This window comes from Ponticaulis sp., assembly GCF_029210165.1.
GTDB lineage: Bacteria > Pseudomonadota > Alphaproteobacteria > Caulobacterales > Hyphomonadaceae > Ponticaulis.
On sequence record NZ_JARGNT010000001.1, the window covers coordinates 991,721 to 1,047,977 of the forward strand.

General features: G+C 55.8%; 56 protein-coding genes (1 of these 56 only partly in view). 30 read left to right on the plus strand and 26 right to left on the minus strand.

What is annotated here, in order from left to right:
* Positions 1-138, minus strand: partial view of an aldo/keto reductase gene (locus P1U45_RS04950; RefSeq protein ID WP_301057820.1) — the 5' portion only. The gene continues 906 nt to the left of window position 1, outside the view; 138 of the gene's 1,044 nt are visible here — the first part of the coding sequence; its start codon is at positions 136-138; its stop codon lies off the left edge, out of view.
* Positions 139-191: 53 nt separating this feature from the next.
* Positions 192-2,645 (minus strand): ATP-dependent helicase HrpB, encoded by a 2,454-nt coding sequence (gene hrpB, locus P1U45_RS04955; protein ID WP_301057821.1) that lies wholly within the window; start codon positions 2,643-2,645, stop codon positions 192-194.
* Between the two features lie 119 nt (positions 2,646-2,764).
* Here hrpB and P1U45_RS04960 point away from each other — a divergent pair, with 119 nt between their 5' ends.
* Complete coding sequence (locus tag P1U45_RS04960; protein WP_301057823.1) at positions 2,765-3,079, plus strand: hypothetical protein; 315 nt, start codon at positions 2,765-2,767, stop codon at positions 3,077-3,079.
* Here P1U45_RS04960 and P1U45_RS04965 read toward each other — a convergent pair.
* The gene (locus P1U45_RS04965) at positions 3,048-3,968 is read right to left on the minus strand and encodes a hydrogen peroxide-inducible genes activator (RefSeq protein WP_022693818.1); all 921 of its coding nucleotides are present in this window, start codon (positions 3,966-3,968) and stop codon (positions 3,048-3,050) included. The genes P1U45_RS04960 and P1U45_RS04965 overlap by 32 nt on opposite strands.
* A 307-nt stretch (positions 3,969-4,275) precedes the next feature.
* On the opposite strand from P1U45_RS04965, the gene ahpC reads away from it, so the two are divergent.
* From ahpC to P1U45_RS04985, 4 genes are all read left to right on the plus strand, one after another.
* A complete protein-coding gene (gene ahpC, locus P1U45_RS04970) occupies positions 4,276-4,839 on the plus strand; it encodes an alkyl hydroperoxide reductase subunit C (protein ID WP_293609051.1) in 564 nt (187 codons plus the stop codon).
* Positions 4,840-5,015: 176 nt separating this feature from the next.
* Positions 5,016-6,611: an alkyl hydroperoxide reductase subunit F gene (gene ahpF / locus P1U45_RS04975; RefSeq protein WP_301057826.1), complete on the plus strand. Its 1,596-nt coding sequence runs from the start codon at positions 5,016-5,018 to the stop codon at positions 6,609-6,611.
* Between the two features lie 57 nt (positions 6,612-6,668).
* Positions 6,669-7,268: a GNAT family protein gene (locus P1U45_RS04980; RefSeq protein WP_301057828.1), complete on the plus strand. Its 600-nt coding sequence runs from the start codon at positions 6,669-6,671 to the stop codon at positions 7,266-7,268.
* A 247-nt stretch (positions 7,269-7,515) separates the two neighbouring features.
* Entirely contained in the window at positions 7,516-8,925 is a 1,410-nt protein-coding gene (locus tag P1U45_RS04985; protein ID WP_301057830.1) for a hypothetical protein, read from the plus strand.
* Between the two features lie 118 nt (positions 8,926-9,043).
* Here the strand turns inward: P1U45_RS04985 and P1U45_RS04990 are convergent, their stop codons facing one another.
* Entirely contained in the window at positions 9,044-9,331 is a 288-nt protein-coding gene (locus tag P1U45_RS04990) for a hypothetical protein (protein WP_293609047.1), read from the minus strand.
* On the opposite strand from P1U45_RS04990, the gene P1U45_RS04995 reads away from it, so the two are divergent.
* Entirely contained in the window at positions 9,330-10,253 is a 924-nt protein-coding gene (locus tag P1U45_RS04995; RefSeq protein ID WP_301057831.1) for a DMT family transporter, read from the plus strand. The genes P1U45_RS04990 and P1U45_RS04995 overlap by 2 nt on opposite strands.
* On the opposite strand, the gene P1U45_RS05000 is transcribed toward P1U45_RS04995, so the two are convergent.
* The gene (locus P1U45_RS05000) at positions 10,190-10,810 is read right to left on the minus strand and encodes a TetR/AcrR family transcriptional regulator (RefSeq protein WP_301057833.1); all 621 of its coding nucleotides are present in this window, start codon (positions 10,808-10,810) and stop codon (positions 10,190-10,192) included. The genes P1U45_RS04995 and P1U45_RS05000 overlap by 64 nt on opposite strands.
* A gap of 232 nt (positions 10,811-11,042) precedes the next feature.
* Here P1U45_RS05000 and P1U45_RS05005 point away from each other — a divergent pair, with 232 nt between their 5' ends.
* The gene (locus tag P1U45_RS05005; RefSeq protein WP_301057835.1) at positions 11,043-11,813 is read left to right on the plus strand and encodes a DUF2189 domain-containing protein; all 771 of its coding nucleotides are present in this window, start codon (positions 11,043-11,045) and stop codon (positions 11,811-11,813) included.
* Here the strand turns inward: P1U45_RS05005 and P1U45_RS05010 are convergent.
* On the minus strand, positions 11,780-12,214 hold the full coding sequence (locus tag P1U45_RS05010; RefSeq protein WP_301057836.1) for a YkvA family protein: 435 nt from the start codon (positions 12,212-12,214) through the stop codon (positions 11,780-11,782). The two genes, P1U45_RS05005 and P1U45_RS05010, sit on opposite strands and share 34 nt — an antisense overlap.
* Before the next feature lie 53 nt (positions 12,215-12,267).
* Here P1U45_RS05010 and P1U45_RS05015 point away from each other — a divergent pair, with 53 nt between their 5' ends.
* Entirely contained in the window at positions 12,268-13,047 is a 780-nt protein-coding gene (locus tag P1U45_RS05015) for an SDR family NAD(P)-dependent oxidoreductase (RefSeq protein WP_293609042.1), read from the plus strand.
* 80 nt (positions 13,048-13,127) lie between these two features.
* Here P1U45_RS05015 and P1U45_RS05020 read toward each other — a convergent pair whose 3' ends face one another.
* A complete protein-coding gene (locus P1U45_RS05020; RefSeq protein ID WP_301057838.1) occupies positions 13,128-13,643 on the minus strand; it encodes a hypothetical protein in 516 nt (171 codons plus the stop codon).
* 151 nt (positions 13,644-13,794) lie between these two features.
* The gene (locus tag P1U45_RS05025; protein WP_301057840.1) at positions 13,795-15,216 is read right to left on the minus strand and encodes an aldehyde dehydrogenase family protein; all 1,422 of its coding nucleotides are present in this window, start codon (positions 15,214-15,216) and stop codon (positions 13,795-13,797) included.
* Positions 15,217-15,726: 510 nt separating this feature from the next.
* On the opposite strand from P1U45_RS05025, the gene P1U45_RS05030 reads away from it, so the two are divergent.
* From P1U45_RS05030 to P1U45_RS05040, 3 genes are all read left to right on the plus strand, one after another.
* A complete protein-coding gene (locus tag P1U45_RS05030; protein ID WP_301057842.1) occupies positions 15,727-16,938 on the plus strand; it encodes an RtcB family protein in 1,212 nt (403 codons plus the stop codon).
* A 321-nt stretch (positions 16,939-17,259) separates the two neighbouring features.
* Positions 17,260-17,823, plus strand: coding sequence for a carboxymuconolactone decarboxylase family protein (locus P1U45_RS05035; protein WP_301057844.1), 564 nt, complete (start codon positions 17,260-17,262; stop codon positions 17,821-17,823).
* Positions 17,820-18,647, plus strand: coding sequence for an SDR family NAD(P)-dependent oxidoreductase (locus P1U45_RS05040; protein WP_301057845.1), 828 nt, complete (start codon positions 17,820-17,822; stop codon positions 18,645-18,647). The genes P1U45_RS05035 and P1U45_RS05040 overlap by 4 nt, the downstream gene beginning before the upstream one ends.
* Positions 18,648-18,696: 49 nt before the next feature.
* Here the strand turns inward: P1U45_RS05040 and P1U45_RS05045 are convergent, their stop codons facing one another.
* Positions 18,697-19,599, minus strand: a complete 903-nt coding sequence (locus P1U45_RS05045; protein ID WP_301057846.1) for a DUF3108 domain-containing protein — start codon at positions 19,597-19,599, stop codon at positions 18,697-18,699.
* Between the two features lie 236 nt (positions 19,600-19,835).
* On the opposite strand from P1U45_RS05045, the gene rpmB reads away from it, so the two are divergent.
* The gene (gene rpmB, locus P1U45_RS05050; RefSeq protein WP_022693835.1) at positions 19,836-20,129 is read left to right on the plus strand and encodes a 50S ribosomal protein L28; all 294 of its coding nucleotides are present in this window, start codon (positions 19,836-19,838) and stop codon (positions 20,127-20,129) included.
* A 94-nt stretch (positions 20,130-20,223) separates the two neighbouring features.
* Positions 20,224-21,876: an amidohydrolase gene (locus P1U45_RS05055; RefSeq protein ID WP_301057848.1), complete on the plus strand. Its 1,653-nt coding sequence runs from the start codon at positions 20,224-20,226 to the stop codon at positions 21,874-21,876.
* 12 nt (positions 21,877-21,888) lie between these two features.
* On the opposite strand, the gene P1U45_RS05060 is transcribed toward P1U45_RS05055, so the two are convergent.
* Positions 21,889-22,968 carry an esterase-like activity of phytase family protein gene (locus P1U45_RS05060; RefSeq protein ID WP_301057850.1) on the minus strand — a complete coding sequence of 360 codons (1,080 nt, stop codon included), beginning with the start codon at positions 22,966-22,968 and terminating at the stop codon, positions 21,889-21,891.
* Positions 22,955-24,895 (minus strand): cobaltochelatase subunit CobT, encoded by a 1,941-nt coding sequence (cobT, locus tag P1U45_RS05065; RefSeq protein ID WP_301057853.1) that lies wholly within the window; start codon positions 24,893-24,895, stop codon positions 22,955-22,957. Before cobT ends, P1U45_RS05060 begins: the two co-directional genes overlap by 14 nt.
* 129 nt (positions 24,896-25,024) lie before the next feature.
* Here cobT and P1U45_RS05070 point away from each other — a divergent pair, with 129 nt between their 5' ends.
* The gene (locus tag P1U45_RS05070) at positions 25,025-26,080 is read left to right on the plus strand and encodes an acyltransferase (RefSeq protein WP_301057855.1); all 1,056 of its coding nucleotides are present in this window, start codon (positions 25,025-25,027) and stop codon (positions 26,078-26,080) included.
* On the opposite strand, the gene P1U45_RS05075 is transcribed toward P1U45_RS05070, so the two are convergent.
* The 3 genes from P1U45_RS05075 to P1U45_RS05085 all read right to left on the minus strand — a co-directional run bounded on the left by P1U45_RS05075 (position 26,077) and on the right by P1U45_RS05085 (position 28,767).
* Positions 26,077-26,901 carry an enoyl-CoA hydratase-related protein gene (locus tag P1U45_RS05075; protein ID WP_301057857.1) on the minus strand — a complete coding sequence of 275 codons (825 nt, stop codon included), beginning with the start codon at positions 26,899-26,901 and terminating at the stop codon, positions 26,077-26,079. The two genes, P1U45_RS05070 and P1U45_RS05075, sit on opposite strands and share 4 nt — an antisense overlap.
* 132 nt (positions 26,902-27,033) lie before the next feature.
* Complete coding sequence (gene cobS, locus P1U45_RS05080) at positions 27,034-28,017, minus strand: cobaltochelatase subunit CobS (RefSeq protein ID WP_301057859.1); 984 nt, start codon at positions 28,015-28,017, stop codon at positions 27,034-27,036.
* A 120-nt stretch (positions 28,018-28,137) separates the two neighbouring features.
* Positions 28,138-28,767, minus strand: a complete 630-nt coding sequence (locus P1U45_RS05085; RefSeq protein ID WP_293609030.1) for a J domain-containing protein — start codon at positions 28,765-28,767, stop codon at positions 28,138-28,140.
* A gap of 38 nt (positions 28,768-28,805) precedes the next feature.
* Here P1U45_RS05085 and P1U45_RS05090 point away from each other — a divergent pair, with 38 nt between their 5' ends.
* Complete coding sequence (locus P1U45_RS05090; RefSeq protein ID WP_022693843.1) at positions 28,806-29,069, plus strand: BolA family protein; 264 nt, start codon at positions 28,806-28,808, stop codon at positions 29,067-29,069.
* Between the two features lie 3 nt (positions 29,070-29,072).
* Here P1U45_RS05090 and P1U45_RS05095 read toward each other — a convergent pair whose 3' ends face one another.
* Entirely contained in the window at positions 29,073-30,344 is a 1,272-nt protein-coding gene (locus P1U45_RS05095; RefSeq protein WP_301057861.1) for a dipeptidase, read from the minus strand.
* A 372-nt stretch (positions 30,345-30,716) separates the two neighbouring features.
* Here P1U45_RS05095 and P1U45_RS05100 point away from each other — a divergent pair, with 372 nt between their 5' ends.
* Complete coding sequence (locus tag P1U45_RS05100; RefSeq protein WP_301057863.1) at positions 30,717-33,080, plus strand: TonB-dependent receptor; 2,364 nt, start codon at positions 30,717-30,719, stop codon at positions 33,078-33,080.
* A gap of 72 nt (positions 33,081-33,152) precedes the next feature.
* Here the strand turns inward: P1U45_RS05100 and P1U45_RS05105 are convergent, their stop codons facing one another.
* The 3 genes from P1U45_RS05105 to P1U45_RS05115 are packed head-to-tail and all read right to left on the minus strand — an operon-like array spanning position 33,153 to position 36,101.
* Positions 33,153-34,412: an HlyC/CorC family transporter gene (locus tag P1U45_RS05105; RefSeq protein WP_022693845.1), complete on the minus strand. Its 1,260-nt coding sequence runs from the start codon at positions 34,410-34,412 to the stop codon at positions 33,153-33,155.
* Positions 34,412-35,530, minus strand: a complete 1,119-nt coding sequence (gene aroB, locus P1U45_RS05110) for a 3-dehydroquinate synthase (protein ID WP_301057865.1) — start codon at positions 35,528-35,530, stop codon at positions 34,412-34,414. Before aroB ends, P1U45_RS05105 begins: the two co-directional genes overlap by 1 nt.
* On the minus strand, positions 35,523-36,101 hold the full coding sequence (locus tag P1U45_RS05115) for a shikimate kinase (protein ID WP_301057866.1): 579 nt from the start codon (positions 36,099-36,101) through the stop codon (positions 35,523-35,525). Before P1U45_RS05115 ends, aroB begins: the two co-directional genes overlap by 8 nt.
* Before the next feature lie 83 nt (positions 36,102-36,184).
* On the opposite strand from P1U45_RS05115, the gene P1U45_RS05120 reads away from it, so the two are divergent.
* From P1U45_RS05120 to P1U45_RS05135, 4 genes are all read left to right on the plus strand, one after another.
* Complete coding sequence (locus P1U45_RS05120) at positions 36,185-36,319, plus strand: hypothetical protein (RefSeq protein WP_022693848.1); 135 nt, start codon at positions 36,185-36,187, stop codon at positions 36,317-36,319.
* On the plus strand, positions 36,312-38,012 hold the full coding sequence (locus P1U45_RS05125) for a hypothetical protein (RefSeq protein ID WP_301057868.1): 1,701 nt from the start codon (positions 36,312-36,314) through the stop codon (positions 38,010-38,012). Before P1U45_RS05120 ends, P1U45_RS05125 begins: the two co-directional genes overlap by 8 nt.
* A 1-nt stretch (position 38,013) precedes the next feature.
* A complete protein-coding gene (locus tag P1U45_RS05130) occupies positions 38,014-38,946 on the plus strand; it encodes a site-specific tyrosine recombinase XerD (protein WP_301057870.1) in 933 nt (310 codons plus the stop codon).
* 114 nt (positions 38,947-39,060) lie between these two features.
* Complete coding sequence (locus P1U45_RS05135; RefSeq protein ID WP_301057872.1) at positions 39,061-40,116, plus strand: CoA ester lyase; 1,056 nt, start codon at positions 39,061-39,063, stop codon at positions 40,114-40,116.
* 449 nt (positions 40,117-40,565) lie between these two features.
* On the opposite strand, the gene P1U45_RS05140 is transcribed toward P1U45_RS05135, so the two are convergent.
* Positions 40,566-41,438 carry a helix-turn-helix domain-containing protein gene (locus P1U45_RS05140; RefSeq protein WP_301057874.1) on the minus strand — a complete coding sequence of 291 codons (873 nt, stop codon included), beginning with the start codon at positions 41,436-41,438 and terminating at the stop codon, positions 40,566-40,568.
* Positions 41,439-41,472: 34 nt separating this feature from the next.
* Between P1U45_RS05140 and P1U45_RS05145 the strand changes: the two genes are divergently transcribed.
* The 4 genes from P1U45_RS05145 (at position 41,473) to P1U45_RS05160 (ending at position 45,007) form a co-directional block, all read left to right on the plus strand.
* Complete coding sequence (locus P1U45_RS05145; RefSeq protein ID WP_301057876.1) at positions 41,473-42,507, plus strand: hypothetical protein; 1,035 nt, start codon at positions 41,473-41,475, stop codon at positions 42,505-42,507.
* 71 nt (positions 42,508-42,578) lie between these two features.
* Positions 42,579-43,436: an acyl-CoA thioesterase domain-containing protein gene (locus P1U45_RS05150; protein ID WP_301057878.1), complete on the plus strand. Its 858-nt coding sequence runs from the start codon at positions 42,579-42,581 to the stop codon at positions 43,434-43,436.
* Positions 43,437-43,604: 168 nt separating this feature from the next.
* Positions 43,605-43,892 (plus strand): GIY-YIG nuclease family protein, encoded by a 288-nt coding sequence (locus P1U45_RS05155; protein WP_301057880.1) that lies wholly within the window; start codon positions 43,605-43,607, stop codon positions 43,890-43,892.
* Positions 43,893-44,158: 266 nt separating this feature from the next.
* A complete protein-coding gene (locus P1U45_RS05160; protein ID WP_301057881.1) occupies positions 44,159-45,007 on the plus strand; it encodes a hypothetical protein in 849 nt (282 codons plus the stop codon).
* Between the two features lie 23 nt (positions 45,008-45,030).
* Here P1U45_RS05160 and P1U45_RS05165 read toward each other — a convergent pair whose 3' ends face one another.
* From P1U45_RS05165 to P1U45_RS05175, 3 genes are all read right to left on the minus strand, one after another.
* Positions 45,031-46,839, minus strand: coding sequence for a CocE/NonD family hydrolase (locus tag P1U45_RS05165; RefSeq protein WP_301057883.1), 1,809 nt, complete (start codon positions 46,837-46,839; stop codon positions 45,031-45,033).
* Between the two features lie 67 nt (positions 46,840-46,906).
* The gene (gene rlmN, locus P1U45_RS05170) at positions 46,907-48,094 is read right to left on the minus strand and encodes a 23S rRNA (adenine(2503)-C(2))-methyltransferase RlmN (RefSeq protein ID WP_293616621.1); all 1,188 of its coding nucleotides are present in this window, start codon (positions 48,092-48,094) and stop codon (positions 46,907-46,909) included.
* 83 nt (positions 48,095-48,177) lie between these two features.
* On the minus strand, positions 48,178-48,666 hold the full coding sequence (locus P1U45_RS05175) for a hypothetical protein (RefSeq protein WP_293616622.1): 489 nt from the start codon (positions 48,664-48,666) through the stop codon (positions 48,178-48,180).
* A 159-nt stretch (positions 48,667-48,825) separates the two neighbouring features.
* Between P1U45_RS05175 and P1U45_RS05180 the strand changes: the two genes are divergently transcribed.
* The 3 genes from P1U45_RS05180 (at position 48,826) to P1U45_RS05190 (ending at position 50,576) form a co-directional block, all read left to right on the plus strand.
* Complete coding sequence (locus tag P1U45_RS05180) at positions 48,826-49,413, plus strand: sigma-70 family RNA polymerase sigma factor (RefSeq protein WP_301057886.1); 588 nt, start codon at positions 48,826-48,828, stop codon at positions 49,411-49,413.
* 75 nt (positions 49,414-49,488) lie between these two features.
* Positions 49,489-50,151: a cupin domain-containing protein gene (locus tag P1U45_RS05185; RefSeq protein WP_301057888.1), complete on the plus strand. Its 663-nt coding sequence runs from the start codon at positions 49,489-49,491 to the stop codon at positions 50,149-50,151.
* Between the two features lie 35 nt (positions 50,152-50,186).
* A complete protein-coding gene (locus P1U45_RS05190) occupies positions 50,187-50,576 on the plus strand; it encodes a VOC family protein (RefSeq protein ID WP_301057890.1) in 390 nt (129 codons plus the stop codon).
* A 3-nt stretch (positions 50,577-50,579) separates the two neighbouring features.
* Here P1U45_RS05190 and P1U45_RS05195 read toward each other — a convergent pair whose 3' ends face one another.
* Positions 50,580-51,101, minus strand: coding sequence for an RNA methyltransferase (locus tag P1U45_RS05195; RefSeq protein WP_293609009.1), 522 nt, complete (start codon positions 51,099-51,101; stop codon positions 50,580-50,582).
* Between the two features lie 2 nt (positions 51,102-51,103).
* Positions 51,104-51,973 (minus strand): isoaspartyl peptidase/L-asparaginase family protein, encoded by an 870-nt coding sequence (locus P1U45_RS05200; RefSeq protein ID WP_301057892.1) that lies wholly within the window; start codon positions 51,971-51,973, stop codon positions 51,104-51,106.
* 113 nt (positions 51,974-52,086) lie between these two features.
* Here P1U45_RS05200 and P1U45_RS05205 point away from each other — a divergent pair, with 113 nt between their 5' ends.
* The 3 genes from P1U45_RS05205 (at position 52,087) to P1U45_RS05215 (ending at position 54,725) form a co-directional block, all read left to right on the plus strand.
* Positions 52,087-53,079 (plus strand): NADPH:quinone oxidoreductase family protein, encoded by a 993-nt coding sequence (locus P1U45_RS05205; RefSeq protein ID WP_301057894.1) that lies wholly within the window; start codon positions 52,087-52,089, stop codon positions 53,077-53,079.
* An 88-nt stretch (positions 53,080-53,167) separates the two neighbouring features.
* The gene (locus P1U45_RS05210) at positions 53,168-54,016 is read left to right on the plus strand and encodes an SDR family NAD(P)-dependent oxidoreductase (protein WP_301057895.1); all 849 of its coding nucleotides are present in this window, start codon (positions 53,168-53,170) and stop codon (positions 54,014-54,016) included.
* Positions 54,017-54,074: 58 nt separating this feature from the next.
* A complete protein-coding gene (locus tag P1U45_RS05215; protein WP_301057897.1) occupies positions 54,075-54,725 on the plus strand; it encodes a YceI family protein in 651 nt (216 codons plus the stop codon).
* Between the two features lie 9 nt (positions 54,726-54,734).
* Here P1U45_RS05215 and P1U45_RS05220 read toward each other — a convergent pair whose 3' ends face one another.
* Both P1U45_RS05220 and P1U45_RS05225 read right to left on the minus strand, forming a co-directional pair.
* Positions 54,735-55,346 (minus strand): hypothetical protein, encoded by a 612-nt coding sequence (locus tag P1U45_RS05220; protein WP_301057899.1) that lies wholly within the window; start codon positions 55,344-55,346, stop codon positions 54,735-54,737.
* 77 nt (positions 55,347-55,423) lie between these two features.
* On the minus strand, positions 55,424-56,056 hold the full coding sequence (locus P1U45_RS05225) for a hypothetical protein (protein ID WP_301057902.1): 633 nt from the start codon (positions 56,054-56,056) through the stop codon (positions 55,424-55,426).
* Positions 56,057-56,257 lie beyond the last annotated feature (201 nt).

Below are 56,257 nucleotides of genomic sequence, written 5' to 3' on the forward strand. Positions count from 1 at the left end.
GAAATTCACGCCGCGCTCGACAGCATAGTCCATTTGTTCGTGACCTTCGGCTTCAGTATTCTGTTCGCCGTATGTCATAGTGCCAAGGCAGCACGCGCTGACCATCAGGTCTGTACGACCAAGTTTCCGTTTTTCCATTTTTGTCTCCCAATCCCGATAGGCTGACGCGGTCCGTGCGCAGACTCAAGCCGTTATTTTCGGTTGCGCGGCGGTGGCGGTGTGGCATTCGCCGGATCTTCCGGCCAGTTATGCTTCGGATATCTGCCTTTCATATCCTTGCGCATGTCGGAATAGCTGCCAGACCAGAAGCCCGGTAAATCCTTTGTGATGGCGACAGGCCGCTGTGCAGGAGACAGAAGGCTCAAAGTCATCGGTACGCGCCCGTCACAAATCATTGGATGCGTAGTCAGCCCATAAAGCTCCTGTACCCTGACCGAGACGAGCGGAGCTTTCTCGTCCGCATAATCAATGGCGACATTTCGCCCTGACGGCGCCTGCCATTTGGCTGGAAGCGCACCTTGCAGCGCCTGCCGTAGCTCCCAATCCATTGTGTCATCCAGATATCGCCGCAGTGAGCCTGCCTCGATACCTTTCAGGCCGTGTGCTTCGATGTGTGGCACCAACCAGTCAGACGCCGATGAGACAAGCTCTGCTTCTAACGCCTCGGACGTGCCGCCAGTTTTCGGCGCTTTCTCGGGAAAGGCCGAATAGAAAAAGCCCAGTCTGGAAACGTGATCCTTGATGGCGTCATATCCGGGAAGTGCGGAGAGGTCGCTCTCTTCCGCCGTCCTGATCACAGCCTCAGCGATGGTCGCATTATCAGGCTGGGATAGAGGCGTTTCGGATAGTACGATTTCGCCCAGCGTTTTCTGGCGCCGCGCTTTGATCTTGCCGGACTTCGGATCAAACTCGGCAAAGTCACGCTCGGTTTCGGTGAGAACGCCGCGCACCAACCGCTCATCAAGTGCGCCCGCCAGACGAACTAGGCTTTCATTTCCGCTTTGGCCGCCTGTTTCGCAGACGACAATCCATTCACTTCCTTCAAGCGTGAAGTTATCTGGAAGTTTGACGCCCCCTCCTCCCGCAAGCTGGTAGCGTTTCGGATCGGTTTTGCGGCGCCTCGCGATCCGGTCCGGCCAGGCTTTCGCGATAATGTCTGCGGCATTTCCGGATGGAACGGCTTTGGTGCCAGACCAGCGTTTTGCCTGTTCTTTCAGGGCGTTGGCGCGTTTGGAGCTATCTCGCTGAAAAGACGAGACCCGTGAAGACAAATCATCAGACCGTCCGCCTGCGCCCTGTTCTGAAAGCATAGCCGCAATCTGGGCCGCGAGCGCTTTTTCTCCGTCGCTTTCTGCTGCCAGAATGAGCGATGACAGGCGCGGGTGTAACGGCATGCCGGACGCTTTCTGGCCCTTTGGCGTCAGCGTATTCGGATCATCTGCTTCAATGAACTCCAGCCGCTTCAGCATATCGAGGGCCGCCGCAAAATGCCCGCGCGGTGGATAGTCCAGAAGGTTCAGATCATAAAGATTATGGTCGCCCCACTCGATCAGACGCAATAATGCAGAGCTAAGATCGGCATTGAGAAGTTCTGGTGTTGGCGATTTTGGTAGGCCGCGGTTTTCTTCCTCGTGCCAGAGCCGGTAACAGACGCCCGGCTCCGTACGGCCCGCGCGTCCGCGTCGCTGGTCAACATTTGCGATGGAGGCTTTCACCGTGGAGAGCATCGCGCCGAGGCTATTGGGTGAATAAACGGGCACGCGTGCGAATCCGCTATCGACAACAACCCTTACCCCTTCAATCGTGAGCGAGCTTTCGGCAATGTCTGTAGACAATACCACTTTGCGTTTGTCGCCCGGTGGCGGCTTGATCGCGTCATCCTGCTCTTTGGGAGGCAGCGCGCCGTAAAGGCGGCAGATCATGATGTCGTCTGAAAGGCCAGCAAGGCGCTTAGCCGTCCGGGTGATCTCCGCCGCGCCCGGCAGGAAGGCGAGAATTGATCCCGTTTCAGCCGCCAGCGCTTTGCGAATGGCCTTAGCCATCTGGTCTTCCAGCCTGTCCTGCGTACGCCCGAGATATCTGGTATCAACCGGATAGGCCCTGCCCTCAGATTGGACGACTGGCGCCTTCAGAACTCCGGCCACTTTCTCAGTGTCGAGCGTCGCGGACATAACGATGATCCGCAGGTCTTCGTTCAGATAGTCCTGACTTTGTTGCGCGAGCGCGAGGCTAATATCTGCGTCCAGAGAGCGTTCGTGAAATTCGTCGAACAGAACAGCGCCATAGTCACCCAGCTCAGCATCGCGGGTGACGAGATTGGTGAAGACGCCTTCGGTGACAACTTCAATCTTTGTCTTCGGGCCAATTCTCGTATTAAGTCGGGATCGTACACCGACAGTGTCGCCCACCCTTTCACCCAGCATGCTGGCCATACGTTCAGCGGCGCGCCGCGCGGCGATCCTGCGCGGCTCAAGCATGATGATTTTCTTGTTGCCGAGCCAGTCAGAGCCAAGAAGATGTAGCGGAACTTTTGTCGTTTTACCGGCTCCGGGCGGCGCAGCGAGCACAAGCCGGCTGCCGGTTTTCAGCGCGGCGGAAATCTCATCCAGCACATCATCGATGGGAAGTTGGAATGCGTCTGCCACGGCCAGTCTTTCGGTTCAAACAGGCTAAAACCGCTAGCTTTCTTTGATGCGGGCTTCAAGGCCTGAACCGATCAGCGCGTTGAAGCGTAAACAGACATAACGGTTTAAGGATACCTCGAATGACACTGCTGAGAATTTCGATTGCCGGCCTCGGAATTGCCCTAGCCCTGATGTGTGTATGGGCGGGTATGAACGGCCATTTCCTCAATGAGTTCGGCATTGTCGGCGGCCTCGCATGGGGCAAGGTCAGCCTTGCGGACCTCTATATCGGCTTTGCGCTCCTTGCGGTGCCTATCGCGCTGACAGAAAAAGTAAAACTGTCAGCGCCAATCATTATTACCTTGTTCTTATTAGGAAATATTGTCGGCGCGTTCTGGCTTGCCTGGCGTCTGCCTCGGCTTGTCAGGCTGCTGAGGCAGGATAAGCCGGCGTAAACAGCGAGCGGATTTCCTCAGCAACGATGCGCGCATCGGACTCTCGCGAAGAACCTGCCCGCCATGCCACACCGATGGACCGGCCGATTGCTGGCGGTGAGAATGGACGGATATTCACATCAAGCCCGTTTCCAATGCCGGCATCGGCGGCAATCTTCGGAATAAGTGAGACGCCGAGCCCACCATCTACCATCTGGATGAGAGTATGCAGGCTGGTTGCGCTCACTTCCCCGCCATCGCGTACAGTGGGCATCTGACAGACAGAAAGCGCATGGTCCCGCAGGCAGTGGCCATCTTCCAGAAGCAGCACATCATGCGGGGCTAGGTCTTCCGGCTGCAGTGCGCCGTCCTTTCCAAGGGGATGGCCCTTTGGTGCAGCCAGCAGGAATTCGTCGTCAAAAACAGGAATGGAATCGATGCCCGTCGCATCATAGGGCAGAGCGATCAGCGCAGCATCGAGACGGCGTGCGCGCAGATCATCCAGCAGACGCGCAGTCTGTTCTTCGCGCAGATAGAGCGTCAGATGATCAAACTTGGATTTTAAGTGTTTCATCACGCGTGGCAGCATGAAGGGCGCGATTGTCGGGATCGCGCCAAGACGGAATGTACCGTAAAGCGGCTCCCCTGCCCCTTTCGCCGCAATTACAAGGTCTTCGGCGTCTGAAAGAAGACTACGTGCCCGGTCTACAACTTCTGCACCGGTAGCGGTCAGTGTCGCGCCACGTGCTTCGCGCTCCACAAGCTGCACCCCCAGAATACCCTCAAGTTCGCGGATAGCGGTTGAGAGCGTCGGTTGGGTGACATGCATGCTTTCGGCGGCACGCGAGAAAGAGCGCTCTCTTGCGAGCGCATCGAGAAACTGGAGCTGTCTGAGCGATGGAAGAATCATAGAAAAAATTTATGGCATCTGGAGAAATAATCAAGAATGCTGCAGTGCCGCGAAGTCGAATGTATTTCAAAATATTTTGAATGGTCGGATATTTCCAATATTTGGCGATATGCAGAATATCCTTTCGCTGCGCCGCGATATACCGAGAATAATTCCAGACTATCCCGAGTTTGTTACTCGGACACTGTCCCGACGGCATCTGCGATAAAGACAACTTATCGCAAGTATAAATATTATAAATTTGTGTGATGCAGCAAGCTCGACCATATAGCAATCTGTATCCAGCCAACCGAGAAAGGATCACTTCATGGCTCTCATCAATACAGAGATTAAACCATTCAACGCGACCGCATTCAAAGAAGGTCAGTTCGTCGACATTTCAGACGCTGACGTTCGCGGCAAATGGGCGATCTTCTTCTTCTACCCAGCTGACTTCACATTCGTATGCCCGACCGAGCTCGAAGACCTCGCAAACCTTTACGGCGAGTTCCAGAACCTCGGCGTCGAGATCTTCTCTGTTTCTACAGACACACACTTCTCGCACAAAGCATGGCACGACACATCGCCAGCGATCGGCAAAATCAACTATTACATGGTTGGTGACCAGTCCGGCACAATCACAAACAACTTCGACGTAATGCGCCCAGGCGTTGGCCTTGCTGACCGTGCGACATTCCTCGTCGACCCGGATGGCATCATCCAGTTCATGGAAATCACGTCTGAAGGCGTTGGCCGTAACGCAACTGAGCTTCTGCGTAAGACAAAAGCTGCTCAGTACGTTCGCAACAACCCGGGCGAAGTTTGCCCAGCTAAGTGGGAAGAAGGCGAAACAACGCTTGCTCCTTCACTGGACCTCGTCGGCAAAATCTAAGCCGTCGATACCAATGGCACTGGCACAGCGTCCCCCCGCCCCTTCCCGGTGTGCCAGTCGCCATTGGCCTGACATCAGGCCCCTCATTGCAGGGACCTGATCTTCGGCCAATGGCCTGAGACTTTCTTTTGGATGGCCTGTCCGGTCGTCCCCGACCCATCACATGGAGACCCATCATGCTTGATGCTGGAATGAAGACGCAGCTGAAAACCTATCTGGAAAACCTGCGTACCCCGATTGAACTGATCGCCTATACAGATGCGCAGCCAAAATCTTCCGAGATGAAGGGCTTGCTCGCAGATATTGCAGACGCTTCAGATAAAGTGACGCTGAACGATGGCGCGCCGTCTGGAGACAAGCGCACGCCGTCTTTTGAGATCGTCCGCAAAGATGACCCGAGCGTCGCTGTAACTTTCGCCGGCCTACCAATGGGCCACGAGTTTACATCTCTCGTTCTTGCGCTTCTTCAGGTTGGCGGTCACCCGCCACGCGTAGAGCAGGACGTGATTGACCAGGTGAAAGCGCTCAAACCTGCGCAGCCACTGCATTTCGAGACGTATTTCTCTCTGTCATGTCAGAACTGCCCGGACGTCGTTCAGGCTCTGAACCTTATGAGCGTTCTGAACCCGAACATCACGCACACATCTATTGATGGCGCGCTGTTCAAGGAAGAAGTCGAAACGCGCAAAGTTATGGCGGTGCCGACCGTTCTTTTGAATGGTGAGGAATTCGCGCAGGGCCGTATGAGCCTTGAGGAAATTCTTGGCAAAATCGATACCGGCGCTGCGGCGCGCGAAGCTGAGAAGATTGCCGAAAAGTCTGCCTTCGATGTTCTGGTTGTTGGCGGTGGCCCGGCTGGTGCAGCATCTGCAGTGTACGCGGCCCGTAAAGGTATCCGCACGGGTGTCGTTGCTGAACGGTTTGGCGGTCAGGTGCTTGATACTATGGGTATCGAGAACTTCATCTCCGTACCACACACAGAAGGTCCGAAACTCGCAGCGGCTCTTGAGCAGCACGTGAAGGATTATGATGTCGACATCATGAACCTTCAGAAAGCGACAGAGCTTGTGCCGGCGTCCGAACCGGGCGGCCTGATCGAGGTGAAGCTTGAGAATGGCGCGTCGGTGAAATCCCGCACCATTGTGCTTTCAACAGGTGCGCGCTGGCGCCAGATGGGCGTTCCAGGCGAGGACGAGTACAAGAATAAAGGTGTGGCCTACTGCCCGCACTGTGATGGCCCGCTCTTTAAAGGTAAGCGCGTGGCAGTCATTGGCGGCGGTAACTCTGGCGTTGAGGCCGCAATCGACCTCGCTGGCGTCGTTGCTGAAGTCACTCTGATCGAATTCATGAGCGAACTTCGCGCCGATGCGGTTTTGCAACGCAAGCTCTTCTCTCTGCCGAATGTGAAAGTCATCACGAATGCGCAGACAACAGAAGTTCTGGGTGACGGTACAAAGGTCACGGCTCTTACTTATAAAGACCGTGTCAAAAACACCGATCACCAGATCGATCTGGAAGGCATCTTTGTTCAGATTGGCCTTGTGCCAAACACGGAATGGCTGAAAGGCGTCGTTGAGCTCTCTCCTCGCGGTGAGATCGAGGTGAATGCACGCGGTGAAACGAATATCCCCGGTGTTATGGCGGCCGGTGACTGTACCACGACACCTTATAAACAGATCGTCATTGCGATGGGCGAAGGCTCTAAAGCCTCTCTCTCAGCCTTCGACTTCCTGATCCGCAACAGCGTGGAAGCAGACGTTAACGCGGCTTAATCATTTCTGGACATTGCCCGTCCTCTGGTGTTTTTCCTCCCGAATGGGGGGCGGGCAATGACAAAACTTTCCAACAGTATGGAAAATGATGTGGTCCGCCTCGAACGGCTGACCGCAGACCATAAGGACGGTCTTCTACGCCCGGCGACCGAAGACGCACTGTGGAGCTGGATGCCCTATCGGCCGTCCGGAACCCGTCTGGAAACCTATTTCGATACATATCTGGCAGAGGCGCACGAAGACCATTTTGTGCCATTTGCGGTCATTGACCGTGCCACAGATGAACTTGTGGGCGTGACGGCTTTTCTGTCGATATCGCGCCATCACCGCCGATTAGAGATCGGACACACCTGGTATTTACCATCTTCACGCGGAACAGCGATCAACCCATCGGCGAAACTTCTCCTTCTGGGACGTGCGTTTGACTGGGGTGCACTGCGCGTTGAGTTCAAAACCGACATCGCGAACACCGCATCACGCGCCGCAATCCGTAAATTGGGGGCGCGGGAAGAGGGGATTTTCCGGTCTTATGTGCGGATGTTGGACGGAACACGCCGTGATATCGCGTGTTTTTCGATTCTGAAGGATGAATGGCCATCTGTGCGCGCCAGGTTGCAGGAACGGCTTGAATTCCATGCAGATGACTCAAAAAACTAGAGTTTTTTTCTCTCTATGCTTTCATTCTTGGCTAAAATTTCGTTAATCTGAAGGAAAGCTGAGGTATAATACTCCAGTCAAAACTCTCCAATTGGGGGAAAGCTTTTGGATGAGGGCGAGGGCTGTTCTAAAAATAAAAACGTAAAGGGGCACGAGACCTGCAACGGGGGTTTCGTCTGGGCCAGTTTGGCACAGTTGAGCAAATTTAGTGATGGCATGGCCTGACGAGGGTCAAAGGGGAATAGAAATGAAACTAGCAAATGGTCTGATGATCGCAGGCATGCTTGCTATGACCGCTATCCCGGCTTGGGCCGGAAACGATGGTGGCGTTGGCGGCGTAGATTATGACGCACTGAGTGGCGAAGCCCGCGTTCTTACCGAACAAGAAATTCTTGATCTTCTCGCACGGTCCGGTCAGGCCAGCGCGCAGATCAACCCGAACGACGTAGACATCCAGTATATGGGCGCTGAAAGCGAAATCGCTGTTTCCAGCGAGCTCTGCTGTGAGAACGTCAACGAAGTCGTGACAGAGCGTACACAGGTTCAGGAAACTGAGACCTTCATCGACGCCGTAACATCACGCGAAATCATCCAGCCGGTTGAGCGCACACTCATCCAGCCGGTTACCCGTCAGGTTATCGATGGCCGCACGGTCACTGAAACTGCGCCGGTCCAGTATGAAGAAGAAGTTCTTCCGGTGATCGTCGACGAAGACACTGTTCCAGCAATCACAGAGCAGGTGATCCCGCAGGAATCAATCGAAACACGCGAAGAAATCACTGAGCGTTACGAAGATGCAGTCGCACGCCGTGACGTCATCCAGCCGGTTGTCCGTACAACAGTTGTTCCAGTTCAGCGCCGCATCGACCGTCCGGTTGTTGTTGAAGAAACTGCACCAACTCAGTACCAGACCCGCACAGCGCCAGTTCGTGTCATTCCGGCACCAAACCCGACTGTGAACGAATTCACGACTGTCGACGTTACTGAGACTGTTGTTGAAGAATATTCTGACGAAGTGATCGACGTTGTAACTCAGCGTGACATCATCCAGCCAGTTGAGCGCACAATCGTTCAGCCGGTAGAGCGTCGTATCCTTCGCCCACAAACTGAAACTGTCACAGCGCCAGTTGAGTACCGTGAACAGTACCTGCAAGGCCGTACAGAATATGGCCCACGTCCAGAGGTTCAGGAAAACGTTATTCCTCAATACCAGGACCGCACAGTTCTCGAAGTCAGCGACGTTTATGTTGACCGCGTAACACGTAACATCGTTCAGCCAGTTGAAGTCACAGTTGTTCAGCCGGTAGAGCGTCAGGTTATCCGTGGCCGTTCAGAAACAGTAACTGCACCAACAGTGTACGAAACTGAGTACCTGCCAGGCCGTGTGATTGAAGCTCAGATCCCACAAACCCGCGTGAACTACATCCCGCAGGTTAACGAGGTTCGCCGCGAAGATTACCGCGAAACATACTTCAACGCTGTAACACGCCGTGAGATCGTTCAGCCGATCGTCACAACACGCGTCCAGCCAATCGAAGTTGTCCGCTACAACCCGGTAACAGAAACAGTAACTGCACCAACTCAGTACGAAACAATCCGTGCTAATCAGGTTGTCCTGAATGTTGGTGGTGGCTGCGTCTGCTCAACCGGCTACTAAGACAAGTCCAAACAGACTTTTCTATTCCACCCGGAGGCGTCTCATACCGAGACGCCTTTTGGTGCTTTTAGCGTATCAGGCCGCAACATAGCCTGACCGGCAAATATTCGATGTACGATTAGTCGAGTGGAAGCGGATCGTTGATGCCTGGCACGGCATCTACATTGAGAAGCAGGTCTTCAAGAGACGGAGCTTTGGCAACGATCCGGCGCTTTTCATCATAAATGTAATAAGCCGTGCGGGATTTGCAGAGCGTAAAACGCCGCCAGTTCGCCTTGTTGCGGAAAATCCAGACCTCATCATCGCAGTTGCCCGGAAACGCCCAGCCGGTCCAGACATGGTCTATCGGGCAGGCGCGCCAAAGAGCATCTATCTGCTCTAGTTCAGATGGGGTAAAGACGATCATGTTCTCATCACCATTCACTTTCCTGCGGCGTACATCAAGCCAGTATGAAGCTGCGCTGTGGATGTTTCTCTCGGGCATTCTCTTTACTGCCCATGTCGCGCTCGGGAAATTATTGAGTGGAAGTTATGAGCCGGGCCTTCTGGCCTTTTACCGGTCAGTGATCGCTCTGGTATGGGTCGCGCCGCTTTTAATGCGCATGCCGCTCTCAAAATTTAAGACAAAGCATGCAGGGCTCATTGTTATCAGGAGCCTGTTTGGGACGGCGGGTTTTCTGCTGGCGTTCTACGCCTACTCGCAGGAGTTCGGCATCCCGCTCTCCCAGTTCAATGCGATCTCGTTCTCCCGATCGCTATTCATTGTAATTCTTGCCTATTTTCTTCTGAAAGAGCAGGTCGGCCCGCGTCGCTGGATGGCGACGGCGATCGGCTTTGTCGGCGTTCTCATCATGGTGCGGCCGACCGCGGATATGGAGATAGGTTCCATTCTGGCGCTTGGCTCTGCGCTCTGCTTTGGCGGCGCGATTATTCTGGTGAAGACGTTATCGCGGTTTCACTCACCGCTGGTCCTGCTGACCTATGCCAATCTGCTCTCAGCTATTATGACGCTTCCGGTGGCGATCATGCAGTGGGAGAATCCTCATAATCTGGCCGATGTCGGGCTCATCGGCCTGATGGCGCTTGCGGGGCTTCTCGCGCAGAGCTGTTACATCACCGGCATGAGCAAGGGTGATGCGTCATTTCTGTCGACGATCGATTATCTTCGCTTGCCGATGACTGCCGTCGTCGACTGGCTGATCTTTCAGGAGTTTCCAGGCCCGCTTATCTGGCTCGGCGCAGCGATCATTGTTGTCTCGACGCTCTACATCACCATCCGCGAGGCGGCGTCATCACCAAAGCCATCAGCGACTGTCGCTTCGGACTGACCGCGCGGTGTCACCTTATTGAGAATGAGCGCAATAAACTCATCGAGATCATCGCTGAATTCGGTCTGGCTGGACACCATAGACATCAGGCCAGCCGAGGATGAGATGATCATGCGCGCTGCAACCTTCGCAGATTGAGCCGATACGCCGCCCCTGAACATGTGCCGACGCAGCATGACCTGATAGTCCTCTTGCGCGGCCTCAAACGCTTTGGCGATGTCTGAGTTAGTGGTGTTCAGATACCATGGGGTCTGGCCCGAAGAGAGGCGTTGTTCCAGATAGAGACCGTCGCGTGCCATGATGGCGCGCTTTAGCTGTTCCGACAGTGGACCGTCATATGCGAGCGCCGTTTCGACCTGTTCCTGCACACGCGTATGAAACCTTTTCAGAGCCGCGGTGATGAGCGCACTTTTCGAGCTGAAATATTGATAAACAGCCGGGCGGGACAGCCCGACAGCTTCGGCCACATCGTCCATCGTGACCCGGCGCAGACCATAGCGCGTCAAAAGTGCTTCTGCCGCATCCAGTATCTGTGTTTCGCGCGTTTCCTGGATCATGTGTGCCCCCACTGCTCATCCATCTGACGGAAAATTTCCATCAACCGTCGAGGCCCATGCAAGCGGCACGCCAGAAAGCATAAAATTTACAAGGAAGTTTATTAACGAACAGGCGGTCTTTGCTAACGTTTCTGGCAAACTGTGGTTGTTTGAAAGCGGCTTTATTATTCCCCGTAAGTGAATTATCCTTAATTCCATTAAGACTAATAAGGGGGAAGTCATGGAGGCTCAAATGGCCACTGGGCATAAATTACCTGATGTGAATGAAATCAGCTTTTCGGCACCGCTTGGCTGGCTTGCAGGAGGCTTATCGGATTTCCAGAAAGTTATGGGCCCGGCGCTGGTCTATGGAATTGGCCTCGCGGCGATTAGCGCGATCTTCGCGCTCGGTATTCTGTTTTCCGGTCAGGCAAGCTGGCTGATGGTATTTGCCGGCGGCTTTATCTTTATCGCGCCGATGATCGCCATGGGGCTCTATGAAGCTGGTCGTCAGCTGGAGCAGGGAAAGACGGCGAGCCTGAACGAAATGCTGTTCGTGAAAACCGCTTCGGCGCGCAATCTGGCTTATCTCGGGCTTGCGCTGCTGGTGGTGTACTTTTTCTGGACGCGCATGGCGCAGCTAATCTACGCGCTGTCCACCTTCACGCTTCATGAGACTGTGCCAGAGTTTCTGACCTTTATGGTCGCGACGCCTGAAGGTCATGCCATGGCGATGACGGGTACAGTGGTCGGGGCTTTGGTTGGTGTGATCGCCTTCAGCCTGGTGGTTGTGTCGGCGCCAATGCTACTCGATCAGAAGTCGGATGTTTTCATTGCCACCGTCACCAGTGTGCGCACTGTCGCGAAAAATCCTGCGCCAATGCTTTTATGGGCCGCGATCATTGCGGCTCTGACAGCGCTTGGCATTGCCACGGCCTTTCTGGGTCTGATTATCGTCTTCCCGGTGATCGGCCTTGCCAGCTGGCGCGCTTACAGAGAGTTGGTGGCCTCACCCTCCGACTGAGCGATTTCCGGTTCAGGCAATCTTAATAGCCGGCGTGCAGCTCGTCTGTGCGCCGGTTTTACATTGCTGCCAACCACGCTGAACGCCGTTGCGATAACCGTCGCGTCATCGCCAAAGCCTATACCTGCAATGAAGTCGGGAATGAGATCTGCAGGAATGACAAAATAGGCGACAGCGGCAAACAATACGGCTTTGACATGCATATCAGTTTGCGGATCGCGCGCACAAAACCAGGCGGCGGCGATATCATTTGCAAATGGAATTTTGCCAGCAAACCGCAAAAGCTTCGGCACAAGCCGCGTTCTGGAGATGCGTTGGGTCTGTTCTACGGCCATAGGCAGGTTATCGGGCTTCTCTCCGCGAATAATTCCAAGAAGTGACCTTACGTCAGTGATTGGCATAGCTAATTCTTTCGTCCAGTCTCCGTTCAAAATCTTATATGGGAAGAGCGATCATGGAACTCAAATCAGGTATTTCAGCGGTTGTAACAGGCGGCGCGTCTGGTCTCGGTGAAGCAACAGCACGCGCACTGGCGGCTCAGGGCGTTAAAGTCGGTATTTTCGACCTTAACGAAGAACGCGGCGAAGCACTGGCGAAAGAGCTTGGCGGCTCGTTTGCAAAAGTGAATGTGACATCAGAAGAAGATGTCGACGCTGGCTTTGCCAAAGTGCGCAGCGAAATCGGTCAGGAGCGTATCCTTGTGAACTGCGCGGGTACCGGCAATGCGTTCAAAACCGCGTCCCGTGACAAGCAGACCGGCGAGATCAAGCACTTTCCACTGAAAGCCTTCGACCTTATCATCCAGATCAACCTTGTCGGCACATTCCGCTGCCTTGCTAAATCTGCTGCTGGCATGATGACGCTTGATCCGATCAATGGTGAGCGCGGCGCAATCGTGAACACAGCGTCTGTTGCCGCTGAAGACGGCCAGATGGGTCAGGCAGCGTATTCAGCGTCCAAAGGCGGCGTTGTTGGTATGACGCTTCCTATCGCGCGTGACCTTTCCCGCGAGCTGATCCGTGTGAACACCATTTTGCCAGGTATCTTCAACACCCCGCTGATGAATGGTGCACCGGAAAATGTGAAACAGGCTCTGGCTGCGTCTGTTCCGAACCCTGCACGTCTTGGTAATCCGGAAGAGTATGCATCGCTTGCGCTTGAGATGATCCGGAATGCCTACTTCAACGGCGAAGATGTTCGCCTCGACGGTTCTATCCGTATGGGTATGCGCTAACAGTTTCTGTCATTGTGTCAGGCCATTGAAAAAGCCGGGGTTTTGCCCCGGCTTTTTTGTATCTTAGATAATCGCGACGCTTAGAGTTCGGGATTTCGAACAATCTGCGGCGCAAGGTTCATCAGAACGTCCTCGGCATTATACGCGTTCACGTCGCCAGGCTTTGGGCCATTCCCCATGACAATTTCGGAAATCGCCTGATAGCGGCTGACTTCGCGCATGTCGAAATTGTTGAAGAACGGATCATTGCGATACCGCCAGCCCCACATCGGGTGGTAATACTGCATCGCAAAGCGCTGGTCGAAGCCGGTTCCGCGATAGGATGAGTCTTCGTCCGTCTGGCGGTTCACCATGATGAAATAATCATAGCCGTTCTGATTTGTGAGCTCAGCCGCACGGTAGAGCAGATAGCGCTCAACGGTCTCAAGGTCGGTCAGGGCATTGCCTGAAAACGTAACCTGAAAGCGGTTGCTCTCAATTCGGGATTCAGAAAACCCGTACGGACTTTCGGATGCCGGCACATAACCGGTTTCTGTGGCACAGGCACCAAGCGCGAGCGCGCCCGCAATACCTGCAAGAGTGAGTTTCAGATTCACTGGGTCTCTCCTGCGTTCTTAGTCTTAATGTAAGCCATAGGCCCGATTTTGAAACGCCCGAAAGCAGTAAAGCTGCGTGAATTTAATGTGAGGCATAAAAATAGGCCGCACCCGAAGGTACGGCCTGATCTTTGTAATCGCTTGAAAAAGCTTAAGCGCCAGCGCCCATCATAGCTTTCAGCTCGAGGAACTCCTCGAACGCGACAGGGCCCCATTCGCGGCCGATACCAGACTGCTTATATCCGCCAAATGGCGCCATAAGGTCAGGGCCGGCCCCGTTGAGGTGAACCATGCCGGTGCGAAGTTTCTTGGCAACTTCAGTGGCTTTCTCAACGCTGCCCGCGCTTACATAGCCGGACAGGCCGTAAACTGTGTCGTTTGCAATGCGAACGGCTTCGTCTTCATCAGAATAAGGGATGATTGTGAGAACAGGGCCGAAAATCTCTTCCTGAGCGATGGTCATGTCGTTGGAGACATTCGCAAACACAGTCGGACGCACATAATAGCCGCGGTTGAGTCCTTCCGGACGACCGACGCCGCCAGCCACAAGTGTCGCGCCTTCGTCGATACCCTTCTGGATGAGATCCTGAACCTTGTTGTACTGGTTCGCATTGGAAATCGGGCCGAGAGACTTTTTCTCGCCTGTGCCGACCTGAATCGACTCAGCGACAACTTTTGCGATTTCAGCAGCCTTATCATGCTGGTCTTTATGGACGAGCATACGCGATGGCGCGTTGCAGGATTGTCCTGTGTTATTCATCATGCCGATCACGCCGCCTTTGACAGCTGATTCCAGATCAGCATCAGGCAGGATGATGTTCGGAGACTTACCACCAAGCTCAAGCGCAACACGTTTCACAGTTGGCGCCGCCGCCTGAGATACGAGCACGCCAGCGCGTGTTGAACCGGTGAAAGACATCATGTCGACGTCAGGGTGAGAGGACATAGCCTGACCAACGCCAGGGCCGTCACCGTTTACAAGGTTGAACACGCCCGCAGGAACGCCAGCTTCATGCATAACTTCTGCAAGGATCATCGCGTCGATTGGCGCGATCTCGGAAGGCTTCAGAACCATTGTACAGCCCGTCGCAATCGCTGGCGCGACTTTGCAGGCAATCTGGTTTGCAGGCCAGTTCCACGGCGTGATGAAACCGCAAACGCCGATAGGCTCTTTGCGAACCATCGTCGTGCCTTTCATTTCTTCAAACTCGTAAGAGCGAAGAACTTTGGCTGCGGTTGCGAAGTGACCGAGACCTGTAGGAGCCTGAACAGCCTGAGCCAGCCATGTTGGCGCGCCCATTTCGTTTTCAATCGCCTGACCGATTTCAGCCATGCGGGCTTTGTAGCCAGCTGAAATCTTGTCGAGCAGGTCAGCGCGGTACTCAACAGATGTCTGGGAGAAGGTTTCAAATGCGGCTTTTGCAGCAGCAACAGCTTTATCTACGTCGGCTTTAGAGCCGAGAGAGATGCGTGCAAAAGGCTCTTCGGTCGCCGGGTTTTCGACCTCAATCGCGCGCGGTTCAACAGGGTCGACCCACTCGCCGTTGATATAGAATTTCAGGTAATCCTGCATTTGGTTTCTCCCTCGAATTTTTTACAGCTTTCCATATAGGCGCTGGCGGCCCGTTTGTCGCGGGGTAACGTGGCGGGAAGCCTTCAGAATGGCAATAGTCTACTTACACGAAGTGGTGATTTGGCTCAGCGAAAGTGGCTGAGATTTCCGTGTGGAGGGGCGGATCATCGCGGATGCTTAAATTGGTTGCGAGAAAAATTTTGCGCGATGTTCATTTACAGTACATGATTTTTCCATCATAAGGCGCATTCGTCTAACGTGGAGATTATCTCATGGCATATCGCCAGCAAAATTTCCTGAATGTGATCCCTCGAGCATGGCTCGAACGGGGTGGCATGCCTCATGGAGGACGTTGGACGTAGGTGCATGTGCACTGATGATGGAGTGATCCGTCAGGTCTCAACCCTCCGCGCAACGGAGGGTTTTTTTGTGGCTGGCGCCACCACAAAGCCACCTTTCGTTGTCCGGATTTGAAGAAACGAAAGGAAGGTCATTCAGACCTGTAGAACAATGAGCACTTTTGAAGTGATCGAGACGTCTCGTGGCGGAACGATCAAAGCGTGGGTTAAAGGCGTACCTGTAGAGCCGAAAGCCCGCGAACAGCTTGAGAATGTAGCCGGGCTTCCGTTTATCCATTCTCACCTTGCAGTTATGCCGGACGTGCATTTCGGGCGCGGTGCGACAGTTGGATCTGTCATCCCGACCAAGGGTGCGATCATTCCTGCTGCTGTGGGTGTGGACATCGGATGTGGAATGATGGCCGTCCGCACGAGCCTCAAAGGCAAGAATCTGCCGGATAATCTCGCACGTGTTCGCGACGAGATTGAACGCAAGGTTCCGGCCGGCAATGGCAAGCGCGGGGATCATCAGATCACACCTGCAGGCGTGGAAAGCAAACTGCGTAGTTCCGGACTTGTTGAACGGCTTGAGGCCATTACCGACAAGCACGGCAAGATTACGCCGAGCAATTTCTCACGTCAGCTTGGGACACTGGGTGGCGGCAACCACTTTATCGAGCTGTGTCTCGATGAGGATGACCGCGTCTGGGTCATGCTGCATTCCGGGTCACGGGGCACGGGTAACCGTATCGGGACTTACTTTATCCAGGAGGCGCGAGCCGCATTGGAAAAGCGTGTTCTGGGCTATCACGTGCCTGATCGCGATCTGGCGTTCTTCGTTGAGGGGGAAGAGCTCTTCGATGATTACACGAATGCCGTCTCATGGGCGCAGGATTATGCACGGTTGAACCGCGAAGCCATGATGGAGCGCACTTTGCTGGCGCTACGCGAAACGCTGCGTGAGTTCTCGATCGATAAGCAGGCGGTTAACTGCCACCACAATTATGTGGAGCGGGAAAACCACTTTGGCGAAAATGTATGGGTGACCCGTAAAGGGGCCGTTCGGGCGGGCGAGGGCGAGCTTGGCATTATTCCGGGCTCAATGGGGGCAAAGTCCTTCATTGTGCGCGGGAAAGGCAATCTCGACAGCTTCTGTTCCTGTTCTCACGGAGCGGGACGGAAGATGAGCCGTACGGCAGCGAAACAAAAGTTCACGCTGTCAGACCACATCGCCGCAACTGAAGGCGTTGAATGCCGGAAGGACAAAGGAGTGATCGATGAAACTCCGATGGCCTACAAGGATATCGACGCTGTTATCGCTGCGCAGACCGACCTCATCGAGGTCGTACACACCCTGAAACAATTGGTGTGTGTGAAGGGCTGATCGACGGTTCGCTTAGCGAAGCCATCGCTCCAGTGGAGCGATGGTAGTCGATCAGTGTGCTGCAACAAGTCCCCGTGCCTGAACCGAAACGGCGAGGGCCGGGTTCGCTAAATTGAATAGTCTGAGCCGCTAATTTTTCCGTTTAGCCGCAGGTTCCCGTGGAGACGGGAACCCATGCTTAGACCTGAAACGCTTTGCATGCCTCACGGTTTAAGACTGAATGCCCTTTTTCAAGGGCATCTGCGGACAACACCCAAAGAGTTTGCGCATTCTGGCCGGTCGTCTAACCTCACTTCCACATAAAATTGAGGGAGGACGACGATGCGCCTAAAGGCTCCGCGAATTTTGCCGCTGCGTGACGAGGAAATGGACGCGGAAACGCGCGAAACCCTGAAAGACCGGTTTGATACCGGCGCCGTCTTCAATATTTTCAGAACGCTTGCCCGTGCGCCGAAAGGGTTCAAACGCTTCCGGCTCTGGGGCGGATACATTCTCTCCGATCACAATGATTTACCCCCGCGCGAGCGTGAGCTGGTCATCCTGCGGACCGGATTTAACTGGAAAGCGGGCTATGAATGGGCTCAGCATGAGCGCATTGGCCTGAATTGCGGCCTGACGCCTGACGAGGTTGGGCGCATCAAAGCCGGGCCGGATGCGCCAGGTTGGGGCGCGCTCGATGCAGCCCTTCTGAAAGCGACGGACGAGCTCACATCAGATTCCTTCATTACTGAAGCAACATGGGCAAAGCTTGGCGTTCTGACTGAAACCCAGAAGATGAATCTCGTTTTTACAGTGGGCCAGTACACGCAGGTCTGCATGATGCTGAATACGTTCGGCGTGCAGCTGGATGATGATCTTACACTGGATAAGGATCTGACCAAATGATCAGCCCCGACCACGGACGTGCGCCGGTCACCGACCGTCTGAAAGGTAAGGTCGCCATTGTGTGCGGGGCGGGCCAGACCCCCGGGTCTACGATTGGCAATGGCAAAGCCATGGCGCTTCTCTTTGGTATGGCGGGCGCGAAAGTTCTGTGCGTCGACCGTGATGAAGATCGGGCACGGGACACGGTGAATACCGTGCTGAATGAAGGTCAGCGTGCAATCGCCTGTCAGGCCGACATCACGAAACCTGAAGACGTCGCCCGTCTGGTGGCGACAGCGCATGACGCCTGGGGTCAGATAGACATTCTGGTCAATAATGTCGGGGTAGGTGGCGGTGATGCGCCCGTCGAGCATTTAGACCCTGACGCTTTCGATAAGATCATGGATGTGAACCTGCGCGGCGCGTTTCTCACAACGAAAGCCGTGATCCCGCACATGAAAGAGCGCCAGACCGGTTCGATCATCAACATTTCTTCGCTTGCCTCGCTCGCAGGCCATCAAATGCTGTCGTATGAGGTATCCAAAGCGGCAATGAACCGTATGACGACCGCAACGGCCTTATCTGTCGGGAAGCATAATGTGCGTTGTAATGCCATTCTGCCGGGTCTGATGGACACGCCTATGGCCATTTCGGGTATTTCAAAGCGCACCGGCACGCCTGAAGATGAGCTACGGGCTCAGCGGGCTGCACGCGTCCCTATGGGCCATATGGGAAATGGCTGGGACACAGCTTATGCCGCGCTGTTTCTGGCATCTGACGAAAGCCGGTTTATTAATGGCGTTTGCCTGTCAGTGGATGGCGGGCAGGGCGCGCGCATTGGCTGATACGAAAAAGCCGCCCGATCAGGGGCGGCTTCTTTATTAAAATGGCTGATTAGCCGTTAGTCGGACCGGCATTTGCCTCTTCGACTTCAACATCCTGCAGCTCAAGACGGCGCGTCTGAAGGGTGATGCGGCCAATGTCTTCAGAGTCCACTTCAATGCGGACAGGGATCATCATGCCCTCAATGGCTTCGGCGAAGAAAATCTTCATCGGACCATCAATGCCAGACAGGTTAGAGCCCGTCTCACCCTCATTATAACCGGCTACGCGGTTCAGCGTGACATGACACTCAATGCCGCGGCCGCGCCATGCGTGTGTGCGGATATTTGTCTCGCGGACATATTCCAGGCTGAGTTCGGTCAGCTGACGGCCATCAAACGTTGTGATCGGTCCACCACAAGGCTCTTCCGGGTCACGTGGCTGGAAGGACACGTTGATCAGCGCCGTAATCGGGTCGAGCGCCGCCAGAGCCTGTTCTGTGGTTGCGGGCGGGAAGCCCAGATCACCAAAAGCAGGTGTCGCAACCATATCGAACGAGTCCGGATGATAGGTCATCTCTACGCGGCGGTCTTTTTTGCCGTCATAGTTCTGAGAGATGTAGTTATACGTGTAGAGACCATTGTCTCTGACATAGCCGCTGGCCGCCAGATGCATGTCATAGTCGACGAAGATATCGGCCACGCCCGTCGTGCGAACGCGGGATGTCATATTATATGTGTCGCCATTCAGCATCACATCGAAGCTTGCGCGCGCCGTGATCGGAATGAAGAGCAGATAGGCGGAGGCTTCCAGCTCATAGATGAACCGTCGCGGATTGCCATCGCGCACATCCGTCAGGATTGGGTTTGTATCAGGGCCGAAGGAAACCAGCTCGGCGTCTTCCTGTCCGATGACCGGAGGCACAGCCAGCGCTGACGCTGCGAGCGCAAATCCCGCTAAAAGTTTCGCTTTCATGTTTGCAATTACCTTCGCAAAAAAACTCTACGCCCACCCCGAGCAAGCCGATTTAACACAACCATCTCGTCGCGAATATGAACAGGCTTATCACAAAATCTCCATATTTCGGGGCGTATATCCCACCCCAACGCGTGAGATTCGCAGTTGGTTGCCGAATCGGTGTTGACCTTTCCAACTTAAATGCGTAAAGTCCCGCTTCCAGTTTTCTTACACGATGATCAAGAGGCGCTGCCATGTCGCGCGAATGTGAACTTTCAGGCAAATCCCCAATGGTTGGTAACCGGGTTAGCCACTCTCAAATCAAGACCAAGCGTCGGTTCCTGCCGAACCTGGTGCGCGTAACACTGCGCTCAGACATTCTCGGTCGCGATTTCAAAATGCGTATCGCTGCATCTACGCTGCGTACAGTCGATAAGCACGGCGGCCTCGACGGCTACCTGCAGAAGACAAAGAAATCAGCGCTGAACGAACCAGCTCTGAAAATTCTGTCTGATATCGAAAAAAAGCAGGCTGAAGCTGCTGCATAACTGGTCTTTGACCTGTTAATTTGGAAAGAGCGCCTTGCGGGGCGCTTTTTTTGTGCGCAATCCTGTCCCTGAGCATCAGTAAAAGGGGTCTGATATGCGCCGCGCCATCCTTCTGTCTACCAGCCTGGTCCTTCTGGCTGCCTGTAATCGCGAAGTGCCGATCCGCGCTGACGTGATCTATACCGGCGGCACCATCTATACCGGCGTGGAAGCGGGCGAGACCGTTGAGGCAGTCGCGGTAGGCGATGGCCTGATCGTTTATGCGGGCCCTATGGACGGCGCGATCACCTCGGCATCTTCCGGCGCCAACATTGTTCGCCTGCCAGATGATGCGGTCATGTTCCCGGGCTTTACCGATTCCCACGTGCACCTGTCAGGTGTCGGCGAGCGCGAGCTGACGCTGAACCTTGATCAGGTCAGGTCTGTTGGTGAGCTTCAGGCGGCGCTGACAGCCTATCGTGAAGCAAACCCGGGCGTAGACCGAATTTACGGTCGTGGATGGATTGAGACCCACTGGCCTGAAGGTCGTTTTCCTATGGCGTCTGATATTGATGAGGTGATTGCCGATATTCCTGTCGTGCTCACCCGTGCAGATGGTCATGCCGCTGTTGCCAATACAGCTGCGCTGAACGCTGCGGATATCACGCCGGCCACCGAGGCGCCAGCAGGGGGCGAAATCCTCTATACAGACGCTGGAGAGCCGTCCGGCATGCTGATTGATAACGCGATGGAGCTTGTCTGGGGCCTCTTCGCTGCGCCGACCATTGAAGACATGTCGCGCTTTGTCTCCACCGGATATGATGTTTACGCCTCTCGCGGCTGGACGGGCCTGCACAATATGTCTGTTGGCGGTCTGGAGCTGGAAGCGCTGACGGAATTGGCAATCGACGGCACCGTGCCGCTTCGCACTTATAACGCCGTTGTGCCGGAACAGTTCGAGGCGGCTGCTAACCGCTCACCAACCGGTGATCGCATGACGACGCGCGCGGTGAAAATCTATATGGATGGCGCGCTCGGCTCCCGTGGTGCGCTGTTATTCCAGCCTTATTCGGACGCGCCCGATACGGTTGGCCTCGCCCTGCGTGAGGAAGAGGAAACGGTCGAGTTTTTCCAGCGCGCCGTTGATGGTGACGTGCAGCTCGCAATCCATGCCATTGGCGACCTCGCCAATCACCGCGCCCTCATCTGGATGGAAGACGTGTTCGGTGAAGAGGTGCCTGAGCATCGCTGGCGCGTAGAACACGCCCAGATCGTTCAGGACGAAGACCAGCTCCGCTTTGCAGAGCTTGGCACTGTTGCCAGCATGCAGCCCTCTCACGCCATTGGTGACCTTCACTTTGCGCCGTCACGCCTCGGCATGGCGCGCCTTGGTGATGCCTATGCCTGGCAGGATCTGATGGATAAGGGCGTTGTTATTGCGGGTGGCTCTGATGCGCCTGTTGAAGTGGGTGATCCGATCATTGAGTTTTATGCCGCAACGGTCCGCCGTGACCTTGAAGGCTTTGCCACGGATGGCTGGCACCGAGAGCAGGCGCTCTCCCGTTTTGATGCGCTGCGCATCTTCACGCAAAACGCCGCCTATGCAGCGTTTCAGGAAGACGAGCTCGGCACGATTGAAATCGGCAATCTGGCAGACTTCTCTGTCTTCAATCAGGATCTGATGACGATTGAGGATGAAGAGATTCTGGCGACCGAACCGGTCATGACAATTGTGAGCGGCGAGATTGTCTGGCAGGCGGCTGACTAGGCCGCTGCTGCGCTATTCTGAGTGGGTGTAATCCAGCACCATTAGAAGCGTTTTCTGGCGGGCCGAGAAGTTGTCATCTGAAACAATGACGATGCGGTCCGTCGTCGGCGATACCGGCTGAACCGCAATACCTTCGAAATTGTCGACTGTGACGTCTGAGCCGATCATGGCGAGGCGTTCCATCTCACCAATGGTGCCGTCCTCTGTGACGGTGCTCACGCCAATTGCGATCCGGTTACCGCGGATCGGGTCGTAAGACCTGAAGAGCGAATAGAGCCGGTCTGTGTCGCCGCTCACATAGTCAGCGCCAACCAGGAGCGTGAGCTCAGGCGCTGCTAGGCGTTGCGACACACTGCCCTCATTGCCGTTGAAGATGCCGATAGGTGCGCCGTCGAGCTGACGGGCCTCTACACCAATAACGAGCTCACCCGTATCTCGAATAGCCAGAGCTTCCATGCCCTGATTTTCGTCGACCGTGCCGATCTCGCCAAAATCGCCAGACCAGAAATCAGTGACCAGAACGCTGCGCGCATTCGCGCCGCAGCCTTCAATATCATAGCCAAGCACACGGTGGCCGCGCTCAAAGCTGATGAACAGCGTTTCGCCATTCCAGGCGACGCCTTCAGAATCCGCGTAGGTTTTACCATCCAGCGGCTGACCGTCCGCGCCGCGAAGGCTGGTCATATAGGCATGATCGGCGGGCTGGAGCGTATCACCGGTCACATCAATCCAGATGAGCGATCCGTCATCGCTGACAATGATCAGCGTGTCATCGTCCAGAAAGTCCATGCCGGAAAGGCCGCCAAAGCGCGGATCATCGCTATTCAGCTCATACAGGGCGACAGGCGCGAGCGGCGCATAATAGCTCGACACATCTTCGGCTGGATCATCGGTCCAGTCATGCGTCGTCGCTGTCAGTCCGATCCGTTCCGGTAACACAGACGGCACATCGTCAGGGCAGGAAACTGCGCTGACATCGCTCATGAGCGTGAGTGGGCCGAGCGCATCAGGTTGCTGCGGCGCATCGCTCGATACGCAGCCAGCAGCAATAATCGCTGCGCCGGAAATGAGAAGCCGTTTAGCCGCGCGCACTGCGGGCAACCTCACGTAGATCGGCAGAACGAAGACCGGTGCCCGGCTTGTTCTTAGGTGCCTTCGGCGCCTGATCCTGATTGGCGCGGCCACCATCTTCGTCGAAGAGAGAGGCAAGCTGCTCGGTCATGGCGCCGCCAAGCTGTTCAGCGTCTACGATGGTCACAGCGCGCTTATAATACCGGGTCACATCGTGGCCGATACCAATGGCGATCAGTTCAACGTCAGACTTGTTTTCAATTTGGTCGATCACTTCACGCAGATGGCGTTCCAGATAATTGCCGACATTCACCGACAGCGTGGAATCATCAACCGGTGCACCGTCCGAGATCACCATCATGATACGGCGTTGTTCCGGACGACCGAGCAGGCGTTCATGCGCCCAGATCAGCGCCTCGCCGTCGATATTCTCTTTCAGCAGGCCCTCGCGCATCATCAGGCCAAGATTGCGGCGCGCACGGCGAAGCGGCACGTCAGCAGCCTTATAGACGATGTGGCGTAGATCATTGAGACGACCCGGGCCCGGTGGTTTGCCAGCGTTCACCCAGTCCTCGCGGGAGAGGCCGCCTTTCCATGCGCGTGTCGTGAAGCCGAGGATTTCGACCTTCACGCCGCAGCGTTCCAGTGTGCGGGCAAGGATATCGGCGCAAAGCGCAGCAACCATAATCGGGCGACCGCGCATGGAGCCTGAATTATCCATCAGCAGCGTCACGACCGTGTCGCGGAAATTGGAATCGTCTTCCTGTTTGAAAGACAAAGGTGATGTTGGATCGGTGATCACGCGGGTGAGGCGGGCCGTATCCAGAACGCCTTCTTCCAGATCAAACGTCCAGCTGCGGTTCTGCTGCGCCATCAGGCGGCGCTGAAGCTTGTTTGCGAGACGAGATACCGCGCCCTGAAGGCCTGAAAGCTGCTGGTCGAGATACGCCCGCAGGCGGGTCAGCTCTTCAGGATCACACAGCGTGTCAGCGTGAACGGTCTCATCATGCTCGGTCGTGAAGACCTTATAGCGAGCCTCATCGCGGCCGTCTGATTGCTGGAAGTTCGGACGCATTGGCTGGGTGCCATCGTCGACGTCTTCCGGCTCGTCACCGGATTCGGCATCAACTTCGGATTCCAGCGTGACATTGGCGTCTTCTTCAGAATCCATATCGGCTTCTGTGGAATCGACAGATTCCATAGAGGTGCCCATGCTCTCTTCAGACTGGTCACCGTCATCCTCACCCTGCTGGGTGGTGGAATCTTCTTCTTCGGTGCTCTCTTCGTCTTCAGAATCGAATTCTTCGCCGTCCGTCATGTCTGCGGCGGTGAGATCGCGGATCATTTGTTTGACTATTTTTGCAAACGCATCCTGATCGCCGAGGGCATCGGTCAGTGCTTCGAAATTGCTTCCTGCGGCGGATTCGACATCCGCGCGGTAAAGGTCAGCAATTGCTTTGGCATTTGGCGGAAGCTCACGGCCCGTCAGCTTTTCGCGGAGCAGAAACTCAACCGCATCAGACATAGGTGCCATTTCACGGCTGGTGAGGCGCGTATAACCGGCGCGTTCGCAGCGATCGACGAGCTTGGCATCAAGATTTCGGGCAACGCCTGCCATATGTGCTGCGCCAATCGATTCCACACGTGCGCGTTCTGCTGCCTCAAACAGGGAGCGCGCTTCAGTGGTTTTCGGCGCATTGCGCATATGCGCGTCTTCGTCATGGTGCGCGAGGCGCAGCGCTTCGGCGTCGGCTTCACCGCGAATACGCGCGGCAACTTCCGGATCAATGGATCGCGGAGGCGTCTTGATCAGGATTTTCTTACCGCTTGTTGACGTGCCATCAGGCGTGAAGTTCACCTCGACTTCATCAGTCGCGCTCATCGCCTTAGTGGTGATGCCCAGCGCTTCTTTGAAGAGCTCGTCCGGTTTGATTTTATCGCGTGCCATAGGGGAGATATAGACCCCTTGGTCCGGCTTGCGAAGCTTTGATTGAACGCCGTGCTGGCCAGATTCCACGTTTTATAGTGAATTGAAGCGTAAGGCAGGAATCAGCTGCGGCTTTTTTGGGGGAACACAGTGCGTCAGACCAATCGATATGACCTTTTAAGGTTTGTTTTTGCTGCGATTGTTTTCGGCTGCCATGTGATTGTTTTACCCGGCTTCGGCATTTCGCCAGAGATGGAGTATTTCTTCCTTGAGACGCTTGGCCGCGTCGCGATTCAGGGCTTCTTCGTCATTTCCGGCGCGCTGGTTCTGGGGTCTTTAGAGCGCAGCTCGTCTGTCGCCAGCTATGCCGCCAAACGCACACGGCGCCTCTATCCGGCCTATTTTGTAATCGTGATGACCTGCGCGATTACCGCGCTCATTCTGGTGCCGGCGGCACGTGAAGACCTTGCGACGACGGCGAAATATATTGGCTACAATCTCGTTTTCCTGAATTTCCTCCAGCCAGACCTGCCGGGCGTGTTTGAAGGCCAGCGTTTTACGGCCGTAAATGGCGCGCTCTGGACGGTGAAGATCGAGGTCATGTTCTACATGGTGTTGCCGATCCTCGTCTGGATGCTGAACCGTCTCGGAAAGTTGAGGTTTGTTCTGCTCGGCCTGATCTACATCGCCTCTGAAATCTGGCGGATCGGGCTGGAACAATACGGCATGGCGAATGGATCTGGCATGATCGTTCAGCTGAGCCGGCAGCTTCCGGGGCAGATGAGCTATTTCGTCGCCGGTATGCTGCTCTGGGAGTTCAGAGATATTGCGCGTAAACGCTGGGGGGTGGTTGCGCTGATTGGCGTTATTGGCCTTGCTGCTTCTTATCTGCCCGCGCTTGAGCCGATCCGCGCGCTGACTCTGGCATGCCTGATTGCCGCGATTGCCTTGTCACCGGGACCTGAGCTTAACGCAGCCCGCTTCGGCGACTTTTCTTACGGTATGTATGGCGCGCACTTCCCTGTCACGCAGACGGTTATTGCTTTGGGCGTGTTTCAGACATCCATGGCGCTTGGCTATGTTGTCTCCGCCATTGGGACGATGATTGCTGCAATCCTTCTCTGGAACTTTGTTGAGAAGCCATTCCTGCATAAGGGAAACTGGTATCTTCGAAAGTCCAAAGAGGATGAGCAGGCCGCTGGTTAGCGGCCTTTGAATTCCGGTTTGCGCTTCTCAAGGAAGGCGCGAATGCCTTCGACATAGTCTTCAGTCGCGGCAAGCTTTGGCTGGACTTCAGCTTCCATGTCGAGCTGGGCGTGAATGTCCTGCGTGGAGGCCGCGTCAAACAGGCGGCGCACTTCGGGATAGGCTTTTGTCGGGCCGTTGGCGAGACGGGTGGCGACGGCCGAGACTTCCGTATCGAGCGCATCATCTGCAACGCATTTCCAGATCAGGCCTTCTTTTTCGGCATCTTGGGCGCTCATCTTGTCGCCGAAAAAGGCCGCAGCCATGGCTTTAGCCCGGCCCATAGCGCGCGGGGCGTGCCAGCTTGCGCCCACATCCGGCACGAGCCCCAGCTGGTTGGTGAAGACGAGAATGAATTTGGCGCTGTCCGCCGCGATGGTGAGGTCTGCTGCCAGCGCGAGGCCATAGCCTGCACCAGCTGCGACGCCATTCACTCGGGCTATGGTAGGGAAAGGCAGGTTCATAAGGCGCTTGGCGACAAGATTGAAGCCGTTATGCATGTTCTGGCGGGTAAACTCGCCGCGCTCTGCAGGCGTTGCAGGCGTACGCGCCCCCGGTTTTGGTGACAGGTCTGCGCCAGAACAAAAGCCCCTGCCTGCACCGGTGAGGATCAGCACGCGAATATCCGGATTGAGCGCCGCATCATTCAGATGCGCATTCAGCTCTTCCAGCATTTGCGGGCTCAGGGCGTTTAAGGTTTTCGGGTTGTTCAGCGTGAGCGTCGCAATGCCTGCATCATCGACTGAAAATAGCGTCTGCGGTTCTTTTCCTGCATCACTCATAGCGTGCCTCCCTTATATTTTCAGGAAGTGAAACACGCAGATTTTAGAGCGACAATCCGTGACGTAGCGTCGCCCGGCGAGGTTTTTTATTCGCCGGTGCGTTGGAATAGAGTGTTCTGGAAAGGCTCGCGCTTAGGCGACCTGAATCATAACTGCGCTTTCCGGCAGTTCCTGATCAAAGCAGCGCTGATAGAATTCAGCGACAGTGGGGCGCTCAAGCTCGTCACACTTATTGAGGAAGCTCACGCGGAAGGCCTGACCGATATCGCCAAAGATTTCAGCGTTTTCAGCCCATGTGATCACAGTACGCGGGCTCATGACGGTGGAGAGATCACCATTCATGAAGGCGTTACGTGTGAGGTCTGCAAGGCGAACCATCTTGTCGAGGTCTTCCTTGCTGAAGTTTGGCAGTTTGGAGCTGACAATCTCAACTTCAGCATCGTGATCGAGATAGTTGAGCGTGGTCACGATAGACCAGCGGTCCATCTGGCCCTGGTTTAGCTGTTGTGTACCGTGATAAAGGCCCGTTGTGTCACCAAGGCCGACAGTGTTCGTCGTCGCAAACAGACGGAAGAACGGGTTCGGCGCGATGACGCGGTTCTGGTCGAGCAGTGTCAGGCGGCCTGAAGCCTCCAGAATACGCTGGATAACGAACATAACGTCCGGACGGCCAGCGTCATACTCGTCAAACACGATTGCGACAGGGCGTTGAAGCGCCCATGGCAGAATGCCTTCGCGGAATTCAGTTACCTGCTGACCGTCTTTCAGAACGATTGCGTCCTTACCGACAAGGTCGATACGGGAGACGTGGCTGTCGAGGTTCACGCGGATGAGCGGCCAGTTCAGGCGTGCTGCAACCTGCTCGATGTGTGTGGATTTACCTGTGCCGTGATAGCCCTGAACCATGACGCGGCGATTATGCTGGAAGCCAGCAAGGATCGCCATTGTGGTTTGCGGGTCGAACCGGTAATTAGGATCTTCTTCCGGCACATACTCCGTTTTGCTGGAGAAGGCGTCGACCACGAGGTCTGAATCAATGCCGAACACGTCGCGCACGCTGACCTTCAGGTCAGGTGTTAGTGTTTCCAGTTCAGGAGCGTCAGTGATCACAGACATGCAGCAGTTTCCTCAGATTTTCTGAAAGCAGTTCTAGCCCGCAAAGTCGGAAAGTCCATTCCCCAGCGAGGAAAATGGGCGCTATGTCTCACCAGACGAATGCGGGAAGGGATAAAACCCTTAGTCGCTGCCAGTCAGGCCAGCAGCTTTCAGGGTTTTGAAGGCTTTGATCACGCGTGCAAGCTTATGCTCGGACGAGCGGTCGCCGCCATTGGCATCCGGGTGGAATTTTTTGACATATTCGGAATAGCGCTCGCGGATTTCCGTCGGACCTGCTGTTTCCGGCAGATCGAGATCTGCAAGTGCGCGGACCTGAAGGCGCGTGCGGCCTGTCTGCTTGCGAGAGGCCTTCAGCGCGTTTTCATCAACGCCATGGCTTGCCGCCCACATGCGCGGGTCACCGGAACGCAGCTTCGTTTGCGCACCATTCGGGCCAGTGCCGAATTTCCACGTTTTACGGTGACCATAAGCAGCCTTCTCCGAAAAGGCTTTCGCCTGCGACTCGGTCATGCCGTCAAAGAAGTTCCACTTTTTATTATATTCTGCCGCGTGACGCTGACAGAAATTGTGGTGGCCACCGCCATGCTTGGGCGATTTGAAATCGCCGGCTGCATCGCAGCCCTTATGTTCGCAGGTAACAGCTTCTGTTTCCGGCTCGGATTCAGCAGTACCAGACTTTCCTCGACGTTTCTTGGAAGCGCCGATAGAGATGTCTTTGAACTTTGGGCGGTATTCATACGCAGATGTCATAAAGCGATAATGCTCCGATACGCGAAAAGAGGCAAGAATTGACAAGCAGACAAAATCGAATAGAGGTGCGCCTTCGTGCCGATTTTAACCCTTCTGATCTGAAGGTGGTCGATGAATCCCATACGCATGCTGGTCATGCCGGCGCAGGGGATGAGGGCGAATCCCATTTCTATGTGGAAATTGTGTCTGAGGCCTTCGCTGGCAAGAGCCGCGTTGAAGCCCAGCGCATGATAAATGAAGCCCTGCGCGAGGAATTCGACACAGGGCTTCATGCATTGCGTATGAAAACGAAAGCCGCTTAGGCGTTATTCGGTTGTCGCTGCGGCCGCCAGTTCGGCCGCATGCGATTCAGCGGCTTCCAGAACGCGCAGCGAGTTGCCGCCCATAATATTGCCGATGTCGTCCCAACTATAGCCTTCGTCCAGAAGGCGTTGTGTGATGGCCGGATAATCAGAGACATCTTCCAGGCCAATCACGCCGCCGCCGCCATCCCAGTCCGGGCCAATGCCGACATGCTCAGGCCCGATGACGCGAAGCGCGTGGAGGAGCTGCTCCATGAAGTCTTCAAAGTCCGCGCGCTCTGGCGGGAACTGGGCGTCGACTTCGTTCCGGCGGGCGATGTAAACTTCATATTCCTCTTCCGTCATGTCTGCAGGAGAGGTTGAGAACTCGGCGCGCATGGCACGCATGGCTGCATCACGTTCCGGATTTTCAGGAAACTGCTTCAGATAGCTGCCAAGCGCGTTGATCTGAATCACGCCGCCATGTTCTGCCAGCGTGCGAAGGCGCTCATCATCAATGTTGCGCGGGTGCATATAGATCGCGCTGGTGCCGGAGTGCGACAGGATAATTGGCGCGCCGGACAGCTCGATCAGGTCATCAAACACGTCATCAGCGGCGTGGGACCCGTCGAGCACCATGCCGAGACGGTTGGCTTCGCGGACGAGCTCTTCACCCAGTGGAGAAAGCCCGCCATAGGCCTGCTGGATGTCTGTGCCGGAATCGGCAAACTGGTTGTTCCGGAAGTGAACCGGACCAACCATGCGAACGCCGAGATTATAGAATGTCTCAAGCAGGGAGACGTCTGTGCCCAGCGGATAGCTGTTCTCAATGCTCATCATCACGACTTTCTTGCCTTCATTGGCAATGCGTCGCGCGTCTGCGGCTGTGTCAGCCATCTCGAATTCGTCAGGGTTTGCCGCAACCATCTCACGTACGGCAACGGCGCGCATAATCGCGACATCGCGCGTCAGCTGGTAAGAGCGCTCATCCAGCGGGCCTTGCGGCGTGTAGAGCACCCACCAGCCACCGTCGAGCCCGCCTTCTTCCATACGCGGCCAGTCTACCTGAGAGTAATCCAGCGCCGCATCATGGCGCTCCATGATATCAAAGCCCGGCTGGACGAGGTTAGCAGGCGTATCAAGGTGGGTATCAAGGATGATCAGTCCCTGATGCTGTTCCATGAAATCTGGCTCTGCGACTGGTTCCTGGCTTGTCGCTGTCTGGCAAGCCGCGAGGGCGAGTACAGACACAAGGCCTGCTGTCGTGCTTTTGAAGGGTGTCATCATCTGGTCCATACCTCCGGAGTTTTCCGAACCTATTCTGAACTTTGATGCGGCGTCCAGCAAATCAGGCGGCGGTGGGCACTGACTTCAGGCGCGCCTGTTTGATGATCAGCTCTGCTTGATTATTGAGACGGCCAAAATCGGGATTGGTGAAATAATCGGCGCAAATCAGAGGTTTGGCGATAAAGTGTGCAAATAATAGTGGAAATCACATTCGCGTGAAATGCTTCTGGAGGTCATGAATTCTGTGAATATGCGTAGTCTTCGGTCAGTGTGTTTAAACAAATAGCTCAACATTTGGGAATAAGCATTATTCTATTGTAGAGTTATAATATTCGCGTCACCCTTTTCTGAACATTTGTGACAGACAAAGGGGTGACACGGATGACAAGAGCGAAACACTTCAAGAAATCTCTTCGTGCAATAGCACTGACGACTGTATTCGGCCTGACGGGATTTGCAGGCTATGCGCAGGATGCTGGCGATGAAGAAAACCGGCTGACGACTGTGACAGTCGAAGGGCGCCGGATTTCTCAAAACGATGAGGCTATTGGCCTTGGTGAGGCAACGAATACTGTTGCTGTAACCCGCGAAGAACTTTTGTCGGCGCCGTCCGGTATTTCGGGTCTGAAAATGCTGGAATCTCTGCCGGGCTTCAACGTTCAGACGGATGGCGCGCTCGGGCTGTACGAGTTCGGTAACTCGGTCACTGTCCGCTCCTTTAACCTGCAGCAGATCGGCTTCGTATTGGACGGTGTGCCGATGGGTCGTTCCGACGCCTTCGGTGGCAGCCCGATTTTCCGTTATGTGGACAATGAGAATCTCGGCTCTGTCGTGGCGTCGCCTGGTGCAGGCGATGTCTCGCTTCCAAGCTATTCATCGCTTGGTCCCATTGTGTCCTACAACACAACAGATCCGGCCGATGAGCTGGGTGGAATGATTTCCTACACGATCGGTGATGACGATCTGGAACGCAGCTTTATTCGCCTCGATACGGGCGACATTAATGGCTTCTCGGCCTATTTCTCGCGGTCGAAAACGGACTCAGGCCTCTGGCGCGGCGCAGGCTCCATCGACCGCGAACACCTTGAGGGCAAGGCGGTCTATGAATGGGATGACACAACATCCCTGACGTTCGGATATGTCGCCAACGAGTTCTTCGATTATGACTCTCCGTCGGGGCCGGCCAGCAGGTTCGAGAACGATTATTACTCTGGCTACTCCGCCACCATTCCTGATGGCTGTATTCAGCCTTACACCGATGCGAATGGCGATCTGATTTATCCGTTTGATTATAACGGAGACGGCGTTGCTGACAGCAATGACTTCTCACCAACCTTTATCGGTTCAACCTGTACCTCTTACTTCGAGGACAGGATCAATATCCGGCAGGACTCTCTCTATCACCTGACATTCGAAACCGATCTGACTGACAGCATCGATGTCTTCGCGACCTATTATCTGGAAGACAAAGACGGTTTTGGCGTGTCGCCGGATGGCTTCTCCAACACGTTGGGTCGCTATAACGATCAGAGCAATGTGGGCCTTAATGTCGTATTCCCGCGGGGTGTCCAGTACGGCCTCTCCACCGTTGGCGGCGAACGTGAAGGCTTCCTTGCAGGTGGCGAATGGCGCATTGCGAACCATACGATTTCCGCCGGTTTCTGGGTTGAGGACGAAACCTATAACCGGACGCAGCTACGCCTGAACAAGGTTGGCGGTAGTCAGAATGGCGCCGTGCTGTTTGACGAGGTCGCTTATTTCCGCCGGAACTACACCACGACACGTGAAACAACGCAGCTCTATATCTCTGACGTCATGAGCTTCCTTGATGATCGCCTGAATGTGGAAGTCGGCATTAAGAGCCTGTCGGTCGACTACACCCTCAACGGTTATCGTGACTTCAATGACTATGCGATCCGTGATGCGACCGCGCCGGGTGGAAGTCTTCAGGGCTACGGGCCGCAATCAATTGCCGCTGAGTATGAAGAAAACTTCCTGCCTATGATCGGTGCGGTTTACGATCTGAACGCAACGGATCAGATTTTCGGTTCGTGGTCTCAGAACTTCGCTCTGCCACGCGGTGCAGACGATATTTTCGACAACGCAACGTCGACACCGCTTCCGGCCCCTGAAGGTGAAACAGCCGAGAACTTTGAAATTGGTATTCGTACCAATCGTTCGCAGTTCTTTGGTGCGGCGACGGCCTATTACACCTCGTTCGATAACCAGCTTCTCGCAGCGAGCGTGATCAACCCGGCCACTGGCCAGCCTGAAGCGTTCTACATCAATGGCGGTGAAGTGACGGCTTATGGTGTTGAATTGTCCGGCGTTTACCAGCCGGACTATTTCAACGACATGCTCTATTTCAACGGTAACCTCACCTATAACAGCACTGAGGATGCCAATGGTCTTGAGCTTGCGGATAGCCCGAACTGGATCATCACGGGCGGCGTGACCTACGAGCCGACCGAGTGGCTGGTTGCGAACCTGTCCGGTAAGTTTACTGGCGAGCGCTTCTCGACATTCTCAGAAACGGCGCCGGTCGATTCATTCACCGTGTTTGACGGCTATGTAGATATTGGCGGCCCGAACGATTTCGGCATGCCGGACAATATCAGCTTGCGTCTCAACGTGAACAACATCTTCGATGAAGAAGTGCCGACGGCCTTTATCTTCGCAGGATCGGCCTTCTATCGGCCGCTCAATCCGCGCACCTTTCAGGCAACCCTGACAGCGCGCTTCTAAGAGTTCCCCAAGGGAGGACGCCCATAACAAAGAAAGCCCCGGTTGCTGCCGGGGCTTTTTTAATGTCGCGGGTTAAACACTTTCGTCCTGTTTCACGCGCAGGGCCGTAATCTGGTTACGGGATTTGCGCAGGATATCGAACTGATAGCCATGGAAGGAGAAACGCTGGCCAGGTTCCGGAATGGTCTGTGCCTCATGGATGACGAGGCCGGCAATCGTGACGGCTTCCTCGTCTGGCAGATTCCAGCCAAGAGCCCGGTTGATATCGCGGATGGTAACGACACCATCGACATTGACCGAGCCATCCGGTTGCTGGCGCACACCCTGAACCGGAATATCGTGCTCGTCCCGGATATCGCCGACAATCTCTTCCAGAATGTCTTCCAGCGTGATCAGGCCTTCAAGCGCGCCATATTCATCGACCACAAGGGCGAAGTGGTTACGCTTTTTCAGGAAGGCATCGAGCTGTTCCTGAACGGTCAGCGTTTCCGGTACGAACCATGGTTCACGCATAATGCCTGCAATATCGAGCCCTGACAGGTCGCCATGCATAGGGGCAACGGCGCGAAGCAGGTCCTTTGCGTGCAGAATGCCGACAACTTCATCCGGATTGCCGCGATAGAGCGGGATACGCGTGTGCTGGCTGGAAAGCGCTTCCATCACGATCTCACGCACCGGCGCATCGGCATCAATCATATTGATGCTCTTACGGTGGATCATCAGATCGCCGACAACGAGGTCTTTCAGGTCCAGCGCGCCGACAAGCATGTGACGGTCAGCTGTCTCCACGCCGCCTTCGGAGTGGTGCAGGTCGATCGCGCCGCGAATTTCTTCTTCCGCAGAGACCATGCCTTCATCGGTGCGAATGCCGAAAATGCGCAACGTCACGCCGACAATTGCCTGAATGACAGCGACGATCCATCCGAGCGACTTCACGAGGAAGGTCACCGGGCCGGATACGCCCATCGCCATATTGTCGGAGTTCGAGATCGCGTATGTCTTCGGCAGAACCTCTGCGAAAACGAGTACGAGCACCGTCATTACGGCGGTAGCGATTGGAACGCCGGCATCTCCGAACATCTCAAGGAAGAGAGCCGTCGCGATGGCGGATGCCAGAATGTTGACGAGGTTATTGCCCAGAAGAATGGCGCCAATCAGGCTTTCGCGATTGGCGAGCAGGCGGTTTACCCGCGCAGCGCGTGGGTCGCCATCTTTTTCAAGGCCATGCATGCGTGCACGCGACGCAGCGGTGAGTGCAGTCTCAGAGCCAGAGAAAAAGCCCGAAAGACACAGCAGGAAAATAACGGCAGCGAATGGCCACAGTGTGGTCATCAGAGTTTCGTCTCAGCCTCCAAGAACGCGCGGAGCGGCGCAATTTCTGCTCCTTTTTGCACAAAGGACTTACCAATCCCTTCCGCAAGGATCAAAGTTAGTGATCCCGATTCTACTTTTTTATCCTGGAACATGTGTTCCAGAAGCTCTTCAGCCTCGAAGCTGCCCGTATTAAGGGCGCTGAGGGTTGGCGCGAGGCCGGATGTCTCGATAAGTCGTTCGGCGCGCACAACATCCTGTCCCGGGCAGATGCCCAGCTCGCGGGAATAGCGGTATGCCATACACATGCCTGTCGCGACAGCTTCGCCATGCAGAACGCTTCCGTCAAATCCGCGCGCTTTTTCAATCGCGTGCCCGAATGTGTGACCAAGGTTCAAAAGCGCCCGTCGGCCGCGCTCGGTTTCATCCGCCGATACAACATCAGCTTTGGATTCGCACGAGACTTTCACGGCATTTGCCAGAGCGTTTACGTCGCCAGACAGGATATCCGGTGTGGCAATTTCAAGATGCTCGAAGAAGTCAGGTCGGTCAATCAGGCCGTATTTGATGACTTCGGCATATCCTGCACGCCATTCGCGTGGTGGCAGGGTTTTCAGAAGCGAGATATCGGCCAGAACCAGAGCGGGCTGGTTGAACAGGCCGATCAGGTTCTTACCAAAGCTGGAATTGATCGCGGTTTTGCCGCCAACCGAGCTGTCTACCTGCGAAAGAAGCGTTGTCGGCACCTGCACAAAGGGCATGCCGCGTTTCATCAGACCTGCTGCCAGACCGGCCAGATCACCGATCACGCCGCCGCCAAAGGCGATCAGCACGTCATTGCGCTCCGCCTCATGGCTGATCATCCATTCGAGAACCGACTGGAGATTGGCAAAGGATTTTGTCGCCTCACCAGCAGGCAGTATATTGGCAATCGCTTCCATGCCGCCGGTCGCAAGGTGAGATTTCAGTGCGTCGCCATGATTGTCCCAGACATTTTCGTCCGTCAGAACGAAAACGCGGCGCGCACCCTTTTTCATAATGCCGGAAAGGCGCGTGGCGATGGAGGATAAAACCTCGCCGCCAATCACGATATCATAGGAGCGATCTGCCAGATCGACACGAACCAGAGTTTCAGACATCAGCTTTGGTATAATCCTCAAGCGCTTTCAGGATCGCATTGACTGCTGTCGAATGCGGTCCTTCGCGGCTGTCTACCACGATATCGGCCTCTGCATAGACAGGGTTTCGCGTTTCCAGCAGATCAGCGAGGCGCTGTTTCGGGTTTTCGGTCTTCAGAAGCGGGCGTCCGTCTTTCCGGCTGACACGCTTCCAGAGCGTTTCAAGGTCGGCGCGCAGCCAGATTGTGACGGCATGCTGTTTCAACGATGCGCGGATATCCGGGTTCATGAAAGCACCGCCGCCAGTCGCGAGAATATGCTGCGGGCCTTCTAATAGGCGCTCAATCACGCGCTGCTCGCCGCGGCGAAACTCGGTTTCGCCATGTACTGAGAAAATATCCGTGACAGACAGGCCGGCCGCCAGCTCGATCTGTTCGTCGCTGTCATAAAAGGGGAGGTCCAGCGTATCGGCGAGGCGTCGTCCGACGGACGACTTACCCGCACCCATCAGACCGATGAGTGCAATTGTTTTGCCGTTTGCCACTTTCTGGGCAGATTCTTCAGTATCAGTAGGCACTTCACTTATGCGCATCTGATTTTGCGCCTCCACAAAACTCGCGATTATACATAAAGGTGAGGTGCAGCAAATATGATGCAAGGCGATAAAGGTTTGAAATGCGAGCTTTCCTGATCATTCTCGTTCTGGCGGTTGTCCTGATTGGCGGCGCTATCTTCTGGCTGGCTGACAGTGCGGTGAAAAATCCACCGTCGAATGGCGAGCAGCGTATTGAGGTGGAACTCGATGTTTAAACAGAGCCTGACGGCCATTGCCGCCGTGCTGGCGGTAAGCGCTGTGCCGGTGACGGCTTCGGCGCAAAGTTTTCTTGAGAGTACCGGACTCGGTGATATCGACCCATGGGGTGTCGGTACGATCTCCCGTGCTGACGGCGCTCTGCCACTTACTATGTGGGAAGGCAGCACGACCGAAGATCTTCTGCCGCTCTTTGCGCGCCTCAACCCACGCGGCCTGACGCCAACCATGAACACCTTCCTTCGCCGCGTGCTCTTATCGCCGTCACGCGCGCCTGAAGGGGCGGGTGCAGACCAGCTTCTTGCCCAGCGTATGCGCCTGATCTGGAGCCTTGGCGAACTTGAGGCCTATGAAGAGATTGCGCGTCAGCTGCCAAACGCAGACGGTATTTTGTCAACGCGAGAAGCGCGCATCGAAATGCAATTCCTGCGCGGTAACCTCGCGTCTGCCTGCTCAAACGTTCGCGCGTCCACTGAAGCCAACGCCTATCTCTACGCCGCACGTGCTGGTTGTTTTGCGCTGGAAGGCAATTATTCGTCCGCCAATCTGGCGCTGGAGCTTGCTGCAGAGCTTGGAACACCTGATCCGTGGATCACCACAGCAATCGGCGCGATGCAAACCATGCCAGCCGAGCCGACAGAGCGTGATATTGAACGCCTGCCTGCTGCAAGCTTTGCCTCCGGCCTGACGACTGCTTTGTCGCTTGCGGGCAATTTCCCTGTCCGCGACGAAAGCTTTCAGGGGCTGAACCCCGGCTTTGCGCGCGAAATTTCTGGCCGTAACGACATTTCCCGCGTGCTTCGCATCCAGATGGCGGATGTCGCGACATTTGCTGGCCTGATGACAACGCAGGAGCGGTCTTCTGCGTATCGCCTCGAGCCGGTTCCGGCGCCTCCATTGCCGGTCGCGGGTGAAGCACTGGCCGAAACCGAAGCGCCAGATATCAATGCGCCTGTAAACGCGCTTGATGAGGCGCTTCAACTGGCCGCCGACCGCGGTACAGAAGAGGCTGATCTGGTTGTCGCTATCCGCCGCGCGCTCGCTCAATCGGGGTCAAATACGGTTCATTTCTCAGAGAACGCCAGACTGCTTCTTCCGGTCATGACGCGTCTTCGTGACCTTGATGCGCTCGGTCAGAGTGGCGAATACTTCGCTATTGCAGCTTTTGCTGCGGGTGATCAGCGCCAGGCGACCCGTTTCCAGCGTGTGTCAGAGATCGAAGGCGGTCCGGAGCCGGATCTTTTCCTGAAAGCCTGGGTGGATGGTCTTCGTGTTCTGTCCGGAACGGACAGGTCTCCGGCGTCTGCGCGCCTTGCATCGACCCAGCTTGCGCAAGCGGCAAGCGGTGATGGCCAGACAGCTGCCGCAGCAGAGCTTCTCTATTCGCTTTTGATGGTGGACGGTGTGCTGTCACATGAGGCGCGTGATTTCCTGTCTGGAACGGCAGGTGATACGCTGTCAGAAGGCGACCAGCTGGATATCCAGACGCAAATCCTCCTCACATCCGGTCTCCGCGGTGGTTCAACAGGTGAGGGACTTCTACGTCTCGTCAGTGCGCTTGGCCGTCGTCCGGATACATATGCGCCGGAAGACATTGTCGACGTGATCGAGTTGTTGCGCGCAACCGGGTATACGACCGAGGCGCGTGCGCTCGCGGTTGAGGCGCTCGGCTTCCACCAGATCAGGAACTGATGTGACACCGGACGATCGCTCCCGGATTGATGCCTATCTTGAAATGCAGGCGGTCGAACGGGCCGCCTCGGAAAATACGCTGGCGGCCTATCGGCGCGATCTGAAAGATGCGGCCGCCTTTCTCTCTACGCAGGGAGCAGACCTTGCCAGCGCGGACCGTGAAGACCTGACGGCCTATCAAAGGGCGCTGTCTGACGAAGGCTTCTCGGCGGCGACCATTGCGCGGCGCATTTCTGCGCTTCGCCAATTCTACCGGTTTGAAGTTGAAGACGGGCTGCGTGATACCAACCCCGCGCAAGGCTTGTCGTCTCCGGATGCAACGCGGCATGTCCCGAAGGTTCTCTCCCGCGATGACGTGGCGGCTTTGCTGGCCGCCTGCGAAGGCGAGGATAGCAAAAATGTCCGCGATCTTTGCATTCTGGAACTTGTCTATTCGGCAGGCCTTCGTGCTTCAGAAGTCTGCGCACTGCCTATGGCGGCGCTTCATACCGTGCGTGACGGTTATATTCGGGTGCTGGGCAAGGGGCAGAAAGAACGGCTTTGTCCTGTGGGCGGTCCCGCGCAGCGCGCACTGGATGACTGGCTGCTTGAGCGTCCCGCGCATCTGCCTAAAAAGAACCGGGACGCGGCGGAGCGGTTTGTTTTCCCGTCTGGCGGCGTGGACGGGCATATCTCGCGGCGCACACTGCAGAACATTATCCGTGACCGATCTTTGAAAGCGGGGCTGAACGCGGCTGAAATCTCCCCGCATACGCTGCGCCATGCATTCGCGACCCATATGCTGCAGGGCGGTGCGGACCTTCGAACCGTGCAGGTTCTGCTGGGCCATGCCGATATCTCAACCACCCAGATTTACACCCATCTTCTGACCGAAGATCTGGCGGATATGCTTGCTGCAGCGCACCCGCTGGCGCAGTCGTCGCGGAAAAAATAACCCGTAAAGGCGCGGCGTTTCGGGCGATCTGGAAATTTTCCCTTCACATTGCAGTGCAGCAGACATAGTTTCCCCCTCAAATACAAAACATCTTCAAACCTCGGGGAACACAGTATGTCAGCGACGAAACCGCCACAGCTATTCTACAAGTCACTCGCCATTGGTGCGCCTGCGCCGCTTCGTGAGCAGCCGGTGAATGTCGAGCGCATGATCCACTTTGTGCCGCCGCATCTTGATAAAGTGCGCGCCAAGGTTCCGGATATGGCGAAGAAGGTCGATGTGATCCTCGCAAACCTTGAAGACGCTATTCCGGCTGACGCAAAGGACGCTGCGCGCGCTGGCGCTGTTGAAATCGGTAAAACGGTCGACTTCAAAGCCTCCAATACAGGCTTCTGGTCGCGCGTAAACTGCCTCAACTCGCCTTGGTTTCTGGAAGATGTAACCACGCTTCTGGCTGAGGTTGGCGACAAGTTGGATGTGCTCATGATTCCAAAGGTCGAAGGCCCTTGGGACATTCACTATGTCGATCAACTGCTGGCACAGCTAGAAGCCAAGCACGGCATTAAAAAGCCGATCGGCATCCACGCGATTCTGGAAACAGCCGAAGGCGTGAAAAACGTCGAGCAGATCGCGCTGGCCTCTCCGCGTATGCACGGCATCTGTCTTGGCCCGGCGGACCTTGCAGCCTCCCGTAAGATGAAAACGACCCGCGTTGGCGGCGGCCACCCGTTCTACCGCGTGATTGAAGATCCGGTCGAAGGCCGCGAGCGCATGAATGCGCAGCAGGACCCTTGGCACTACACGATTGCGCGTATGGTTGATGCGTGTGCGTCTGCTGGCATCAAGGCGATGTATGGTCCGTTCGGCGATATCTCCGACCTCGACGCTTGCGAACAGCAATTCCGCAATGCCTTCCTGCTCGGCTGTGACGGTGCATGGTCACTTCACCCGAACCAGATCGATATTGCTAAAAAGGTCTTCTCACCAGACCCTGACGAAGTGAAGTTTGCGGCACGCATTCTGGAAGCCATGCCGGATGGCACAGGCGTTGTGATGCTCGACGGTAAAATGCAGGACGATGCGACCTGGAAACAGGCGAAAGTCATTGTCGACCTTGCGAAACTCGTCGCCCAGAAAGACCCTGAATACAAAGAAGCCTACGGGTTTTAGAGGTCTTTATCTCAATGTCTCAGAATTCGACGAACCTGTATGACCTGGATATTTGGAAGCCAGCCATTCGCAGGTTCGATCGAATTCACGAATTTCTGGAACCAAGACTCGAAGATGAATTCGAATTCTGTTGCGATGGTCTGAAAGATAAGACCTTCCACGTACGGGAGAGCCGTTTCTCATCTCACCTGTTGGGAAGGCTGTATCTATATTCGACTGTTAAGTTTGATCAACAGCGCGCCACTATCGTGAGCGAAAGTCCGAGATGGCTATCGCTTATGACATTGCTCAGTGTCATTATTGTTCTGTTGCTCGCGGTTTTTGGCGAAGCTTCCTGGCTCCTTCCCATCATCTGGATCGCCGGCGTCGCTCTGTTTCGGCCATTTAATTTGCGACGACGAGAACGCCTGCATCAGTCCCGGGTCGAGACCTATAAGTCATGGGCGGAGTCATGCGATGAAACGGCTATATCTGTCTGAACTACATATTCTAGTCCGCTGCCTGTGCAGGGCGGCAGGCGTAAGGCCGGACATGGCCTTCACATCGCGTGCCATATGCGCCTGATCTGAAAACCCGAAGTCATAGGCAAGGTCCGCCCAGTCAGGCGTTTTGAAGCGCATCGCGGTCTGGACCAGTCTTTGATGGCGGACATAGCGCGCATAGGCTTTGGGCGAAAGGCCGATCCGGTCTGTGCTGGAGCGTCTCAACGTTCGCGCTGACATATCTGCAAACTCTGTCAGCGCGTTGATGTCCATTTGCCCGTTATGCTCACGAATAGCCTGTAGCGCCGTAAACATGCCGCTCGCTACCGGTGCAACTGTCTCGATCTGACGGGAGATGAGGCGCAGCAACTCTACTGCAATCGTCTCTGCCGCTACGCCGCTCTCAGCCAGCCTGCGCAGATGATCGCCCGAGAGCGCAAGATGGTTCGGCCAGTCCGGATTAGTATCTGAAACCTCTGACGGCCTGAGGCCAAGCAAAGGGATCGCATATTCAGGGAAAAGCCGTGCGGCGATAATCTCCAGCCCGTGCGGCGTGTCCTGAGAGACCGGCTGCGTTACAGGCCCGAGCAGACGAAGCGAGACATCTTCCGCGCGGCCGTCAGAGCCGAACCGGCGAAATACCGCAAGGCAGGTTTTCCAATGGCCGGTGAGCGTCTGGCGCGACAGCGTGCGGCCCGCCCCGCCATAAATCCAGAGGCTTTCCACGCCGCGCGGCAGGTCTTCGGGCCGGTCATTCCAGCGATATTCGCCCAGCGGGTCGCAAAATGGCAGGCAAAGCGAGGCGTGGCCGAAATCTTCAATACGCGCAGCGCCCGACATGCGAGCGAGCCTCTCTAACGAAGGAGAGACCGACATGCTGTATCGACTGGCCTGCATTATCTGCGCCTCTTGCATTGCCCTGACTGCGCCGGCAATCGCCGATGGCCACGCGCATGAAGAGCTGATCATAACCGAGAACGGCATCACATGGCTCGACCTTCCAGATCACAAAAACGGCACCACGACTTTTGAGCTTTGGATGTCGCCGGGGCGGGCCTTTACCGGATTTCTGTTCCGCGCGCCGGACGCGCAAAACGGTGAAATCCTCTATCTGCGCCATCACCAGCAGGGCAATCCGGATGCATGGCAGTATCACCCACGCTATAACGGGCATCAGGCTTATCAAATCTATCAGGGCGAAGGTTTCGCGGGCGTGACGAACGTCACCATGGGGGAATGGGTGAGCGGAGAACTGATCGTGTCTGACGATCAGGCCATTTTGCGCGTGAATGGCGAGGTCGTCGCTGCGGTTGGCGATCTCATCCGCGAACCTGCGTCCGGGCAGATTGGCGTCGGGTCTTTGCGGGGCGAGCGCCGCTTCCGCAATCTCAGCTTCTCGTCTGAGGTGGAAGACATTTCCGCTCTGGTGCCGCCCCCGCAGGAGCCGTTATCGACAGAGGGCCTCATTGCGGACTGGTCATTCAGCGCGCCAATGCCTGCTGAGGCGGCGATCAGTCCCGAGGGTGTTGTCTATGGAGACGCGCTGTCTGCAGGCCATAGAGGGCTTGTGGATATGAACCAGCTTGCGCCGCTCTCACCTGAGGCAAACACCATCTTTGCGTCCGTCACGGTGAATTCGCCAGAGCCGCAAATGGTGCTGCTCGATCTGGCATTCTCCGATAAGGCCAGCGTTTTCCTGAATGGCGCGCTTCTCTATTCCGGTTCGGATGTATTCCTGACGCGGGATTACCGTTTCCTCGGCACGGCGGGCTTTAATGATACCGTCCCGCTCTATCTTTCCGCTGGTGAGAACCAGCTTGAAATTGCCGTCACAGAGCAGGAAGGCGGCTGGACGATTGGCGGTATTCTGCGCGGCGGTGAGGGCGTGACGACCCGTCTTCGCGACTAGCGGCGTAATCGACCGGCAATTCCCTAAGGAGAGGCTTGCGCGGTGCGGGTTTAGCTGACTATCTCCACCCTATGACGACTGCATCTGATACCACCCGTTTCTTTGATCTCGACCCGACTGACGACCCGAACAAATGGACGCTTGATGTCTCCATGGGCATTTCGGTGGGCCCGCCAAAGCATAAATTCCTGTTTGGCGGTGTGGGCCTTGCCTCTGCGATCCGCGCGCTGGAGCTCACCCATGAGCGTCCGCTGATCTGGGCGACGGCGCAGTATCTCTCCTTCGCCCAGCCTGGCGAGACGGTGAATGTGGATGTACGCGCGGCGACCGAGGGCAAGAATATCACGCAGGCGCGCGTGCTCGGCCATGTGGGTGACCGCGAGATTTACACGGTGAACGCGGCCGTCGGCTCGCGTGGGAAAGAGCTGGACCATCAATGGCTCACAATGCCGGATGTGGCCCCGCCAATGGATTGCGAGGCTCTGCCGCGCTTCCGCCCGAAGGTGGATGATGAGCCGGATGATCTGCAGCAGCGTCTGCACACCCGCGTTGCCCATGGCCGTTATGGCAAGAAGCGTAATGAGGGCGGCCTGTCAGAAGATGGCCGCGCCGTGCTCTGGTCCCGTCCGATGGACCCGAACACGCCAATTGATGCCACCATGCTGGCTGTGATCGCCGATTTCGTGCCGGGCGCGACGGGCAATGCGCTGGGCCTGCAGGCGGGCGCAAACTCGCTCGATAACACCATTCGTATTCGCAAGATTGTACCAACCGAATGGGTGTGCGCAGACCTGCATATTCAGGGCATTCATGACGGCTTTGTGCATGGCGAAGCGCGCCTGTTTGCCGAAGATGGCACGCTCATGGCCGTCGCCTCACAGTCCGGCATTGTTCGCATCTGGGATGAGAACGGTAAGCGCTTTAAGTGAGCGGGTCGCCACAAGCACCGAAGCTGCCCACGCAGGTGGGCATCCAAGCTTAGACCTCTCTTTCGGCACATACCTCTCGATCTAAGCATTGGTTCCCGTCTTCACGGGAACCTGCGGCGTTTCAATATTGCCCTTCCAACAATGGCCGTTCTGCCCTTCAATCTATGAATGGCATTTTACGTCTACCTGCTTGCGAGCCAGAAAAACGGCACACTCTATTGTGGCCACACGGATGATATCGCCTCGCGAGTTTATGCCCATAAGGAAGGACGCGGCGCCGTTTTCACGCGCCGCTATCATGTAAATCGTCTCGTCTGGTATGAGCTGCATGACGCGCGCGATGCTGCCAAAACGCGCGAATACCAGATCAAGAAGTGGAATAGGGCGTGGAAAATCCGGCTCATTGAAGAAGAGAACCCTGATTGGATCGACCTATACCTGCAACTTAATCACTAGGCATTTGCTCCACGCACCGAAGATGCCCTTGCAGAAGGGCATCTAAGCTTAGCCCCCGCCACCAGTGCATGTTTCACCATCTAAGCATGGGTTCCCGTCTCCACGGGAACCTGCGGTGTGGATGCGAAGTGCCGATTTGAGTACCGAAAATGCCCACATAGGTGGGCATCCAGGCTTAGACCTCTCTTTCGGTACGTGTCTCTAGTTGGAACCTGCCGGTCGAAAACCTTATCCAACCCCAGAACCTCGACGCCATAATCAGCCTCATGACAGAAGAGGCCTACACCCTGCATCGCGTGATCGCGCCCGCCACGGACCCGTCCGGGCCAGAGGCGTATGCAGAGGAGTTAAAGGCCCTTCACACCCGCGCCGCCGCGCATCTGGACGGCTATCTTCACCCCAATCCGCCCGAAACCTATAACGAGCCGTGGACGCAGATGGAGCACACCTATGTGCGTACGCTCCGCAAGCTCATCGCGCGGGCCGAATATGCGCTGCGCTGTTTCCTTCTGTTTCTGGCTGGCGAGCTTCTGGGCAGTGAAACCGGGCGTAAAGAGGTGGAAGCCTGGCTTGACCGGCCAGCGCGTACGCCGCCGCGTAAACGCCCCTATTCCATCTTTGCCGAACATCAGGAAAAACGTCCTTCAAAGGGTAGCTTTACTGCGTTCTCACCGCGCGCCTCAGCGCGGCGCAGGGGTAAGCGCAGCCCACGCCCGTTTGAGCCCTATGACTGGCAGGTCGTTGATTGTTCGCGCCTCATGAGGCGGCTGAAGCGCCTGCCGGATGCCATCGCAAATGCAGAGGCGCACGCCACCCGTCTTGCGGCACATATCCTCTCTGGCGCTTTCGTGTTGAGCGAAGATGAACTGACCGCGCCGCGTATCAGCGTACTCACAAGCGAACGCGCAGGCGCAGGCCTTCGAACCGCAGGTGAGAAACGGTGCCGAGCACAAATGAGAAGTCCTACCTATCCCGCCTTCTTCCGCTGCTTGCAGCATTGGTATCCGCCGCCCGATGTGATGGAGCGCGCCGATGACACCGCGCGCAGCACACTTATTTCCCTGCACTATAAAGCGACAGAATCCCTCGAATTCCTGAACACCCGGTTGGCCTGAGGCCTTCCGGGGCGTTGGTGCTTCTACTCGTCGACCACAGGAAGGCTTATGTAAGTTTCCGCCCCTTCGCCCACATGGATCGTGTTTTCTGCGACCTGAAACTCAGTCGAGGTGTAGGGGTCGGCAGCCGTATTCAGGTTGCGGGCATAGCTCGGGAAGTTGGAGGATGACACCTCCACCCGTAGAGCGTGGCCGGCTTCGATCCGGCGAGACATCAAAATTGGCGGCAGAGTGACGTTGTAGGTTTCACCCGCTTCCATAAAGACCTCGCTCTCCATGCCATCGCGATAGCGCATGCGCAGAATGGAATCGCCGATATTCATTGCGCGTCCGTCCGGGAACACATCGACGATCTTTACTGTGAAGTCTGTGTCCGATGCATCGGAGGAGACGGACAGGCCGACTTCGATATATCCGAAAAGCGCCATTGGTTCTTCAAGTACTTCAGAGGTGAAGGTAATGACGTCGTCACGGGCTTCCAGTTCGGTCTGGTCGAAGCTGCCATCATGATGGTCGGTGCCTGTGCCGCCAATCTCGCCGCCAAGGCTCGGTACGGGATTTGCCGGATCATAGAGATAGGTGAACGTGTCAGCCGCGCTTGTCTGCGCCGCAAGCGTTCCGCCTGCGCCAAGATTAAAGCGCTCACCGCCCCACTGGATCGCCTCGTCCGAGGTGAGCCAGCCGCCATCGCCGAGATAGGCCGTATAGGCGGTCTGCATCGGCTCTGTTTCGACGTCCGGCATCATCCAGCGGTTAAACCAGCCAAGTACTTCGGCGTCATAGTCATAGCGCATGGCGCCAAGTTCCAGATCGCCGATCTTCGCGTCCTCTTCGATACGGCCATGGCCGCAATGGCTGCCCTGGGTAATGCGCATGGCCTGATTGTTGCGCCCTTCGGCAAGGTTGGCCTGGCGGTTCCAGTCGAAATACGCCACCGTAGAGCGGGCCGAAATATCGAACATGGCTTCGGTCCACAGCGTCGGTACGGCGATCATCTCGCCTTCGCTGACGCGGTTGACACCCCAGCTGTCATCTATCAGGCCTGCTTCCAGATAGCTGCGCAGTTCATTCTGTGGTCCGCCCATATTGGCCGCGATGTCCACCATAGGCAGGTCCATTCGGTGGGCGTCGAACTCGGCTTTATCGCGGGCCCAGTTCAGGTTTGAGAGTTCAAACGCATCGGTGAGTGCCTGACGTTCTTCGTCAGACAGGCCTTCAGGCAGTTGCGGCCAGTTCTGTACTGTCGAGGCGAGGAAATAATCCATCCAGCCCTGCTGCCAGACGCCGCCGCGCCAGAAATTACCCTGCTCGCGGAAGGGGCCTGCCTCAGCCACGCCAACGCCAGTCGATTGGGCCACCATTGCACGTAGCGCCGGATGGCCCGCCACACCCATTTGCAGTTGGATCTCAGCAGAAGACGAGCAACCGAGTGTGCCGATATCGCCGTTCGACCAGTCCTGCGCCACGATCCAGTCCATCAGGTCAGTGCCGTCCTCAACTGAATGGCTGAGCATCACATAGGTGCCGTCAGAGAAATAGCGGCCGCGCTCATGGCTTTCCACTATGGCATACCCGCTTTCCAGAAGCTGCTGGTGCAGGCTGGTGCGCGAGGTCATTTCGCTGTCGTATGGCGTGCGAACAAGAATGGTTGGCGCAGGGCCTGAGCCTTGTGCGGGCAGATAGACATCCGCGTTCAGGCGCGCGCCATCACGCATGGTGATCTGCACGCTGGTTTCGACGCTTGTGCCTTCGGGCAGCTCAAACTGGGCATGCGCGCCAAGTGCAGAAAGCGTGAGTGCGGAAAAGCCGAGTAGCACGTGCCTGAAAGTCATGTCTGTCCCCTGAAAAAGTCAGGCGACCAGACACGAAATTGCTCACAATGGGAAGCTAGGAACGTGCTTATTCCGCTGCGGTGCCTTCAGCTGCAGCTTTCGCGGCCAGTTCAGCCTTGCGACGGTCTGAGGCTTTCTGCTTGACGCTTTCAGAGCGCAGCTGACCGCAGGCGGCAAGAATATCGCGGCCGCGCGGTGTGCGGATCGGCGATGAATAGCCTGCACGGTTCAGAACTTCGGCAAAGTTCTCAATCGTCTCCCAGTCAGAGCACTCATACTGAGAGCCCGGCCATGGGTTGAACGGAATGAGGTTGATTTTCGCCGGTGTGCCACGAAGCAGGCGCAGCAGGTCTTTCGCCTCGGCGACGGAATCGTTCACGCCCTTGAGCATGACGTATTCGAATGTCACCTTTTTGGAGTTGCCGAGGTCCGGATATTCGCGGATCGCCTCGAACAGCTCTTTCAGCGGGTATTTCTTGTTGATCGGCACCAGCTCGTTGCGCAGATCGTCATTCGTCGCGTGCAGCGAAATGGCGAGCATGGCGTTCGTGCGGCGGCCAAGCTCTGGAATGAGCGGCGCGACACCGGCTGTAGAGACCGTGATGCGGCGGCGACCGAATGAAATGCCTTCATTATGGCTGATCGTGTCGATCGCTTCAGCGACATTATCGAGGTTATAGAGCGGCTCGCCCATGCCCATGAAGACAATGTTGGTCAGCTTGCGGTTTTCGTTCGAGGTCGGCCATTCTTCCAGCGCGTCACGTGCAACCATGACCTGACGGACGATTTCTGCCGCTGTCAGGTTACGAACGAGCTTTTGAGTGCCGGTATGGCAGAAAGAACAATTCAGCGTGCAGCCGACCTGAGAGGAAACGCAAAGCGCACCGGCCCGGCCCACATCCGGAATGAAGACGGTTTCGGCCTCTGTGTTCGGGCCATATTCGATGAGCCATTTGCGCGTGCCATCAACAGAAACCAGCGCCTCTGTGATTTCAGGGCGTTTCAGCTCGAACCAGTCTTCGAACTCTGCGCGCTGCGCTTTGGCGATATCGGTCATGCCGGAGAAATCGCGGACACCGTAATGATACACCCAGCGCCAGAGTTGGCGCGCGCGCATATTGACCTTTTTCGGCTCAATGCCGCGGTCTTCAAGCGTCTTTTTAAGCGCGTCAAAACCAATCCCTGCGAGGTTTTCTTTAACGCAGGAAGCACGGTCGGCGTTTGCCGCGTGTGAAATGTCGAGGCTCTGGGTCAATGTATCAATCTCCGGAAGACCGGCCTGATATCATAAAAGGCCGCACCGGCCAAATCCCGAGTTCACAGATCAGCTATGAGTGATCAGCTACACAGAGACCGGGCACGGTCGATTGCGCCGGATGAACCGGCCAGAGAGAAATGGTAGGCCACTTCGGTGTCGCGTTCGGATACGGCTTCAAGACGAAGCTCGGAGCCGCGTTTGATCGCGTCCTCAATGGCGCGTTCGTCTGAATTGTTCGCGAAGATCTCGTTGCGGGCCGTGTACATCATCCATGACCGACCGCCGACTTCCGCCGTCGCGGGCAAATCTTCGCGGAAATTGAAGTTCGCACGCAGGCTGGCCTGAGGCAGCTGAGAATTTCGGAAATAGGTGACGAAGAAGACCACGTCGCCATGCTCTACATTGCGCGGCGCAAGGTCTTCGGCGCGCGTTGCGGCAAAGCAAACGGACTCGCCGTTTACAATGTCCTGATAGACGGTCCAGTCGCGAAAAGCGCCTACATATTCAAAGGCCTGCGCTGGCAGTATTGTGGATGCGAGCAGGGTGAAAGCTGCGACAAACCGCTTCATTCTGAAATCATTCCCTCTTTAGTCCTTAATGACTAGTGTAAACTTGTGACGTAGTCGTTAATATGATCTGTACGCGACAAGGTTCCAACCTATCTGTGCAGTGACGATCTTTCTGTTAAGGTCGAGTACGCGGTTTAGTAAGTTTCTGGGAGGTATGTCTTGCTCGATCCGGTTCCGAACAAGCCAGGATTGGGTAAGAGCGAGCGCGAAGCCTTTGCGCTTGCGTTGCGCGATATTGCCGAGAGCAAATCCAAAGGCGCCTTCCGTCTTCTGTTCGATTATTATGCGCCCCGCCTGAAGAGCTTTCTCATGCGTCTGGGCGCAGATGACATGCAGGCCGAAGAAATCGTGCAAGAGGTGATGGTCACTGTCTGGCGCAAGGCCGAACAGTACGATCCGAAGCAGGCTTCACCGACAACGTGGATTTTCCGCATTGCCCGCAACCGTCACATTGATGCCTTTCGTCGTCAGCGGCACCTGGATGCCCAGCCGGACGAACCGATGCTCTCTCCGGCGGAATTGCCTGAGCCTGAAGAGAGCTATCAACTCCTCGAGATCGAAGAGAATGTTCGCGAGGCGCTGAAGACGCTTCCGGAAGAACAGGTGGAACTTGTCATGGCGTCTTTCTACGAAGGTTTGTCCCATTCGGAGATCGCTGAACGCAAGCAACTGCCATTGGGTACAGTAAAATCACGAATCCGACTCGCCTTTGAGAGACTTCGTTCCACATTGAGTAGGGAACTTTAGAAAAAACAGCTGAACACGGCTGAAAACTACGGGCTTTCCGGCCAGCGTCGGATAAAAGACTTTTGGAGAAGAGACGTGGAAGAAACAGATCTGGGACAGGAATTCTACAGCGCCTATGCCGCTGGAACTCTTGATCCGGCTTTGCGCCTTCTGATCGATACGCGTAAAGCGTTGACAGAAAATCAGGCAATCCAGCCAGAGCTGGAAGATGTGATTGCAGGCGAATTTCTTGAACGCGAAGCACCGGCGCCAATGTCGTTTCAGGCGGTGGACCGTGCGCTCGCGAAAATCGACGAGCTAGGCCTCAGCAATGAGACATCACGTCAGGCGGCGCGCTCTGCTGCGACGATGATCAATGAGCTCGTGAGCCTTCCAGATCCGCTTCAGGATATTGTTCTGGAAACGTCAGTACACTCCGGCTGGAAGTTCGGTGGACCGGGTATCCGCGTCATGCCGCTTGAAGTTAGCCCTGATGTAACAACAGAGCTGATCCGCTTCGAGCCGGGTCATGGCGCACCAAAGCACACACACTCCGGCTTTGAGTATACGCTGGTCGTGTCTGGTGGCTTCAGCGATGAGGCGGGATCTTATGGCCCTGGCGATCTGGCTGTGTCCGGCGAAGGCCGCGAGCACCGTCCTGTCGCGGACGAGGATGGCGTATGTATCGCGCTCATCGTGCGAGATGGTGGCCTGAAATTCTCCGGCTTTATGGGTGTGATTCAGAAAATCTTCGGTTAGAACCGGGCAGTAAGTTTTTACTGCCGGGGTCTGACATGCACGTTTCCACTTATCTGATGTTCACCGGCGACGCGGAAGCGGCGCTGAATTTTTATCGTCAGGTTTTTCCTGACATGGAAGTTTCAGAGGTGAATCGGTATCCCGAAGAATCCGGTGAGTTGGCAGGTAAGCTGCTGCCAACGCGCATCGTGATCGGTGATCATAATATCATGCTCACCGACAGCCCGAACGTGCACCAGTTCTCGTTCACGCCGTCCATGTCGATCTTCATCAACTTCGAAACCGAAGAAGAGCTTGTCGCCGTGCATGACCGCCTGTGCGCGGAAGGTGAACCGCTCATGCCGCTGGATGACTATGATTTCAGCCGGATGTTTGCTTGGATTCAGGACAAGTTTGGCGTGAGCTGGCAGCTAAACCTGCCCTGAGGCTTAAACGCGGCGTCCGCGCTGGAGCGCATCAAGCTCGCGCTTGGACATTGGCCCGCCCGGTTTGATCGGGCGTTCGGCATGGCGCCCCATGGAAATCATGCGGTCATACATGACCAGCGCCGCGGCGACGGACACGTTCACGCAGAATTTGGTCGGGATTTTTACCGTGAAGGCGCACTTCTCGATCATTTCAGGGGTCAGGCTGCCACGTTCGCGGCCCAGAACATATGCGGCCGCCGTCGGGTGGCGAAAGCTTGGCAGATCAACGGCATCGTCAGTGAGCTCGACACCAACTAGCGTGCAGCCACGTGGCAGGGCCATATCGTCGATTGTGTCCCACTGATAATACGGGACGTGCTCGAAGCTTTTCGACGTGTCCGCTTTATAGACGGTACGGATTTTATCTGCGGCGTTGACCGAAAACGCGAAATTAGCACCAAAGGCATGTGCTGTGCGCATGATCGCGCCAAGATTCATGGGCTTGGAAATACCTTCCGCCCCGATTGCAAAATAGCCACGCACGATCAGAATACCTTTACGTCAAACTCGTCACGCCAGGTCGCAAATCCGCGCTTCATAATACTTGTGTTGAAGGGCATCGCGACACGACCGAGCCGATCAATCGCAATCAGGCCGCCTTGTCCACCCAGAAGTGAGATTTCTTCCAGTACGCAGGCCGTCGCATTTTCCAGATCAGACCGCGTATAGCGGATGCGGGCAGACACATCCGAGGCTGCGTTGACGCGCATGAAGTATTCGCCCTGACCGGTACAGGATACTGCAACGCGCTCGTCGGCCCATGTGCCGGATCCGATCTGTGCTGAATCGCTGATACGTCCCGGCGGCTTGTTGGTCAGACCGCCTGTCGAGGTGGCCGAAGCAAGACGGCCTTCTGAGTCCAGTGCAACTGCGCCAACCGTACCATGCGTGCCGTCATCATAGGATGCATCGCTGATAATCGGGCGATAATAGCCGTGCGGATTGCCAATGGTTTTCAGGTCGCGCTTCTTCAGGAATTTTTCCGCGCCTTTGCCTGAAAGCAGGATGTGGTGGGAGTGTTTCATCACAGCGCGTGCGCAATCGACCGGGTTTTTATATCCCTGAATGGCCGCTACGGCGCCTGCGCGACGGTTCGAGCCATCCATAATGGCAGCGTCTTGTTCCCATTTGCCTTTAGTGTTCGGGCTGGAGCCGCGACCGGCAATGTGAAGCCCTGAATCTTCCAGCTCGTGCACGGCTTCCTGCACAACATCCAGTGCGCTTGCGCCTTTGCGAAGATCGCGCCTTGCGGCTTCGAGAATCTTCTTCATCGACGAAGACACATCAGAGTAGTCGTCTTTATAGCTGGGGCCGGAGCCTCCGTGGATTGCAATGGCCCAGACCGGGTCAGACATAATAGACTCTATTACAATTATGCATCTTGCGACGACTTCACAGATGAAAGGCAGTCAGCTACCGTCCGCGCCATAAGAAATACAACATTTTTGTGTCATGCGGAGAATAAAAAATGAAGGCTGTGGTTTCTACACAACCCGGTGGACCTGAAACACTTGAAATCGTTGATCTGGACTCTCCGGAGCCGGGTCCAAAACAGGTTGTACTTGAAGTCAAAGCCATAGGCGTGAACTTCCCTGACTCTCTGATCATCGAAGACCGCTATCAGTTCAAACCGGAACGTCCTTTTTCTCCGGGCGGCGAAGTCTCGGGCATTGTGACGAAGGTCGGCGCAGAGGTGACGTCCCTTAAAGAAGGTCAGCGCGTGATCGGGTCATGCGGTTGGGGCGGCTTCCGTGAAGAGCTGGAAATCGACGCAAACCGTTGCATTCCAATTCCTGACGAAATGCCATTTGATGAAGCGTCTGCTTTCATTCTTACCTACGGTACATCCTATTATGGCCTGAAGCGCCGCGGCGATCCAAAGCCGGGCGAAACGCTGTTCATTCTCGGCGCGGCCGGCGGTGTCGGTGTTGCGGCGATCGAGCTCGGCAAAGCCATGGGCCTTAAAGTCATTGCGGCTTGTTCAACGCAGGAAAAGGTCGATTTCTGCCTCTCCAAAGGTGCTGATGTCGGACTGGTTTACCCAACTGGCGAGCTGGACCGCGGTCAGCAGAAAGAACTTTCCAACCAGATCAAGGAAATTTCCGGCGGCGGCGTGGATATCGTCTATGACGCGGTTGGCGGCGACTATGCAGAACCAACGCTTCGCGCGCTGAACTGGGAAGGTCGCTACCTTGTTATCGGGTTCCCGGCAGGTATCCCGAAGATTCCACTGAACCTCACACTTCTGAAATCCTGCGATATTCGCGGCGTATTCTGGGGTGCATGGGTGCGTCAGTTCCCTGATCAGTATGAGACCGATGTGAAAGAGCTGTTCGACTTCTACAAGGAAGGCAAGATCAAGCCGCACGTCTCAAAAACCTTCCCGCTTGATCAGGCGGGTGATGCGATCAAGCATCTGTCAGATCGTAAGGCGACAGGTAAAGTCGTTGTTCTGACCTAGCAAACTTCAAGCCCGGTGATACGCTCACCGGGCTTTTTACATCCGGACCGGTCCGCAAAAGATGACCGGCCATCTAAGGGAGAGAAACATGACCCTAAGTCTTGAGGGCAAAGTCGCCGTTGTGACCGGCGGCGCGAGTGGTATTGGCCTTGGCACTGTCGAATGTCTGATTGAGTATGGCGCGAAAGTCGTTGCAGGTGATCTGCAGGACGAAAAAGGCGCGTCACTCATTGCCCGTTTTGGCGAAGACAAGGTTGCCTACCGCCATTGCGATGTAACCGATGCAGACCAGCTAAAAGCGCTTATTCAGGCGGCTGAAGACGAGTTTGGCGGGCTCGATATCCTCTTCAACAATGCCGGTATAGGCGGGCCGCGCGAGGGCATTGAAGAGCTCGATTTCGACGACTACGACAAGATCATGAACCTGCTTTTGAAGTCGGTCTTTATGGGCACGCAATATGCGATCCCGCTTATGAAGAAACGCGGTGGCGGCTCTATCATCAACACATCCTCGGTCTCTGCGATTTCCGCAGGTTATGCGCCGCTGACCTATTCGGTCGCGAAGGCGGGCGTTGCGCATTTCTCTAAAATGGCGGCTGCCGAACTCGGGAAATACAAAATCCGTGTGAATGCAATCCGTCCGGGCCTGATTGCGACGTCTATTTTCGGCGCAACACTGGGCCTTCCGCGTGAGCAGGCTGACCAGCTGGCGGCGCTGATTTCGCAAACCGCGGCAGGCATTCAACCTGCGGGTCGGGCAGGTCAGGCGCGTGATATTGCGGAAATGGTGGCCTTCCTCGCCTCCGATGCCTCTGGCTTCATTACCGGTGAAAGCATCACGGTGGATGGTGGCATCACCGTGGGGCCACCGCATTCCTGGAAAGAGGATGCGCCGGGCCCGATGGACGCCATTATGAACATCACTGAAGGCGCTTAGGGGCCGACTAGTCCAATGTCGGATCGAACTATGTTATATAAGAGATAGGGAGATCGGCATGTGGCATTGGAAACAGGTTCGATATTTTGCTCTTGGCGGTGCAGCGCTGGTTTCGGCCTGCGCGTCACTGCCAGATTTTCCCGAACTGTCATCACTGGCGCTGTCGGAGGTTCGCAACGGCCCTGAAGCGCTTCGCCCTGGCTCTTATGAGCTCGATCCGCAGCATGCGCATCTCTATTTTGCGATCAACCATATGGGGCTTTCACTTCTGTATGGCCGCTTTGATACGTTTGATGCGAATTTCTCGGTTGATGATAGCCTGACCGGAGCATCCGACTTCGAGATGGTGATTGATGTGAACTCGCTGTTCGTGTCGACCGAAGCCTTTTCAGAGACGCTGCGCGGTGATGGCTGGTTCAACGCGGAAGAGCACCCGCAAGCTGTGTTCAGGGCGCGTGAAATTACCCGCGTGGACGAACGAACGGGTGTTTTGTCAGGCGATCTGACACTGAACGGGCAAACGCAGCCTGTAGAGATCAGGCTGATCTTTAATGGCGGTGCTTTCGTTGCGCTCACGGGCAAATATACCGTCGGCTTTAATGCAGAAGGTAGCTTCAACCGGAGTGATTTCGGGCTTGGCCAATATGCAGGCCTTGTGGGCGATGAAGTCCAGCTGAGGTTCTCCGGCGAGTTCCATCAGATGGAGTAATCGCGTGGTCTATGGCTGCGCGGCATAGAACGCCGCGATTGCATCTTCTGTCACGGCTGTCGCATGCGGGGTGGCAGGCCGCGTTGTGGCCCGCAATTTCGTGAAATAGCTGCCATCTGATGTGAGAACCGCATAGGTCATCGCCCTGACCTCCGGCGCGCTCATCACAATGCAATTCAGTTCGTCTGTGTTCTGGGCGCCGGTGGCCTCGTTGACCATGGCTGAACAGGCATCACTTTCCGCCTCAAGCGGCGTCACAGGCTGGGAGCCGGAAATGGCGCGCACCACGTTTAGCAGCTCGACCTGCTGATCGGTGCCATTCGTTTCATAGAAATATGTGGTGATGTGCGCACCAGCATCTGCGGCGCGATAGGTGCAAATCCCGTCAATTCGCATGCTGCCATCTTCCTGAAATGAAGGAAGTGTAGACATGTCGGTTCGGGTGAACGCGCCAATCAGCATGGGGCAGACGCCATTATTTTCGCTGAAACGAATGTCGCCGCCTTCCAGAAAGGCCCAGCTGGCGGTGGTGCGATTATCAGAGGAGCCGGTCGTCGCTGACGTCTGGCAGCCCGCTATCAGTAAAGCGGCTGAAAGCATTGAAACGGCTTTGAAATTCATGACAGGGCTCCCTCATCCGGCCGGTTATGAATAGGCCAGAAAAGGGGCTGTCTGAAAAGTCCGTTGGACGAAGGTGTTTATACCGCCGGACCAGCAAATTGTGCCGCGTGGAAGTGCGATGACGCATCGACCATGTGCGCAATTTCGCTCTGATCGCCATTCGGGGCAGCGCTCACCGTCGAGATGAAGTAGTCGCCAGCACGTTGCAGGCTGATTACCCAGACGGAGCTATCATCTGCTTCCAGAACGAGGCAGCGCAGATCATCCTCAACCTGATAGTCGCGGAAGCTCGCCGTAAGCGATGCGATGGACGAGCCGCCCGTTGCCACGGATGCCATATTGGCTTCACAGCCGACGCTATAGGTCATGCTGGCGATAGCGCCATTGTCTTCGAAATGGGCAAGCGTGCGTACCAGCTCTTCTTCGGTGTCATGTGGACCGGCTGCGTAGAACTGTACGGTAAAATCAGTGGCCTTAGTGCCAGCTTCATAGGCGCAAAAGCCGCCTTCGCTGTAAGCGGCAGTTTCGACGCGGGTGAAGTCGTCAACTGATGTCGGGCAGACAACGCCGGACATTTCCTCAATCATGCTGCCATCATCGCGGGTCAGCCATGTGTCAGCGTATGCGCCAGCCGACTGGGCGCTCGCTAGGGGTGCGAGGCAGGCGATAGATACGGCGGCGAGTGCGGATGTAGCGAGTGACTTGGTCATGAGTATTCCCTTCACCGGTTGTTAACTTCCGGTAGCAGGGTTGGTTCCTGAGCCTGGCCACAGAATTTTTGACTCAGATGTGATTTTACACTAAAGCCAGCGGAAATTATTGGTTTTCGCGCATTCCCGATCTTGCGGGCGTGCACCCCGCCCAGCGAAGTCTCGCCCGGCGGGGCTTTTTGCTTTAAGTGCTGCACCCAT

Bases quoted from the DNA above. Each gene is read 5' to 3' on its own strand.
- P1U45_RS04960 (WP_301057823.1), top strand. From the start codon at position 2,765: ATGACACTGCTGAGAATTTCGATTGCCGGCCTCGGAATTGCCCTAGCC.
- P1U45_RS04965 (WP_022693818.1), bottom strand. From the start codon at position 3,968: ATGATTCTTCCATCGCTCAGACAGCTCCAGTTTCTCGATGCGCTCGCA.
- ahpC (WP_293609051.1), top strand. From the start codon at position 4,276: ATGGCTCTCATCAATACAGAGATTAAACCATTCAACGCGACCGCATTC.
- ahpF (WP_301057826.1), top strand. From the start codon at position 5,016: ATGCTTGATGCTGGAATGAAGACGCAGCTGAAAACCTATCTGGAAAAC.
- P1U45_RS04980 (WP_301057828.1), top strand. From the start codon at position 6,669: ATGACAAAACTTTCCAACAGTATGGAAAATGATGTGGTCCGCCTCGAA.
- P1U45_RS04985 (WP_301057830.1), top strand. From the start codon at position 7,516: ATGAAACTAGCAAATGGTCTGATGATCGCAGGCATGCTTGCTATGACC.
- P1U45_RS04995 (WP_301057831.1), top strand. From the start codon at position 9,330: ATGTTCTCATCACCATTCACTTTCCTGCGGCGTACATCAAGCCAGTAT.
- P1U45_RS04990 (WP_293609047.1), bottom strand. From the start codon at position 9,331: ATGATCGTCTTTACCCCATCTGAACTAGAGCAGATAGATGCTCTTTGG.
- P1U45_RS05000 (WP_301057833.1), bottom strand. From the start codon at position 10,810: ATGATCCAGGAAACGCGCGAAACACAGATACTGGATGCGGCAGAAGCA.
- P1U45_RS05005 (WP_301057835.1), top strand. From the start codon at position 11,043: ATGGCCACTGGGCATAAATTACCTGATGTGAATGAAATCAGCTTTTCG.
- P1U45_RS05010 (WP_301057836.1), bottom strand. From the start codon at position 12,214: ATGCCAATCACTGACGTAAGGTCACTTCTTGGAATTATTCGCGGAGAG.
- P1U45_RS05015 (WP_293609042.1), top strand. From the start codon at position 12,268: ATGGAACTCAAATCAGGTATTTCAGCGGTTGTAACAGGCGGCGCGTCT.
- P1U45_RS05025 (WP_301057840.1), bottom strand. From the start codon at position 15,216: ATGCAGGATTACCTGAAATTCTATATCAACGGCGAGTGGGTCGACCCT.
- P1U45_RS05030 (WP_301057842.1), top strand. From the start codon at position 15,727: ATGAGCACTTTTGAAGTGATCGAGACGTCTCGTGGCGGAACGATCAAA.
- P1U45_RS05035 (WP_301057844.1), top strand. From the start codon at position 17,260: ATGCGCCTAAAGGCTCCGCGAATTTTGCCGCTGCGTGACGAGGAAATG.
- P1U45_RS05040 (WP_301057845.1), top strand. From the start codon at position 17,820: ATGATCAGCCCCGACCACGGACGTGCGCCGGTCACCGACCGTCTGAAA.
- P1U45_RS05045 (WP_301057846.1), bottom strand. From the start codon at position 19,599: ATGAAAGCGAAACTTTTAGCGGGATTTGCGCTCGCAGCGTCAGCGCTG.
- rpmB (WP_022693835.1), top strand. From the start codon at position 19,836: ATGTCGCGCGAATGTGAACTTTCAGGCAAATCCCCAATGGTTGGTAAC.
- P1U45_RS05055 (WP_301057848.1), top strand. From the start codon at position 20,224: ATGCGCCGCGCCATCCTTCTGTCTACCAGCCTGGTCCTTCTGGCTGCC.
- cobT (WP_301057853.1), bottom strand. From the start codon at position 24,895: ATGGCACGCGATAAAATCAAACCGGACGAGCTCTTCAAAGAAGCGCTG.
- P1U45_RS05075 (WP_301057857.1), bottom strand. From the start codon at position 26,901: ATGAGTGATGCAGGAAAAGAACCGCAGACGCTATTTTCAGTCGATGAT.
- cobS (WP_301057859.1), bottom strand. From the start codon at position 28,017: ATGTCTGTGATCACTGACGCTCCTGAACTGGAAACACTAACACCTGAC.
- P1U45_RS05085 (WP_293609030.1), bottom strand. From the start codon at position 28,767: ATGACATCTGCGTATGAATACCGCCCAAAGTTCAAAGACATCTCTATC.
- P1U45_RS05095 (WP_301057861.1), bottom strand. From the start codon at position 30,344: ATGGACCAGATGATGACACCCTTCAAAAGCACGACAGCAGGCCTTGTG.
- P1U45_RS05100 (WP_301057863.1), top strand. From the start codon at position 30,717: ATGACAAGAGCGAAACACTTCAAGAAATCTCTTCGTGCAATAGCACTG.
- P1U45_RS05105 (WP_022693845.1), bottom strand. From the start codon at position 34,412: ATGACCACACTGTGGCCATTCGCTGCCGTTATTTTCCTGCTGTGTCTT.
- aroB (WP_301057865.1), bottom strand. From the start codon at position 35,530: ATGTCTGAAACTCTGGTTCGTGTCGATCTGGCAGATCGCTCCTATGAT.
- P1U45_RS05115 (WP_301057866.1), bottom strand. From the start codon at position 36,101: ATGCGCATAAGTGAAGTGCCTACTGATACTGAAGAATCTGCCCAGAAA.
- P1U45_RS05120 (WP_022693848.1), top strand. From the start codon at position 36,185: ATGCGAGCTTTCCTGATCATTCTCGTTCTGGCGGTTGTCCTGATTGGC.
- P1U45_RS05125 (WP_301057868.1), top strand. From the start codon at position 36,312: ATGTTTAAACAGAGCCTGACGGCCATTGCCGCCGTGCTGGCGGTAAGC.
- P1U45_RS05135 (WP_301057872.1), top strand. From the start codon at position 39,061: ATGTCAGCGACGAAACCGCCACAGCTATTCTACAAGTCACTCGCCATT.
- P1U45_RS05140 (WP_301057874.1), bottom strand. From the start codon at position 41,438: ATGTCGGGCGCTGCGCGTATTGAAGATTTCGGCCACGCCTCGCTTTGC.
- P1U45_RS05145 (WP_301057876.1), top strand. From the start codon at position 41,473: ATGCTGTATCGACTGGCCTGCATTATCTGCGCCTCTTGCATTGCCCTG.
- P1U45_RS05150 (WP_301057878.1), top strand. From the start codon at position 42,579: ATGACGACTGCATCTGATACCACCCGTTTCTTTGATCTCGACCCGACT.
- P1U45_RS05155 (WP_301057880.1), top strand. From the start codon at position 43,605: ATGGCATTTTACGTCTACCTGCTTGCGAGCCAGAAAAACGGCACACTC.
- P1U45_RS05160 (WP_301057881.1), top strand. From the start codon at position 44,159: ATGACAGAAGAGGCCTACACCCTGCATCGCGTGATCGCGCCCGCCACG.
- P1U45_RS05165 (WP_301057883.1), bottom strand. From the start codon at position 46,839: ATGACTTTCAGGCACGTGCTACTCGGCTTTTCCGCACTCACGCTTTCT.
- P1U45_RS05175 (WP_293616622.1), bottom strand. From the start codon at position 48,666: ATGAAGCGGTTTGTCGCAGCTTTCACCCTGCTCGCATCCACAATACTG.
- P1U45_RS05190 (WP_301057890.1), top strand. From the start codon at position 50,187: ATGCACGTTTCCACTTATCTGATGTTCACCGGCGACGCGGAAGCGGCG.
- P1U45_RS05200 (WP_301057892.1), bottom strand. From the start codon at position 51,973: ATGTCTGACCCGGTCTGGGCCATTGCAATCCACGGAGGCTCCGGCCCC.
- P1U45_RS05205 (WP_301057894.1), top strand. From the start codon at position 52,087: ATGAAGGCTGTGGTTTCTACACAACCCGGTGGACCTGAAACACTTGAA.
- P1U45_RS05210 (WP_301057895.1), top strand. From the start codon at position 53,168: ATGACCCTAAGTCTTGAGGGCAAAGTCGCCGTTGTGACCGGCGGCGCG.
- P1U45_RS05215 (WP_301057897.1), top strand. From the start codon at position 54,075: ATGTGGCATTGGAAACAGGTTCGATATTTTGCTCTTGGCGGTGCAGCG.
- P1U45_RS05220 (WP_301057899.1), bottom strand. From the start codon at position 55,346: ATGAATTTCAAAGCCGTTTCAATGCTTTCAGCCGCTTTACTGATAGCG.
- P1U45_RS05225 (WP_301057902.1), bottom strand. From the start codon at position 56,056: ATGACCAAGTCACTCGCTACATCCGCACTCGCCGCCGTATCTATCGCC.